The following is a 57,079-nucleotide window of genomic DNA, read 5'->3' as shown; positions in this document are numbered from 1 at the left end:
CGCCCAGGAGGCGCTGCTCGCCGGGGTGCCGCTCGTCGCGACCGCCGTGGGCGGGATCCCCGACCTGGTGGGCGACGCGGCCGAACTCGTCCCCTACGGCGAGCCGCACACCCTGGCCGCCGCCGTGGTGCGGCTGCTCGCCGACCCCGGGCGGCGCGAACTCCTGCGGAGGAAGGGCGCCGCGCAGGCCGCGAGCTGGCCCACCGAGGACGAGACCGTCGCCCAGGTCCTCAGCGTCTACGACGAGTTGACCGAACCGGGCCGACCGGTCTGAGAAGGCCCCGGCGCGGCGCACACCGGCGCGCGGGTCCGGCTCAGGGCACGTGCCGCCGGGCCCGCAGCGCCAGGCTGAGTGCCAGGACCGTCTGCGGGTCGTCCAGGTCGGTGCCCAGCAGCTCGCCGATCCGGGCCAGCCGGTTGTAGAGGGTCTGCCGGTTCAGATGCAGCTCGCGGGCCGTCTCCGCCTTGCGGCCCGCGTGCGCCAGATAGGTCTGGAGGGTGGGCAGCAGCGGCGGCCGGGAGCGCGAGTCGTGGTCCTGGAGCGGACCGATGGCCCGGTCCACGAAGGCGGCCAGGTCCGGATGGCCGCGCAGCCGCCACAGCAGCAGGTCGATGTCGAGGCGGCGGGCGTCGTACCAGGGCCGCTCGGGCAGCCCCTGCGCCGCCGTCGCCGTCTCGGCCGCGTGCCGCAGGCCCGCCGAGGCCGCCGCCCAGCCGCCCGGCACGCCCACGACCACCACCGGCGGCGCCGCGCCCGGCCGCCGCATGCCCGCACGCTCCGCACCGGCCCGCAGCGCCGCCGCGACCCGGTCGGCGGTCGCCGGGCGCTCCGCCTCGGAGCGCAGCCCGACCAGCAGCAGCACCCGGCCCTCGACCGGCCGCACGCCCAGCAGGGCGGGCACGCCGACCGTGGTCAGCTCCTCGGCGACCGCCCGCGCCAGCACCGCCCAGCCGCCTCCGCCGCCGCCCGGTGCCAGGCTGTCGCCCAGCCGCATGACCACCGGCAGCAGCGGGCTGCCGCCCGGCCGGAAGCCGAGGACGCGGGCCTGCGCGGGGGCGTCCTCGGCGCTGACGCGGCCCTCGGCGAGGTCGGTGAGGAAGTCCCCGCGTCCGCGCGCGGCCAGTTCCTCCTCCTGCCGGGCCTGCATCAGCACCACCGCGAGGATCCCGGCCACCCGCTCCACGGCCATGCGGTGCACCGGGGCGAGCGGCGCGCGCACGGGCAGCAGCACCAGGCGGGCGCGGACCGAGCCGGGGCCGGGGCCGCCGCCGGGCACGTCCACCAGGACCGAACCGGCCGGTGGCGGCGCGTCCTTGTGCTGGGCGCGCAGCCCTTCCCAGACCTGGAGCGGATCGGCGCCCTCCGGCCCGGCGCCGGCCGCGTACAGCAGCCGCCCGTCGGGGGTCTCCAGGAAGACCGGGTTGGCGCCGAAGTCGGCGAGGATGGACAGCACCTGCGGTACCCCGCCGCCGCCGAGCAGCGCCTCGGTGCAGCGGCGGTGCACCTCCTCGGCGCGCTGGAGCAGCGCGTAGTGGCCGTTGACGATCTCGGTGTGGATCTCCTCGGTGACCGCCACGAACGGCACCTCGCGGTGCAGCTGGACCAGCGGGAGACCGGCGCTGCGGGCCGTCTCGACGAGCGCGGCGGGCAGCCGGGCGAAGCGCGGGCCCAGCTCCACGACGAGGGCGGCGATGCCCCGCTCGGCGAGGGTGCGGACGAACGCGCGCTGGTCGGCGGGGCGGGTGCCCAGGCCGTAGCCGGTGGTCAGCAGCAGCTCGCCGCCCTTGAGCAGGGAGGCGATGTTGGGGACCTCCCCGGCGTGCACCCAGCGCACGGTGCGGCCCAGCCGGTCGCCGCCGGCCACGATCTCGGGGAGGCCGCTGCGGAGGCCGGGCAGTTCGAGGGCGCGCTGCACGGTGATCCCGGCGCCCTCGGTGTCGAGTCTGCGGTCCATGAAACCGGACGCTACCTGGGGAAACGGCACCGGGACAGTACCGGGCGGACGGCAGGACCACGGCGCGGCCACGGCGGCCGGGTCGCCTTCCCGCCCCGGCCGGTCAGGCGTACGCCGCGGAAGGGCCGCCCTCGGACGGCATCCCGCGCCCATCGCCCCAGTTCAGGCGGAGACCTGTGCCGGAGGCCACTTGGGCGGCGAAAACGCAACGTCGACAGGGCCTCACCGCAGCGGTTACCTTCACCGGGCCCTCGGCGGCCGCCCCGCGGTCGCACGGGTGCTCCTCCAGGCTGAGGCGCCCGCGGCAGCACGAGCCGGCACGCCGTACGCGTCCTCGTCCCCGCGTGAGTTACCGCACCGGGTCCGCACCAGGAACCCCCGACCGGAGAGAGAAGCATGCCCCGTCTTGCTCTGTACACATTCGGCGCCCTGAAGTCACCGCTCGCCGATCCCGCACCTCCCACGCGCGACTTCCACGACCGCGCCGGAGGCATCTACCAGAGGATCAGCCGGCACCCCGGATATCTCGCCCACGCCGAAGCGGCCGAGGGCGAGCGGGGCGCCCACTTCGAACTGGACTGGGGCGCATGGGGGGAGTACGCGGTACCGGACTGGTACGGCAAGGGCCGTACGCCGGAGACCATCGCCCTGGCCGCGACCCTGTCGCTCTGGACCGGCCTGCAACCTGCCTTCGACGCCGTCTACACCGGTCCGCACCGTGAGGCGCTGACCAGGCGTCGCGACTGGTTCGAGCGGGCAACGCACCCCACCCACGCCTGCTGGTGGGTCGCCGACGACGTGACCCCCACCTGGCGGGAGGGGGTGTCCCGGCTGGAGCACCTCGACGACCACGGCCCGGCGCCGCACGCCTTCACCTTCCGCCACCCCTTCGACCCCGAGGGGACTCCCGCCCGGATCAGCGGCGCGGCCGCGGACGGGAGCGAGTGAGGATCCGGCGGCCGCGGCGCGTCACCCCCCGTACGCCCCGCTCGCCGTCAGGCGCAGCGCGGTGTCGATCAGCGGGACGTGGCTGAAGGCCTGCGGGAAGTTGCCGACCTGGCGCTGGAGGCGCGGGTCCCACTCCTCGGCCAGCAGACCGAGGTCGTTGCGCAGGGCCAGCAGCTTCTCGAAGAGCTTGCGGGCCTCGTCGACGCGGCCGATCATCGCCAGGTCGTCGGCCATCCAGAACGAGCAGGCGAGGAAGGCGCCCTCGTCGCCGGGGAGGCCGTCGACACCCGCGTGGTCGCCGTCGGTGGGGTAGCGCAGGATGAAGCCGTCCGAGGTGGACAGCTCGCGCTGGATGGCCTCGATGGTGCCGATGACCCGCTTGTCGTCCGGCGGCAGGAAGCCCATCTGCGGGATGAGCAGCAGGGAGGCGTCCAGCTCCCGGGAGCCGTAGGACTGGGTGAAGGTGTTGCGCTCCTTGTCGTAGCCCTTCTCGCAGACGTCCCGGTGGATCTCGTCGCGCAGGTCCTTCCAGCGCTCCAGCGGGCCGTCGACGTCGCCGGACTCCATCAGCTTGATCGTGCGGTCCACGGCGACCCAGGCCATGACCTTGGAGTGCACGAAGTGGCGGCGCGGGCCGCGCACCTCCCAGATGCCCTCGTCCGGCTCCTGCCAGTGCTTCTCCAGGTAGCGGATCAGCTTGAGCTGGAGCAGCGAGGCGTAGTCGTTGCGGGCGAGGCCGGTCATGTGGGCCAGGTGGAGGGCCTCGGTGACCTCGCCGTAGACGTCGAGCTGGAGCTGGTGCGCGGCGCCGTTGCCGACCCGGACCGGGGCGGAGTTCTCGTAGCCGGGCAGCCAGTCCAGCTCCGCCTCGCCCAGCTCGCGCTCGCCGGCGATGCCGTACATGATCTGGAGGTTCTCCGGGTCACCGGCGACCGCGCGCAGCAGCCACTCGCGCCAGGCGCGGGCCTCCTCGCGGTAGCCGGTGCGCAGCAGCGAGGAGAGGGTGATCGCCGCGTCCCGCAGCCAGGTGTAGCGGTAGTCCCAGTTGCGTACGCCGCCGATGTCCTCGGGCAGGGAGGTGGTGGGCGCGGCGACGATGCCGCCGGTGGGGGCGTAGGTGAGGGCCTTGAGGGTGATCAGGGAGCGGACCACGGCCTCGCGGTAGGGGCCGTGGTACGTGCAGTGGCCGACCCACTCGCGCCAGAAGTCCTCGGTCGCCTCCAGCGACTGCTCGGGCTCGGGCTCCGGCGGCGCCTCCTTGTGCGAGGGCTGCCAGGAGATGGTGAACGCGATCCGGTCACCGGGGGCGACCGTGAAGTCCGCGTACGTGGTCAGCGCCTCGCCGTAGGTCTCCGCCGGTGTGTCGAACCACACGGAGTCGGGTCCGGCGACGGCCACCGTCCGGGACTCGTAGCGGTGCACCCACGGCACGATGCGGCCGTAGGAGAAGCGCATGCGCAGCGCCGAGCGCATCGGGACCCGGCCGGAGACGCCCTCCACGATGCGGATCAGCTGGGGAGCGCCGTCGCGCGGGGGCATGAAATCGGTCACGCGGACCGTGCCGCGCGGGGTGTCCCACTCCGATTCGAGGATCAGGGAGTCGCCCCGGTAGCTGCGCCGGTTCGCCGTGGGGGGCTCGGCGCCCGCCGGGAAGGCCGGGCCGAGCCGCCAGAAGCCGTGCTCCTCGGTGCCCAGCAGACCGGCGAAGATGGCGTGCGAGTCGAAGCGGGGCAGGCACAGCCAGTCGACCGTGCCGTCCCGGCAGACCAGGGCAGCGGTCTGCATGTCTCCGATGAGTGCGTAGTCTTCGATGCGCCCGGCCACGTGCAACTCCAGTCGAACGGCCACGTCACCCCGCATACGGGGCGGTCGCTAGTGCGGTCAAGGGGTTGTGATGCGTCGTTGAGCGGTGCAGCAGACCGCCGGTCGGCCGTGAGGCAGAACGACAACCTTTGCTCAACGAACTGACGAGCTCTCGTTGTTCCGGTGCGTACGGGCTGGGGTGGTGCCGTGTTGCCGGCCGGGCTCGGCAGCGAGTGTCCGAGCAGGATACGACGCACGTAGATGATCTGTGTGCCGCTCGGGACAACCCGCATGCGCCGAACGGGTGAGCCAAGGGTGAGAGACCCGTGACCGTCCCTTCTGTGTGCCGACGCGTGCGCGGAGCGTGGCCGGAAGCCATCCCTCTCAGGCGCTGATACCCTGGTAGCCCGTGGACCGGTGGGCGCGAAACCCCCGAACCGCAGCGACGGCACCCCAGCCGGACAACCCGGGTTCCCCGGGCCGGACCGCCGTACCGCACGACAATCCGCGACCACGGGAGCCCCCTCTTGGCCATGCCGCCCAAATCAACGACGACCAAGCACATCTTCGTCACCGGGGGTGTCGCCTCCTCGCTCGGAAAGGGCCTCACCGCCTCCAGCCTCGGCATGCTCCTGAAGGCACGGGGCCTGCGCGTCGTGATGCAGAAGCTCGACCCGTATCTGAACGTGGACCCGGGCACGATGAACCCCTTCCAGCACGGTGAGGTCTTCGTCACCAACGACGGCGCCGAGACCGACCTGGACATCGGACACTACGAGCGCTTCCTCGACCGAGACCTGGACGGCACCGCCAACGTCACTACAGGACAGGTGTACTCCACGGTCATCGCCAAGGAGCGGCGCGGTGAGTACCTGGGTGACACCGTGCAGGTCATCCCGCACATCACCAACGAGATCAAGCACCGCATCCGGCGGATGGCCACCGACGAGGTGGACGTCGTCATCACCGAGGTCGGCGGCACCGTCGGCGACATCGAGTCGCTGCCCTTCCTGGAGACCGTCCGCCAGGTCCGCCACGAGGTCGGCCGGGACAACGTCTTCGTGGTGCACATCTCGCTGCTGCCCTACATCGGCCCCTCCGGCGAGCTGAAGACCAAGCCGACCCAGCACTCGGTCGCCGCGCTGCGCAACATCGGTATCCAGCCGGACGCCATCGTGCTGCGCTGCGACCGCGAGGTCCCCACCGCGATCAAGCGCAAGATCTCCCTGATGTGCGACGTCGACGAGGACGCCGTGGTCGCCTGCCCGGACGCCCGTTCGATCTACGACATCCCGAAGGTCGTGCACGCCGAGGGCCTGGACGCCTACGTGGTCCGCAAGCTCGACCTGCCCTTCCGCGACGTGGACTGGACGACCTGGGACGACCTGCTCGACCGCGTCCACAACCCGGACCACGAGATCACCCTCGCCCTGGTCGGCAAGTACATCGACCTGCCCGACGCCTATCTGTCGGTGACCGAGGCGCTGCGCGCGGGCGGCTTCGCCAACAAGGCCCGCGTGAAGATCAAGTGGGTCACCTCCGACGATTGCAGGACCCCGGCTGACGCCGAGGCGCAGCTCTCCGACGTCGACGGCATCTGCATCCCGGGCGGCTTCGGTGACCGCGGTGTGCTCGGCAAGGTCGGCGCGATCCGCTACGCCCGCGAGAACAAGATCCCGCTGCTGGGCCTCTGCCTGGGCTTGCAGTGCATCGTGATCGAGGCGGCCCGCGGCCTGGCCGGCATCTCGGACGCCAACTCCACCGAGTTCGACCCGGCCACCGCGCACCCGGTGATCTCCACCATGGCCGAGCAGATGGACATCGTCGCCGGTGAGGGCGACATGGGCGGCACCATGCGGCTGGGCATGTACCCGGCCAAGCTGGCCGAGGGCTCCCTCGTGCGCGAGGTCTACGACGGCAAGGAGTACGTCGAGGAGCGCCACCGCCACCGCTACGAGGTGAACAACGCCTACCGCGCGGAGCTGGAGAAGAAGGCGGGCATCGTCTTCTCCGGCACCTCCCCGGACGGCAAGCTCGTCGAGTACGTGGAGTACCCGCGCGAGGTGCACCCCTACCTGGTCGCCACCCAGGCCCACCCGGAGCTGCGCTCCCGCCCGACCCGCCCGCACCCGCTCTTCGCCGGGCTGGTGAAGGCCGCCGTCGAGCGGAAGATCGCCGAGTAGTCCGCCGGTTGTACGGTGGCCGGGGTGCCCGCGCGCGGAGCGGGCACCCCGGTTGCGTACAGGTACCGACACACGCGGAGGACAGGGCATGACGTTCAAGGACACCCCCGAGGAGTGGGAGGTCCGGGGCAGCCGGACGCCGTTCACCGGGGCCAAGACCTCGATGCGGACCGACGAGGTGGTCATGCCCGACGGCTCCGTGTCCGCCCGCGACTACCAGGTCCACCCCGGCTCGGTGGCCGTCCTGGCGCTGGACGGGCAGGACCGGGTGCTGGTCATCCGGCAGTACCGCCACCCGGTGCGGCAGCGGCTGTGGGAGATCCCGGCCGGTCTGCTCGATGTGCCCGGCGAGAACCCGCTGCACGCCGCCCAGCGCGAGCTGTACGAGGAGGCGCACGTCAAGGCGGAGGACTGGCGGGTGCTGACCGATGTGTACACCACCCCCGGCGGCTGCGACGAGGCCGTACGGATCTTCCTCGCCCGTGAGCTGTCCGAGGCCGAGGGCGAGCGCTTCGCCGCGGAGCACGAGGAGACGGACATGGAGCTGGACCGGGTGCCGGTCGGCGACCTGGTGCGCGGGGTGCTCGCCGGGGAGCTGCACAACAACTGCCTCGTCGTGGGCGTGCTCGCGCTCGTCGCGGCCCGGCAGGGCGAGGGCCTGGACGCGCTGCGCCCGGCGCTCGCACCGTGGCCGGCCCGTCCGTTCGCGTCCTGAGCGGGCCCCGGCCCCTGGGCGAGGCCGGTGTGACCATCGGCTGATCCGATCGGGCGACCTGTCCGCCGTGCTCGTCCCGGAACGTCGCAGAGCGTGAACTAGGCTCTTCAAACGCCCGTACCGGAGTCCCGGCGGGTATGCGCGTGCGGTGGGACGGGAGTGTGGCCCGTGACGGATCAGGCGGTGGACGCAGGTGGCGTGAAACCGGCCCGCGACAACCGGTCGCCCACAGTGATGGACCGTCACTTTCTCGGCCGCACGCGGGAGTTGAAGGAACTGCGCGCGGACATCGAACGCGCCGGACTCGACACCATCTCCGGCCGCAAGGCCCCCCGCGCCCGGGTCCTGCTCATCGCGGGCCGGCCCGGATCCGGCCGTACCGCGCTCGCCGGGGAACTGGTGCGCCAGGTCGCCGCCCGTTACCCCGACGGCGTCCTGCGGGCCCGGCTCACCGAGCCCGACGGCACCCCCGTACCGGTCGCCCGCGCCGCCGGGGAACTGCTCGCCGCGCTCGGCCTGCCCGTCCCGCCCGGCGCCGCCGAGGACGACCTCACCGACGCCCTGCGCACCGCCCTCGCCGAGCGCCGCGCGCTGCTCCTGCTGGACGACGCGGCCGGTGCTGAACAGGTCGACGCGCTGCTGCCGGACAACGCCGACTGCCTGCTCGTCGCCGTCTCCCGGGGCCCGCTCACCGGCATCGCCGACGTCCGGCCCTGCACCCTGGGCGGGCTCGACACCAAGTCCGCGCTCGACCTGCTCACCCAGCACATCGACCCGGTGCGCATCACCGTCGACCCGCTCGCCGCCGAACGCCTCGTCGAGATCTGCGAGGGCCAGCCCGCCGCGCTCACCCTGGCCGCGGGACGGCTCGCCGCGCATCCCGAGGAGACCGTCTCCGACCTCGCCAAACGGCTGCACGCCGACACCGGCGAGGGCACCGCGCTCGCCCGCGTCCTGCGCCTGGTCCACGCGGAGCTGCCCCGCTCCGCCGCCCGGCTGCTGCGCCTGCTCGCCCTCGCCCCGGCCGGCGACGTCGACCCGCACACCGCCTCCGCGCTGGCCGGGACCTCCCTGGACGGTGCCCGCGGGCTGCTCGACCGCTTCGCCGCCCTCGGCCTGCTGCGCGCCCTGCCCGCGCCGCTGCCCCGCTACGAGGTGCCCGGCTGTCTGCATCCGCTGCTGCTGGAGCTGGCCGGGCGCGAGGAGCGTCCCGCCGAGCTCCAGCTCGCCCGCGCCCGGATGCTGGAACGCACCGTGCGGCTGCTCCAGTCCTGCCGGGCGGTCACCGAGACCGACAGCCCCGAGACCCGCGAGAAGCTGAAGAGCCTGCCCCCCGGCCTGCGCTTCCCCGACCCGCGGGCCGCCGAGGAGTGGCTGCGGTTCCGCAGGCCCGCCCTGCTGGCCGCCGCCCGGCTCGCGGTCGCCGACGGGGAGCTGGACACCCTGGCCCGCCGGCTGATGGCCCAGCTGGTCCGGGCCATGGTCGCCCACCTCGGCACCCAGGCGGCGGCCGGTGATCTGTACGGCATCCACCGGCTGGTCCTGGACGTCGCCAAGCGGCAGGGTCTGCCCCGGGAGCAGGCCGCCGCGCTGCTGAACCTCGCCGACCTGGACGCCCGCACCGGCCGGACCGCGAAGGCGCTGACCCGCTACCGCGCCGCGCTGGACGCCGGACGCGTGGCGAACGACCCGTACGCGACCGGCCGCGCGATGGAATCCGTGGGCGCCGCCCACCAGGAGCTGGGCGACCACGACCGGGCGGCCGACTGGTTCGGCCGGGCCCTGGCCCAGCGGCTCGCGCGCGGCGAGCACGAGGACGCCGCCCGGCTCTACGGCCGGATCGCCGCCGCCCACACCTACGCGGGCCACTACGGCGAGGCGCTGCGCAACTGGCGGGCCGCGGTCGCCGCGCACCGCAGGAGGGGCGATGTCCCCGCGCACGCGCGGGCGTTGAGCGAACTGGCCCGGGTCCAGGAGTACGCGGGCCGGCCCGAGGAGTGCCTGCGCACCTGCCAGGAGGCGGTCGAATGGGCCCGCCGCGCCGAGGACGTACGGCTCCAGGCCGCGCTCCAGCTCAGGCTCGGCGACACCCTGGAACGGCTCGGCGACCCGGCGGCGGCACGGCTGCACCGGGGGGCCGCCGAACGCATGCTCGCGGACCCGGCGGAGCCGGCCGGGCGGGCTCCGGTGGCCGAAACCGGTGCCCTTCCGGAGCACACATCACGGGAAGAGGGCCAGGATGCCTGCGAAATCCGCAGCGCATCCGCTGAAGATTGATGCAATGAAAGGCTAGACAGCGGGAACGCCTTCATTAGACTGGCTCTGCCGCTCGTTCCCCTGCGGTGTCTCCTGGTATGCCCGTGCGTGCCGGGGTACGTCTTAATTGCCCCACATTCCCTGAGTCAAGGACCGTGATCGACGTGAAGGTCGGCATCCCCCGCGAGGTCAAGAACAACGAGTTCCGGGTGGCCATCACCCCGGCCGGCGTGCACGAGCTGGTGCGCAACGGACACCAGGTCGTCGTCGAGCGGAACGCGGGCACCGGCTCCGCGATCCCTGACGAGGAGTACACCGCGGCCGGTGCCGAGATCCTGGAGACCGCCGACGAGGTCTGGGCCGCCGCCGACCTGCTGCTCAAGGTCAAGGAGCCGATCGCGGAGGAGTACCACCGCCTGCGCAAGGACCAGATCCTCTTCACCTACCTGCACCTGGCCGCCTCCAAGGAGTGCACGGACGCCCTCCTGGAGTCCGGCACCACGGCGATCGCCTACGAGACCGTCGAGCTGCCGAACCGCGCCCTGCCGCTGCTCGCCCCGATGTCCGAGGTCGCGGGCCGCCTCGCCCCGCAGGTCGGCGCCTACCACCTGATGCGCGCGGCCGGCGGCCGCGGTGTCCTGCCGGGCGGCGTCCCGGGCGTGCCCGCGGGCAAGGCCGTCATCATCGGCGGCGGCGTCTCCGGCTGGAACGCCGCGCAGATCGCCATCGGCCTGGGCTTCCACGTGACCCTGCTCGACAAGGACATCAACAAGCTCAAGGAAGCCGACAAGATCTTCGGCACGAAGATCCAGACCGTCGTCTCCAACGCCTTCGAGCTGGAGAAGGCGTGCCTGGAGGCCGACCTCGTGGTGGGCGCCGTGCTCATCCCGGGCGCCAAGGCCCCCAAGCTGGTCACCAACGAGCTGGTCTCCCGGATGAAGGCCGGCAGTGTCCTTGTCGACATCGCGATCGACCAGGGCGGCTGCTTCGAGGACTCGCACCCGACCACGCACGCCGAGCCGGCCTTCAGGGTCCACGAGTCGGTGTTCTACTGCGTCGCCAACATGCCCGGCGCGGTGCCCAACACCTCGACCTACGCGCTGACCAACGCCACGCTGCCGTACATCGTCTCGCTCGCCAACAACGGCTGGGTCGAGGCGCTGCGCCGGGACGCCGCGCTCGCCAAGGGCCTCAACACCCATGACGGCAAGGTCGTCTACCGGGAGGTCGCCGAGGCCCACGGCCTGGACCACGTCGAGCTGGCGTCGCTGCTCGTCTGACCCGCACGCGTCGGGGAGTCGACCAAGTCACCCGACGGAAAAAGGCGATACGTCAACTCGTGTCGTCAACGACACGCGCCCGGCCGGACCTTGCCCGCAAGGTCCGGCCGGATGTGTGTATGGTCACTTCGCCGCACACGGCCAACTCGCCTCGAACGCAACCATTCGACCGATTCACGCACCGGTGAAACCTGCTGTGCGACGGTCGTACGCCCTTGACAGAGGGATGTTTCATTGCCGACACATCGAGCCGGGTCCGGCGGATTGTGTTGCTGCGGACGCCCGACACGCCATAGAGTCGCCAACCGTCGGCATGGTGCCACGCTGACCTGTCTAGAAATTTCCTGGTCACCAAGGAGGTAAGACGACTTGTGAATGAGTCGACATTTTCTCCCGGGGGTGGTCAACCAGGAATGCCTGTGCGGGGCCAGAGCTCCGCGGGGCTCGAGGCTGTCGGCTCCGTCGCTGTGCGCACCTTCGCAGCCCACCAGGGTCACCGGTTCCCGCGGGTGACCCAGCCAGGACACCAGAGCATGGATGGCCATCACGTGAACGCCATGGCCGGCGACGGAAGTGGCGCGCCCCACAACCACTTCGCCGACTACGACGAACTGCCCGAGGGGCACTTCTACGACCCCGACGCCGAGTACGAGCCCGATCCCGAGTACGCGGCCACGCTCGCGCCCGACGCGGCCCGACAGCGCCGTGAGCGCGTCGGCCCGACCGGACGCCCGCTGCCGTACTTCCCGATCCCCGGGCCGCTGACCGACCACGGACCCGCGAAGATCATCGCGATGTGCAACCAGAAGGGCGGCGTCGGCAAGACCACGTCGACCATCAACCTGGGTGCCGCGCTCGCGGAGTACGGACGCCGGGTGCTGCTCGTGGACTTCGACCCGCAGGGCGCGCTGTCGGTGGGTCTCGGCGTCAACCCCATGGAGCTGGACCTCACCGTCTACAACCTGCTCATGGAGCGGGGCATGTCCGCGGACGAGGTCCTGCTGAAGACGGCGGTCCCCAACATGGACCTGCTGCCCAGCAACATCGACCTGTCGGCCGCCGAGGTGCAGCTGGTCTCCGAGGTCGCGCGCGAGTCCACGCTCCAGCGTGCGCTCAAGCCGCTGATGGACGACTACGACTACATCGTCATCGACTGCCAGCCCTCGCTCGGTCTGCTCACCGTCAACGCCCTCACGGCCGCGCACAAGGTGATCGTGCCGCTGGAGTGCGAGTTCTTCGCGCTGCGCGGTGTCGCGCTGCTGACCGAGACGATCGAGAAGGTCCAGGAACGCCTCAACCCCGACCTGGAGCTGGACGGCATCCTCGCCACGATGTACGACTCGCGCACCGTGCACAGCCGTGAGGTGCTCGCCCGTGTCGTCGAGGCGTTCGACGACCACGTCTACCACACGGTCATCGGGCGCACGGTCCGCTTCCCGGAGACCACGGTCGCCGGTGAGCCGATCACCACGTACGCCTCCAACTCCGTCGGTGCCGCCGCCTACCGCCAGCTCGCCAGGGAGGTGCTCGCCCGGTGTCACGCCGAGTGAGTCTGCCGGGGGCCGACGAACTGTTCCGTACGACAGGGGGGACCGCGCTCCAGGCGTCCACTCCCCGGCGCCAGCCGGGCGGCGAGGCCAGGGTGCCGGCCCCGGCGGGCGAGAGCGACGCCGCCGCCCCGGCGGAGGACGCGCCGCACTCGGTGCCCGCGCAGGGCGGTGACGGCGAGGGCGCCGAGCATGTCGCGGCCGACACCGAGGCGGCCGACGCGGGCGAGTCCCGCAGCCGCGGCGCCGCGGGCGCCGGGGCGGAGCGCTCCGGACGGCGCCAGGCCCAGCCGGGCCAGGACGGCGCCGCTGCGGCCCCCCGCAAGCGCGGACGCTCGGCCAACCGCCGCCCCAGCGGACGCGAACGCCACGACGAGAAGATCACCGTCTACGTCTCCGCCGAGGAACTGATGGACCTGGAGCACGCGCGTCTGGTGCTGCGCGGCGAGCACGGCCTGGCCGTAGACCGCGGCCGGATCGTCCGCGAGGCGGTCGCCGTGGTCCTGGCCGACCTGGAGTCCCGCGGGGACACGAGCATTCTCGTACGCCGGCTGCGCGGACGGTAGCGGTAGCCTGCGGAGGCCATGACCTCGAACGACGTACCTCCCCCGGACCCGGGCCCCGCCGCCGCGCGCAGGCGCGCCCTGGGCAGGGGACCCGGCGCGGCCCCGGCACCCGTCGCGCCCGAGCCGCACGAAGCGGGCCCAGCCCCCGAGGCCGGCACCGCCCCGCGCCCCTCGGCCCCGGCGGCCGTACAGCCCGCCGGGCGGAACACGGAACCCGCGCCGACGGCGCCCGAGAGGCCCGTGGTGGCCGGAGCATCGGTCGAGCCGGTCGCGGCGGTCGCGGCGGTCGCGGCGGTCCCGTCCGCCGGGCCCGAGCCGGGAGGAGAGGGCGCGGCGCGCGCGGCCTCCGCCGGGGACGGGGAGCGCGGCGAGGGCGGAGACGGGGTCTTCACCGTGCGGCTGGCCAACTTCGAGGGGCCCTTCGACCTGCTGCTCCAGCTGATCGCCAAGCACAAGCTGGACGTCACCGAGGTCGCGCTGTCGAAGGTCACCGACGAGTTCATGGCGCACATCCGGTCCATGGGCCCGGACTGGGACCTCGACCGGACGACCGAGTTCCTGGTGGTGGCCGCCACCCTGCTCGATCTGAAGGCGGCCCGGCTGCTGCCCGCCGCCGAGGTGGAGGACGAGGCCGACCTCGCGCTCCTGGAGGCCCGGGACCTGCTGTTCGCCCGGCTGCTCCAGTACCGCGCGTACAAGCGGATCGCCGACATCTTCGACGCCCGGCTCACCGCCGAGGCCCGCCGCCACCCCCGTACCGTCGGACTGGAACCGCACCACGCCGAGCTGCTGCCCGAGGTCGTCATCAGCATCGGCCCCGAGGGGTTCGCCCGGCTGGCCGTCAAGGCGATGCAGCCCCGGCCCAGACCCCAGGTGTACGTGGACCACATCCACGCGCCGCTGGTCAGCGTGCAGGAGCAGGCCCGGATCGTGGTCGAGCGGCTGCGGGAGACGGGCGAGGCCCGCTTCCAGGACCTGGTGGCGGACACCGACGACACGCTCACGGTCGTCGCCCGCTTCCTGGCGCTGCTGGAGCTGTACCGGGAGAAGGCCGTCGCCCTCGACCAGGAGACGGCCCTCGGCGACCTGCTGGTGCGCTGGACGGGCGGCGACGAGGACGCGCACACGCGGGTGACCGACGAGTTCGACCGGCCGCCCGAGAAGCCCGAGGAGGAGCGAAAGCCATGAGCGCGGAACCCATGAGCGCGGAAGCCCTGAGCGAGGAAGTCCTGAGCGAGGAGACCGGGGCCGCGGGACTTCCCGCGGGCCTGCGGCCCGTCGCCGCACTCGACCTCAAGCCCGCCCTGGAGGCCGTGCTCATGGTCGTGGACGAACCCGCGACCGAGGAACTGCTGGCCAGGACGCTCCAGCGGCCCCGGCGGCAGATCGCGGACGCACTGCGCGAGCTGGCCGACGAGTACACCGCCGAGGGGCGCGGCTTCGAGCTGCGGCTGATCGCCGGCGGCTGGCGCTTCTCCACCCGCCCCGAGTACGCGGCGGCCGTCGAGGGCTTCGTCCTGGACGGCCAGCAGGCCCGGCTCACCCAGGCCGCGCTGGAGACGTTGGCGGTGGTCGCCTACCGCCAGCCGGTCAGCCGCAGCAGGGTCTCCGCCGTGCGCGGAGTGAACTGCGACGGGGTCATGCGCACCCTGCTCCAGCGCGGACTGGTCCAGGAGGCGGGCACGGAACCCGAAACAGGTGCGATCCTGTACAGGACGACGAACTACTTCCTGGAGCGGATGGGCCTGCGCGGTCTGGACGAGCTCCCGGAGCTCGCGCCCTTCCTCCCCGAGGCGGAGGCGATCGAGGCCGAGACCCAGGAGGCCGTACCGTCGTTCGACCCGGACGCCCCGGACCTGGACGACGGTCACGGGACGCACATGACTCACACGACGACGACGGAACTTTGATGCGAAGCAGCGGTAGCGGCAGCGGCAAGAGCGGCGGACGCGGTAACCACCGCGGTGCCGGCAACGACAGGGACCAGAAGCAGGGGCAGGGACGCCCCGGCAAGCCCCGCCCCGAGGAGCGCCGCTACGACGTGGGCCCCGGCGCCACCAAGGACGGCCCGAAGTCCGGGCGCGGCGGAGCGGCCCGCGGCGGCGCCAAGGGCGGCCCCCGCAAACCCGAGGGCCAGGGCGGGCGTACGACTCCGGCGCGCTCGCGCGAGTACGAGACGCGGACGGAGGAGCGCAACCGCGACCGGTACGCGGGCAAGAAGGACGTCAAGCTGCCCAAGACCTTCCCGGGCGCCGAGCAGGAGGGCGAGCGGCTCCAGAAGGTGCTCGCGCGCGCGGGGTACGGTTCGCGGCGCGCCTGCGAGGAGCTGATCGAGCAGGCCCGCGTCGAGATCAACGGCGAGATCGTCCTGGAGCAGGGCCGCCGGGTCGACCCGGAGAAGGACGAGGTCAAGGTCGACGGCCTGACCGTCGCGACGCAGTCGTACCAGTTCTTCTCGCTGAACAAGCCCGCGGGCGTCGTCTCCACCATGGAGGACCCCGAGGGCCGGCAGTGCCTGGGCGACTACGTCACCAACCGCGAGACGCGGCTGTTCCACGTCGGCCGGCTGGACACCGAGACCGAGGGTGTCATCCTGCTCACCAACCACGGCGAGCTGGCGCACCGCCTCACCCACCCCAAGTACGGCGTGCGCAAGACGTATCTGGCGCACATCGTCGGCCCGATCCCGCGCGACCTCGGCAAGCGCCTGAAGGACGGCATCCAGCTGGAGGACGGCTACGCGCGCGCGGACCACTTCCGGGTCGTCGAGCAGACCGGCAAGAACTACCTCGTCGAGGTCACCCTGCACGAGGGCCGCAAGCACATCGTGCGCCGCATGCTCGCCGAGGCGGGTTTCCCGGTCGACAAGCTCGTGCGCACCGCCTTCGGCCCGATCACCCTCGGCGACCAGAAGTCCGGCTGGCTGCGCCGCCTGTCCAACACCGAGGTCGGCATGCTGATGCAGGAGGTCGACCTCTAGGGTCTCGGCGGGGGTCCGTACACCGGCGGGCGGTGGCGCTCTCGTGGTGCCACCGCCTCGCCGTGCGCGGCCCCGTACCCGATCCTGGAGGAAGTCCGTATGACCGCCACGACCGCCGCCGGGCGGGCCACCGGAGCGCTGCTGGGCCTGGCCCTGGGCGACGCGCTGGGGTTTCCGACCGAGTTCAGCGACGTGCCCTCGATCCTCGCCAAGTGCGGGCCGTGGCGGGAGACGGAGCTGCCGACGCCGGCTTTTGTCACCGACGACACCCAGATGACGCTGGCGCTGGGGCGGGGACTGCGCACCGCCATGGAGCGGGGGCCGCTGGCTCCGCGGCGGCTGGAGCGGTCGGTGCGGGAGGAGTTCGTGGACTGGTCGCGCTCTCCGGACAACAACCGGGCGCCCGGCCACACCTGCATGGTCGCCTGCGGTCTGCTCGGCGACCCGGACCGGCCCTGGCAGCGGGCGAGCCAGGTCGAGTCCAAGGGGTGCGGGGCCAACATGCGGGTGGCGCCGCTCGGGCTGGTCCCCGGGCTGGACGACGTCCGGCGGGCGGGTGCCGCGCAGTTGCAGGCCGCGCTCACCCACGGCCATCCGACGGCGCTGGCCGCCTCCGACCTCACCGCGCACGCCGTACGCCTCCTCGCGCACGGCACCGCCCCGGCGGACCTGGTCGCGCTGCTGCGCTCGTACGCCGAGGAGAACCGGACCCGCTACCACCACCTGTGGCTGGGCGACCTGTGGACGCGCACCGGGGACGCGGGGCCCGAGCGGTTCATCGCCCGCGGCTGGGACGAGTGCCTGGTGGTGCTGGACCGGCTGGCGCGGGCCGTGGCGACGGTGTCGGCCGAGGACGATCCGTGCGAGGCCACCGGCGACGGCTGGATCGCCGAGGAGGCCCTGGCGACCGGCCTGCTGTGCTTCCTGCTCTTCCCCGACGAGCCCGTCACCGTCCTGCGCCGCGCCGCCTGCACCCGCGGCGACTCCGACTCCCTGGCCTGCCTGGCGGGCGCCTTCGCGGGCGCGCACCTGGGCCCCGGTGCCTGGCCCGCGGCCTGGACCGAGCGCATCGAGTACCGGGACGAACTGCTGGCGCTGGGGGCCCTCTGGGACGTCTGAGCGGCTCCCAGCGGGCTCACACGGGCCGGGCGGGGGCGCCGAGCGCCGAGGCGCGGCGGACGCGGTACAGGAAGTCCTCCACGCGGCGCAGATCGGGCTCCTCGGGCAGCGGGGTGCGCGCCGCGGCCTGTTCGGTCTCGGCGGCCAGCCGGGTCATCCAGGACTCCACCTCGGGCCAGGGGACCTCGCCGCCGCGCACGGCCAGCAGCCGGGTCCGGGCGTCGCCGGTGCCGATGTCCAGGCGGCCGGTGCGCAGCAGGTCGCGGGCGCTGGTCAGCAGGCGCAGCAGATGCATGGCGTGCTTCCAGCGCGGGGCGCCGTGCGCCCGGACACCGGCCTCCAGCCTGCGGCGCTGGGCGAGCGCGTAGCCGGTGAAGGAGGCGTGCACCCGGCGGGAGAGGAACGCCTCGCGCAGGGCGAGCAGTTCACGGCCGGTGTCGTCGGCGTACTCCACGAGCGGGGAGTGCAGGCACTCCAGGATGTTCGGATTGCCGCGCAGCGCCAGTTCGCAGAAGCGCTCCAGTTCCCAGCTGAACTGCTCCGGCAGCGGCCCCTCGGCGTGGGCGGGCGGCTTCTCGAAGCGCCAGAAGAGCGGGGCGGGGGCGACGAAGACGCCACGGCGGTCCGTGTCGCTGTCCTCCGTCGCCAGCCCGAATGCCCGCGAGCCCATGACACAGGCGTAGATCGTGTGGTCGCGTACCAGGTCCTCGGGCTGCATGCCCGGGAGCGTACGCGGATCCTCACACCAGGCGGATGGAATTTCCCTCCACCTGGATCTCCTTGGCGGCCAGCGGCCGGGAGGCCGGGCCGTGCGCCACCGAGCCGTCGGCGGCGTGGAACATGCTGCCGTGGCAGGGGCAGGCGATGGTGCCGTTCTCCACCGAGGCGACGGTGCAGCCCTGGTGGGTGCAGACCGCGGAGAACGCCTTGAACTGCCCCTTCTCCGGCTGGGTGACGATGACGCGCTGCTCCTTGAAGATCTTGCCGCCGCCGACCGGGATGTCGTCGGTGCGGGTCAGCTCCGCGCCGGCGGCGCTGTGCGAGGGGGAGGCGGCGGCCGCCGTGGTCGGTGCCGTGGAGGCGGTGTGCGGTGCCGAGGAGGCGGCCTCGGGGGAGGCCGCGCTGTCGCCGCCCGAGGTCGAGTCGCTGCATCCGGCGGCGAGCGCAGCCGCGCCCGTCGCGAGAACCGTGCGCCGGGTCGTGCCCTGAGTCATGCCGTCACTCCGAGGGTGCCGAGGTGGGGGGAGTCGCTCCGAGCGGAGCGCAAGCATCTTCGCACCGAAAACTCTCAAGTCGAAGTAAATGCGAACTCATTGGTGCAAATGGTGCATCCGTTCGCCGTCTCAGCGGGCGGGCGCCGCGCGTGGGCCGCCCGCCGCCCAACTAGGCTGGTCGGCCGGGACCCCGTCACCGGCGGGCCCGCAGCACTCAGGTCGGACTCAGGTCAGCACACGTCAGCAAGGAGCAGCGCCGTGGCGGTACGAGCGGTCCGGGGGGCCGTCCAGCTGGAACGGGACGACGCCGGTCACATGAGCGAGCAGGTCGAGGCGCTGCTCACCGCCGTCCTGGAGCGCAACGGCCTGACCGCCGACGACCTCATCAGCATCTGGTTCACGGCCACCCCCGACCTGCACAGCGACTTCCCCGCGGTCGCCGCCCGCCGGCTCGGCATCGCCGACGTACCGCTGATCTGCGCGCAGGAGCTGGACATCGAGGGCGCGATGCCCCGCGTGGTCCGGGTCCTCGCGCACATCGAGACCGACCGGCCGCGCGCCGAGGTCACCCACGTCTACCTCGGCGCGGCGGCCGCCCTGCGCAAGGACATCGCCCAGTGAGGACCGCACTCGTCATCGGCACCGGCCTGATCGGCACCTCCGCCGCCCTGGCCCTCGTCGGGCGCGGGGTGCGGGTGCACCTGGCCGACCGCGACCCCGAGCAGGCCCGCACGGCGGTCGCGCTCGGCGCCGGCACGGACGAGGCGCCCGAGGGTCCCGTCGACCTGGCGCTCGTGGCCGCCCCGCCCGCGCACGTCGCCGGGGTGCTCGCCGACGCCATGCGCCGGGGCGTGGCCCGCGGCTACCTGGACGTGGCCAGCGTCAAGGGCGCCCCGCGCCGCGAGCTGGAGGCGCTGGGCCTGGACCTGAGCCACTACATCGGCAGCCACCCCATGTCGGGCCGGGAGAAGTCCGGACCGCTGGCCGCGAGCGCCGACCTCTTCGAGGGCCGCCCCTGGGTGCTCACCCCCACCAGGGACACCGACACCGAGGTGCTCAACCTCGCCCTCGAACTGGTCTCGCACTGCCGCGCGGTCCCGGTCGTCATGGACGCCGACGCCCACGACCGGGCCGTGGCCCTGGTCTCCCACATGCCCCAGCTGGTCTCCAGCACGGTCGCCGCGCGCCTGGAGCACGCCGAGGAGGCGGCCGTACGGCTGTGCGGGCAGGGCATCCGGGACGTGACCCGGATCGCCGCCTCCGAGCCGCAGATGTGGATCGACATCCTCTCGGCGAACCCGGGCCCGGTCGCCGATCTGCTCACCGACGTCGCCGCCGACCTGGACGAGACGGCGCGGGCGCTGCGCGCGCTCCGGTCCGCCGACGGCGCCGAGCGGGAGGAGGGCGGCGCCCGGGTCCGCGACGTGCTGCGGCGGGGCAACGCGGGCCGGGTCCGGGTGCCCGGCAAGCACGGGTCGGCGCCGCGGGCGTACGAGGTCGTCGCCGTCCTCATCGACGACCAGCCGGGTCAGCTGGCCCGGATCTTCGCCGACGCCGGGACGGCCGGGGTGAACATCGAGGACGTCCGGATCGAGCACGCGACGGGCCGGCAGGCCGGTCTGGTGCAGCTGATGGTGGAGCCGCGGGCCGTCCCGGTGCTGACGGCGGCGCTGCGCGAGCGGGGCTGGGCGCTGCGGCAGTGAGCGCGGGGCACCTCCGGCAGCATGAGGGGCCCCGGGCAGCCAGTAACCTTGTGCCGGGGGCCCCGGCTCCCGCACACCCATCCACCACCCTTCACCAGGAAGGTGCCCCGCTGTGGAAGACGGCGCCGCCCGGACCGCCCAGCCCGTGATTGTCGCCATCGACGGCCCCTCCGGCACGGGCAAGTCGAGCACGTCCAAGGCCGTGGCCGCGCAGCTCGGCCTGAGCTATCTGGACACCGGCGCCCAGTACCGGGCGATCACCTGGTGGATGGTGACCAACGGCATCGACATCGACGACCCCACCGCGATCGCCGCCGTGGCCGCCAAGCCGGAGATCGTCTCCGGCACCGACCCGGCCCACCCGACGATCACCGTCGACGGCGTGGACGTGTCCGGCCCGATCCGCACCCAGGAGGTCACCTCCCAGGTCAGCGCGGTCAGCGCCGTGCCCGAGGTGCGCACCGTGATCACCGGGCTCCAGCGCACCCTGGCCGGGGCCGCCGACCGCGGCATCGTCGTCGAGGGCCGCGACATCGGCACCACCGTGCTGCCCGACGCCGATCTGAAGATCTTCCTCACCGCGTCGCCGGAGGCGCGCGCGGCCCGCCGCAGCGGCGAGCTGAAGGGCGCCGATGTGCGCGCCACCCGCGAGGCCCTGGTCAAGCGGGACGCGGCCGACTCCAGCCGGGCCGCCTCCCCGCTGGCCAAGGCGGACGACGCCGTCGAGGTGGACACCACCGAGCTGACGCTCGCCCAGGTCGTCGAGTGCGTCGTCCTGCTCGTCGAGGAGAAGCGGGCCGCCGCGTGAGTCTTCCGTCCCAGCAGACGGCCGGTGCCGCGTCCGAGCGCGGCGCGGACGTCGGCCGCCGGATCGGCGTCGGGCTGATGTACGGCCTGTGGCGCCCCCGGGTCCTGGGCGCCTGGAAGGTGCCCGCGACCGGGCCGCTGATCTTCGCCGTCAACCACTCCCACAACGTCGACGGACCCATGGTCATGGGCGTGGCACCCCGGCCGGTGCACTTCCTGATCAAGAAGGAGGCGTTCGTCGGACCGCTCGGCTCCTTCCTGACCGGTATCGGCCAGCTCCCGGTGGACCGGCACAGCGCCGACCGCACCGCGATCACCCGGGCGCTCGGCGTGCTGGAGCAGGGCGGTGTCCTCGGCATCTTCCCCGAGGGCACCCGCGGCGAGGGCGACTTCGCCGCGCTGCGCGCCGGGCTCGCCTACTTCGCCGTCCGCAGCGGGGCGCCCATCGTCCCGGTGGCGGTGCTGGGCAGCTCCGAGCGGCGGGGCCGGTTGATACGGGGGCTGCCCCCGCTGCGCTCGCGGGTCGACGTCGTCTTCGGCGACCCGTTCGAAGCGGGTGACGGCAGCGGCAGACGGACCCGGCGGGCACTGGACGAGGCCACCGGGCACATCCGGAAGCAGCTCGCCGACCACCTGGAAAACGCCAGGCGCCGCACCGGGCGCTAGGTGACACTTGAGTAGTGGAGAGCGCCACCGACCGTGGCGCCCGCCACCGATCACCACGATGAACTACGAGGTACGGACTTCATGAACGACGACATCCAGCCCGACGGCTCGGCCGCGCACGAGTACGAGCACGGGGCGCTCGGCGACGCCGAGTACGCGGAGTTCATGGAGCTCGCCGCCGAAGAGGGCTTCGACATCGAGGACGTCGAGGGCGCCATCGAGGCCGCCGGACACGGCCCGCTGCCCGTGCTCGCCGTCGTCGGCCGCCCCAATGTCGGCAAGTCGACCCTGGTGAACCGCATCATCGGCCGCCGCGAGGCGGTCGTCGAGGACAAGCCCGGCGTCACCCGCGACCGGGTCACCTACGAGGCCGAGTGGGCGGGCCGCCGCTTCAAGGTCGTCGACACCGGCGGCTGGGAGCAGGACGTCCTCGGCATCGACGCCTCCGTCGCCGCGCAGGCCGAGTACGCCATCGAGGCCGCCGACGCGGTCGTCTTCGTGGTGGACGCCAAGGTCGGCGCCACCGACACCGACGAGGCCGTCGTCCGGCTGCTGCGCAAGGCGGGCAAGCCCGTGGTGCTGTGCGCCAACAAGGTCGACGGCCCCAGCGGCGAGGCCGACGCGGCCTATCTGTGGTCCCTCGGCCTCGGCGAGCCGCACCCGGTCTCCGCGCTGCACGGCCGCGGCACCGGCGACATGCTGGACCGGGTCCTGGAGGCGCTGCCCGAGGCGCCGCTCCAGAGCTTCGGCGCCGGCGCCCCCGGCGGCCCGCGCCGGATCGCCCTGATCGGCCGCCCCAACGTCGGCAAGTCCTCGCTGCTGAACAAGGTCGCGGGCGAGGAGCGCGTCGTCGTCAACGAGCTGGCGGGCACCACCCGCGACCCGGTCGACGAGATGATCGAACTGGGCGGTGTCACCTGGAAGTTCGTCGACACCGCGGGCATCCGCAAGCGGGTCCACCTCCAGCAGGGCGCCGACTACTACGCGTCCCTGCGCACCGCCGCCGCGGTCGAGAAGGCCGAGGTCGCCGTCATCCTGATCGACGCCTCGGAGTCGATCTCGGTGCAGGACCAGCGCATCGTCACCATGGCCGTCGAGGCGGGCCGCGCCCTGGTCCTCGCCTTCAACAAGTGGGACACCCTCGACGAGGAGCGCCGCTACTACCTGGAGCGGGAGATCGAGACCGAGCTGGGCCAGATCGCCTGGGCCCCGCGTGTGAACGTCTCGGCGCGCACCGGACGGCACATGGAGAAGCTGGTCCCGGCGATCGAGACCGCGCTGGCCGGCTGGGAGACCCGGGTGCCCACCGGCCGTCTCAACGCCTTCCTCGGCGAGCTGGTCTCCGCCCACCCGCACCCGATCCGGGGCGGCAAGCAGCCGCGCATCCTGTTCGGCACCCAGGCGGGCACCAAGCCGCCGCGGTTCGTGCTCTTCGCCTCCGGCTTCATCGAGGCCGGCTACCGGCGCTTCATCGAGCGCCGGCTGCGCGAGGAGTTCGGCTTCGAGGGCACCCCGATCCACATCTCGGTGCGGGTGCGGGAGAAGCGCGGCGCGAAGAAGAAGTGACCTGAGGTCCTTCCTCCGGACACAAGAGGGCGGCCCCTGGCTCAGGGGCCGCCCTCTTGTGTCCCCGTACGCCCGGCGGCGGGCTCAGTCGCCGCGGCGCGGGGCGGGCGGCAGCGCCGCCGGGACGTGGTGCATCCCGGGCCCGGCCTCCTGCCGCCCCAGCGTCCCGACGCGCTGCCACTGCGTCTGCTGCCGTCCGGTGCCGTGCCGGGTGCTGTACGCGCCCGCGCTGTAGGCGATGTACGTGTTCGGGCCGAGACCGCGCGGCAGGTTGCCGAACGCGACGAAGCCCAGGTCCTCCTCGCCGCTGCGGTCGCCCGGCAGCGTCCGGTAGGACTTGACGTACTCGGCGTAGAGCGCGTCGTAGATCGGCGTGGCCGAGTAGCCGTGCTGATCATGGGACGGCTGCGTGGACCGGTTCGGATGGTAGGACTGGCGGCGGGGAACCTCATATGCGTGCACGTATGTCCAAACGACCCCGAACCGGAAGAGATGCGGCTCAGGTCCCGGCGAGCGGCAGCGTCGCCGCGACCAGCCTGCCCTGCGCCGCCGCCTTGTCCAGGGCGTTGCGCAGCAGGTCCTCGCGGGGCTGGCGGCCGATGGCCCCGACCGGCGCCGCGAACATCAGGACCTGCTGGTGCTTGTTGGCCGCGGCCCGCCAGCCGTCGGTGACCTGGAGCGGCTGGTGCGCCTGCCACCAGGCGGCGGGCCTGCCGTCCTCCGTGCCCGGCTGGAGGACGGCGTGCAGCTGGCCCATGGCGAGCAGCACCGACCAGCCGTGCAGCACGGGCGGCACGGAGGCGAGGTCGGCCATCGGGACGTAGCCCTGCTCGGTGAGCAGGGTCAGGAACTCGTCGTCGGGGCCGTTGGAGCCCGGCCGCACGATGGGGCCGGTCGGCTCGACCACCAGCGCGGGGTGCAGCTCGCCCGCGACCAGGACGAGCCCGCTGGTCACCCCGAGGACGGCCTGTTCCGGCGCGGCCTGCTGCGGCGCGGTCCGCTCCGGGCTCTGCGGGGGCGTCCCCTGCGCGGGCACGCCGGCGGCCGGGGCGCCCGTGTCCGCGTTGATGGAGCGGACCGCGCCCCGCAGCTGCTCCTCGGTGACCTGGACGACCTGGGAGGGCAGGCAGGTGGAGTGGGCGAAGGCGAGGACGGCGGTCTCGTCCCCGACGAACAGAACGGTGCTGGTGCGCTCCTGCGCGGAGTCGCCGGGGGTGCGGCAGGACGTGCAGTCGTAACTGCCCGGGGCGTTCTCTCCGGCGAGCAGCCGGTCGGCTTCTTCGTCGCCGATCTCGGCGCGTACGGCGTCGCTGACGTCGAGCATGCGCGGCACGGGTGGCTCCTCGGGATGCGGTGCGTGGCGGGACCGGGTGGCTCCCGGCCCTGAACCGGGAGGGCCCCCGGCTCATGCAGAAGACAACGGACGATCCGCGGGGGGAGTCACGCCCTGCGGCGCACGGAATCCGGCCGCTTCCATCCGATGGTCACACAGGGTTTACAGTTCCTCACGCACTGTCGCCGGAGGGGGTGATGCGGACTCCCGGCCGGGCGGTGCGGAGCGACGCCGTCCGCTCCACGGGCGGATCGGGAAGGCTGTCGGGGAGCCGTGGAATTCTTGTGCGGGCCCGTCCTGCCGGGCTGTTCCGAAGGAGGGGGCGAAGGGGGACCGAAGGGAGGACCGCAGGGAAGCGGAATGTCCTTCCGGGTGTGCTCCGGGATTCGCTTCCCGTGCTTTCCCGTGCCTTCCCGGCTGCTTTCCGGCGGGTATTCCCGCGGGATGTCCGGGCTCCGGGGAATTGCGTTCGAATGCCCGCGCGAGAGGGAAGCGGGCGGTGGTGAGGGTGACGGAGTGCGGCGCCGCGCGCTGTGGTGATCTTGTGACGTAAACGTGACAGGCCAGGCGCATGCGTACGGATGCGGCCGCCAGGAGCGCGGTGGACTTCCCTGCTCTCCGGGGGACGCCTAGCGTGGGGGCATGGCACCGATTCCCACTCCGCCGGCGGAGCCCCAGGACAGTCCCGAACGGTATGTCGGTCTGGAGGCGGGCCGGGCCGAACGGCTCGCGCGGGAGCGGGGCTGGTCCACGGTCCGCTCGCTGCCGCCGGGCGCGGTCATCACCATGGAGTACCGGGTCGGGCGGCTCAACTTCGAGGTCGGCGACGGGAAGGTGGCCCGCGCCTGGAAGGGCTGAGGACGCGCCGCCCGCGGCGGTGCGCACCCGGGCGGGTGCGCACCGCGGGTCAGGAGCGGGCCGCCGGGGCCGTGCCGCGCGGGGCGTGCTCGGGCTGCGGCGGCCTGCGGCTGCCGGACGGGGTGACGGGGGAGTGCTCCGCGCGGGCGGTGTGCGGGCCCGGGACGAGGTGGACGGGCGTCCGGGAGGCGCGGCCGGCGCCGAGGGCTCCGTGGGACGCCGGGGCCTCCTCCGCTGCCGGGACGCGCGGCTTGTGCACCACCGGCGTGCCCACCGGAAGGACCGGTCCGGGAACCGGGGCGCGCAGGCCGGAGCGGGTGCGCCAGCGGTCGCGCAGATCGAGGATGCGGGTCTCGGCGCGGGCGATCACCGGCTCGCACCAGGGCAGCGCGAGCAGGATCAGCAGACCGGCGGCCCAGCCGAGCACCACGTCGCTGAGCCAGTGCGTGCCCAGGTAGACGGTGGTGAGGCCGACGCCGAGCGAGGTCACGGCGGAGAGCGCCGACAGCCAGCGGCGCGCGGTCGGGGTGGAGGCCAGATAGGCGAGGATTCCCCAGGTCAGCACGGCGTTCGCGGTGTGGCCGCTGGGAAATATATCGCCGCCGAGACCCATCTCGTTGGAGCCGATGACGGTCGCGTAGTGCGGGCCGAGGCGTCCCATGCCGTATTTCGCGGCGCCGACCGTGACGTTCAGCAGCAGCAGCGAGGTGGCGAGGGTGAGCAGCGGACGCAGGGTGTGCTGCCGCCAGGAGCGCCAGCCCAGCCAGGAGGCGACCATCACGGCGGTGGGGCCGCGCTGTCCGAGGACGACGTAGTAGTCGAGGAACGCGTGGATCTGCGGCCACTGCTGGTACGGCCGGAAGAACATGACCTGCCAGTCCAGGCGCACCAGCCAGGAGGTGGTCACCACGGCCCAGACGATCGCCAGGTAGAAGCCCAGGGTCGCCGAGAAGAGCACGACCCGGTGCCGGCTCATCGTCGGCACGTCGAGGTGCGCCGGCCGCTGTGGCTCACGGTCCAGCCTGGCGAACACCCGGTCCAGGCGGGTGAGGGTTCCTTCGGTAGGCACCTAATCGACGTTACAGCGAGTGAGTGGGGTTCCCGGACGAATCACGTGGTTTGTGATGACGATGTGATGTGGGATTGCTCTCAACGGGGCTTGTTTTTCCCGGATTTCATAAGAGTACGCGCCGCCCGGCATGCATTTCCTTTGATCATTCCGGTGTCCGTTGCCGGGTGTTTATGAATGCGTTGAGCGAACGCCCGGCTGGAATTCACCGTGCGTGCACGCGGGGCGCCGGGCGGATCACGGCTCATGGCACCGGACGGAAAATGATCATGGGGGACCGGCGGGCGCCGGGCCGGGTCACGGCGGCCCCGAGCCGTTCAGCCAGAACGCGCCGTAGACGGCCGACGCCAGCGCGATGCCGCCGGTCAGCAGCGCCGCCCGCGAGGCGCGCAGCCGGGCGAGGGCCAGGGCGAGCGGCAGCAGCAGCGGGAAGGCGGGCAGCAGCAGCCGCGGCTTGGAGCCGAAGTAGCTCGACGCGCACAGGGCGAGCGCGGTGACGATCCCGGAGTACACCAGCAGCGCGGGCGGCTGCCCCTGCCGCACCCCGGTGACGTACAGCCATACCACCAGCGCCACTCCGACGATCAGGCCGGCCCCGGCGAGCGCCGAGGGGAACGCGGTGAACTTCTCGCCGACGAAGCGCGCGAAGGCGTACCCGCCGTCGAAGCCGTTGCGCCAGCCCGCCTGGACGTCGAGATAGCCGAGCGGGCCGCCGCCGGTGCGGTGGCCGACCCACAGCACGTAGCCGGCGGCCCCCAGCGGGGCGAGCAGCATGCCGAGGACGCGCCGGCCGGGACCCGGCGCGGGCGTGAGCGGGGCCGGTGCCGCCGCGCGCCGCTCGCGCAGCAGCGAGAGGACGGCCGCCGTCCACACAGCGGCGGCCACCGCGAGCCCGACCGGCCGGGTCAGCCCGGCCAGCAGCGCCAGGGCGCCCGCGCCCACCCAGCGGCCGGTCAGCACGCAGTACAGCGCCCAGGCGGCGAGCGCCGTGAACAGCGACTCGCTGTACGCCATCGACTGCACGATCCCGACCGGCAGCACCGCCCACAGCAGCACCGCGCAGATCCCCGCCCGGCGGTCGTACACGTGGTCGGCCACCGCGAAGATCCCCCAGGCCGCCGCGAGCGAGGCGAGCAGGCTGACCGCGAACCCCGCGTCGGCGTACGACAGCGGGCCCACCGCGGCGCCCAGCCGCTCCAGCCAGGGCAGCAGCGGGAAGAACGCCAGGTCCGCGTGGACGTCACCGCCCGGCAGGCGCACCTCGTAGCCGTAACCGCCGCCGGCCACCCGCGCGTACCAGAGGGAGTCCCAGCGGGCGGTCAGCAGGGTGTACGCGCTCTTGCCGCGCGCCGCGCTCCAGACGGCCAGTACCAGCAGGCCCAGGGCACGCACGGCCGCGTAGCCGCAGAGCGCGGGGGCGGCGCGGCGCAGGGCCCCGGTGCGGGCCGTCGCCCGGCGTGTCGCAAGATCGGTCACGGGCTCGATTATCGACCGTGGCCGAAAGCCGTCCGGCGGCCGGGGCGGTCCACCCGTACGAGGGAGTGGCGTACACCACACGCGTTCCGTCGGGAGTGTGAGAGATCGGCCACGCACCCGGGCGGGGGACTCGCGTAGGCTGCCGTGTCACTCGCCCTTCGTCGCGCGGACCGGGAACCACCGCTCCTTCCCGGCCCAGGCCCTGGCGCGGAACGTCCCCACTCCGCGGGCCCGCCGAGGCGAGGGTTCATCTGGGAGGTACGTACATGTCCGGCACGTCCGCCGCGACCGCGGCGGTTCGCGGACCGCACCGCCGGGCGGCCGGGGAGGGCGCGGGCCGCTGGCTCGTCCTGGTCGTGCTCTGCGTCAGCCTGCTGCTGGTGGCGGTGGACGCCACCGTGCTGCACGTGGCGGTGCCCGCCGTCACCGAGGACCTCAGGCCCGGCGCCGCCGAACTGCTCTGGATCGTCGACGTCTACCCACTGGTCTGCGCCTCGCTGCTGATCCTCTTCGGCACGCTGGGCGACCGGGTGGGCCGCAGACGGATCCTGCTCCTGGGCTACGCCCTCTTCGGCGTCGCCTCCGCCCTCGCGGCCTTCGCCCACCATCCCCAGACGCTGATCCTGGCCCGAGCGCTGCTCGGCGTCGGCGGTGCCATGATCATGCCGGCCACGCTGTCCATCCTGCGGCAGGTCTTCCCCGACCGGCGCGAGCGGGCGCTCGCGATCGGCGTCTGGAGCGCGGTCGCCGCGGTGGGCGCCGCGGTCGGACCCCTGCTCGGCGGCTTCCTCCTCGAACACTTCTGGTGGGGCTCGGTCTTCCTGGTCAACATCCCGCTGATGCTGGTCAGCCTGCCGGTGGGGCGGCTGCTGCTGCCCGAGTCGACCGGCGGCCGCGAGGGCCCGTGGGACGTGACCGGGGCGCTGCTGGCCGCGGCCGGTCTGTTCGGCAGTGTGTTCGGGGTGAAGCGGCTCGGCGGCGGTGAGCCGGTGCTCAGCGCGCTCACCCTGGGCCCGCTGCTGCTGGGCGCGGCGCTGCTGGTGCTCTTCGTACGGCGGCAGCGGCACCGGACACACCCCCTGGTGGACCTCGGGATGTTCGCGCGGCCCGCCTTCGGCACCGCCGTGGGCTGCATCGTGCTGGCGATGCTGGCCCTGGTCGGCCTGGAGCTGGTCGCCGCCCAGTACCTGCAACTGGTGCTCGGCCTGTCCCCGCTGAGCACCGGACTGCGGCTGCTGCCGCTGACCTTCGCCGCGATGGCGGCCGGACTGGTCGGGGCGCGCGTCCTGCGCCGGTTCGGGCCGCGGCGCATGGTGTGCGCGGGCTTCTGCGCGACGGCCCTCGCCGTGCTCGCGCTGACCGCGATGGGCACCGCGGACGCCGCCGGGCTGCTGCTGGCCGGGTTCGTGCTGCTCGGCTTCGGCCTGGAGACGACGCTCTTCGGCGCGTACGAGTCGATGCTGAGCGAGGCGCCCGCCCACCGGGCGGGCGGGGCCGCGGCGATCGGCGAGACCTCCTACCAACTGGGCGCGGGCATCGGCATCGCCCTGCTCGGCACCGTGATGAACGCGGCCTACGCGCCCGGAGTCTCCCGGGTGCCCGGCGTCCCGGCGGCCGCCTCGGCGCAGGCGTCGCACTCCCTGGGGGAGGCCTACGAGGTCGCGGGGCGGCTCGGCGGGCCGTCCGGGGACGCGCTGCGGCGGGCCGCCCGGGACTCCTTCGTGCACGGACTGCATGTGACGCTGCTGGTGAGCGCGGGACTGCTGCTGCTGGGCGCGCTGGCCGCGCTGCGGCTGCCGCGGGCGATGCAGTGCGAGGAACCGGCGGAGCGACCGGGGGAGCAATCGGGGGAGCGGTCGGCGGCGGATCTGCCCGCGCAGCGGGAGACCGAGCCGGTTCGGGTGGCGCTGGACGCGGGACACCGGGCGTCGTAACGTCGGGCCGGAGCCGTTTGACTAGCAGCGCTAGTCAACTGAGTCGGAGATGCGAGGTGCCCATGCCGGCGTCGTCGAAACCGTCGCTGCCCCCGTTCGACCCCGTCGACCCGCTGGGGATCGACGATCTGCTGGACCCGGAGGACCTCGCCGTCCGCGCCACCGTGCGGGACTGGGCCGCGGACCGGGTGCTGCCGCACATCGCCGGGTGGTACGAGAGCGGCGAACTGCCCGGTGTCCGGGAACTCGCCCGCGAACTGGGCTCCCTCGGCGCGCTCGGCATGTCGCTGAGCGGCTACGGGTGCGCGGGCGCCACCGCCGTCCAGTACGGCCTGGCCTGCCTGGAACTGGAGGCAGCCGACTCCGGGATCCGCTCCCTGGTCAGCGTGCAGGGCTCGCTCGCCATGTACGCGATCCACCGCTTCGGCAGCGAGGAGCAGAAGCAGGAGTGGCTGCCGCGCATGGCCTCCGGCGAGGCCATCGGCTGCTTCGGGCTCACCGAGCCCGACCACGGCTCCGACCCCGCCTCGATGCGCACCCGCGCCCAGCGCGACGCGGGCGGCGACTGGGTGCTCGACGGGCGCAAGATGTGGATCACCAACGGCTCGGTCGCCGCCGTCGCCGTGGTGTGGGCGCAGACCGAGGACGGCATCCGCGGCTTCGTCGTCCCCACCGGCACGCCGGGCTTCTCGGCCCCCGAGATCAAGCACAAGTGGTCCCTGCGGGCCAGCGTCACCAGCGAACTCGTCCTCGACGGCGTGCGCATTCCGGCCGACGCGGTGCTTCCGGAGGTCAGCGGGCTGCGCGGCCCGCTCAGCTGTCTGTCGCACGCCCGTTACGGAATCGTCTGGGGCGCCATGGGCGCGGCCCGCTCCAGCTTCCAGGCCGCGGTGGACTACGCGCGCTCGCGCGAGCAGTTCGGCAGGCCCATCGGGGGCTTCCAGCTCACCCAGGCCAAACTCGCCGACATGGCGGTCGAACTGCACAAGGGGATCCTGCTCGCCCACCACCTCGGGCGGCGCATGGACGCCGGCCGCCTGCGTCCCGAGCAGGTCAGCTTCGGCAAGCTCAACAACGTACGGGAGGCGATCGAGATCTGCCGCACGGCGCGCACGATCCTCGGCGCCAACGGGATCTCCCTCGAATACCCGGTGATGCGGCACGCGACCAATCTGGAGTCGGTGCTCACCTACGAGGGCACCGTCGAGATGCACCAGCTCGTGCTGGGCAAGGCGCTCACCGGTCTCGACGCCTTCCGGTGAGCCCCGGGTGGGGCAGGGCCGGTGTGCGGCCCTGCCTCAGCTCTGGTTGAAGAAGCCGTCCGAGCGGTGCGCCCCCGGGTCACCGCTGATGATCTCCGTGTCGGCGGGGGAGAGCAGGAACACCCGCGTGGACACCCGGTCGATGGAGCCGCGCAGCCCGAAGACAAGACCGGCCGCGAAGTCCACCACGCGCTTGGCGTCCGACGCCTCCATCGCCGTGAGGTTGACGATGACGGGCACGCCCTCGCGGAACAGCTCGCCGATGGCGCGGGCGTCCCGGAAGCTGTCCGGTGTCACCGTGCCGATGCGGCGGCCCTTCTCCTCGGCCGTGTCCGTGGCGACCTTCACGCGGGGGTCGGTGACCCAGGCGTCGCCGGACCCGGTCCCCTCGGAGTAGTCGTCGTCGTAGTAGCGCTCGTCTTCGTTGTCGTCGACGAGGCCGAGCCACGCACTCGCCTTGCGTACCGATCCCATGGACGCCTCCTCTCACTAGCGGTCTTTCTGTTCTCGCATCCCTATGGTCATCCATGATGCTGACAGCGCGCCAAGTGGATAGACGCCGCGCGGGGGGTTTGTGACGGTACTGGTGCACAGCCGATCCGTCGAGGGCCTTGTGCCCCAAGGGTCATGCTCTACACCGATGCTGACCGGGAGTGAAATATGATCGTCCACGGCACTCGGGTGACCCGTGGTACGTCCGGGTGAACAGGCCGGTCGGTACGATGCGGCAGCTCAACGTCGCAGACACCACGGGGGATCGTCGTGTTCGGAATCGTCAGACCCTGCGCCCACCGGCTCGGTGAGAACCTCAAGGCCCAGTGGATGGCGCACTTGTGCGGACTGTGCCTGGCCCTGCGGGGCGATCACGGACAGTTCGCGCGGGTCGTGACCAACTACGACGGTCTGCTCATATCGGTCCTGACGGAGGCTCAGGCCGAACGCGGCACCGGCGGCAGGGCCGGAGCGGGGCGGCGGACGGCGGGGCCCTGTCCGCTGCGCGGCATGCGCACCGCCTCGGTCGCCCGGGGCGAGGGCGCCCGGCTCGCGGCGGCCGTCTCCCTGGTGCTGGCCTCGGCCAAGGTGCGCGACCACGTCGCCGACGGCGACGGACTGCTCGCCCGCCGGCCGGTGGCGCTCGCCGCCCGCCGGGTCGCCGACCGCTGGAACCGCGCGGGCGCCCGGAGCGGCGCCGACGTCGGCTTCGACACCGCCGTCCTGGTGGACGCGGTGGAGCGGCAGGCCGGCCTGGAGTCCCTGGCCGGACCCGGCACCCCGGTCCTGGCCGTCACCGAGCCGACCGAGACCGCGACCGCCGCGGCCTTCGCGCACACCGCCGTCCTCACCGGCCGGCCCGGCAACGCCGCCCCGCTCGCCGAGGCCGGACGGCTCTTCGGACGGCTCGCCCACCTCCTGGACGCCGTGGAGGACCAGGCGGCCGACGCCGCCTCGGGTGCCTGGAACCCGCTGACCGCGACCGGCACTTCACGCACCGAGGCCCGTCGGCTCGCCGACGACGCGGTGCACGGCATCCGGCTCGCCCTGCGCGACGCCGAGTTCACCGACGGACGGCTCGCCCACCTGCTGCTGGTGCACGAACTCCCGCGCTCCGTGGACCGCGCCTTCGGCACCGCCTCCTGCGGCCACGCGCCGGGCACCGAGGAGGCCGCGCACGGTGCCTTCGGCCCGCCGCAGGGCCCCTACGCCCCGCAGCGCCCGCCCGTCCGCGACCCGCACCACCCCGGCGGCGGCGACCCCTTCGGCGGTGAGCCGCCGCGGCCCGGCAAGCGGGGCCTGCTCACCGGCTGCGCGGTCGCCCTCGGCCTCTGCTGCACCTGCAAGGTGTGCTGCGCCTCCGAGTTCGAGGGTCCGTGGTCGCGGCAGCGGCGCGAGGGCTGGTGCAGCAACTGCGACTGCGACTGCCCCGATTGCAGCGGCTGCGGGGACTGCTGCGACTGCTGCGGGAACTGCTGTAGCTGCGACGGGTGCGACTGCGGCTGCGACTGCTGAGCCCGCGGGGCGGCCGCCGCGTCAGGACTTCAGTTCCGGCGGGGAGATCTGCGACACCTTGAGCGCCGAGTCCTTCGTGCCCCACTTGTCGAGGATCTTCGCGTACGTCCCGTCGGCGATCAGCTTGTTCACCGCCGCCCGGAAGGCCGGCGCCAGCTTCGTGCCCTTCTTGAAGGCGAAGCCGACGTCGAGCCGGTGGAACTCGTTGAGGAACTTCAGCCCCTGCTGCTGGGCGACCGCGTAGCGCAGTCCGTTGATCGTGGACATCACCACATCGCTGCGGCCCTGCTGGAGCGAGGACCACAGCGCGCCCGACTCGCTGTACGTCTGCACCTTGTACGCCTTCTCGCCCGCGTCGGCGCACTGCTGCTTGTTCTTCTCCAGGGTGGCCTCGAAGGTGGTCCCGGCGCCGGTGGCGACGTTCAGGCCGCACAGCTGCGCGAGGCTGGTGACCTTGCCCAGCTTGCTGTCCGCGCGGGCGGCGAAGCCCTGGCCGTCGTTGATGTAGGTGACGAAGTCGATGGTGCGGCGCCGCTCGTCGGTCACCCCGAAGTTGCCCGCGCCGAGGTCGTACTTGCCGCTGTCCAGGGCGGGCAGGATCGCCTCGAAGCCGGCCTCCTGCGTCTTCAGCCGGATGCCGAGCACCTTGGCGACGGCCTGCGCGAAGTCGACGTCCTGACCGGCGAGGGTCTTGCCGTCGCCGAGGTAGCTGGTGCCGGGCGGGGTGCCGCCCACCGCGTAGGCGATCGTCAGGTCCTCGACCCCGGGCGGCAGCAGCCGGGCGGCGGCGGGATCCTCGCGCACCCCGGAGACGACGTCCGTGGTCGGGATCTCGGCGGCCTTGGCCGCGCCCGCGCCGGAGCCCGTGGACGCCGCGCTGTCCGCGCCGGAGCCGCACGCGGTGAGCAGCAGCGCCGCCGAACTGATCAGGGCGAAGGGGAGGAAATGCCGTTTACGGGCGCGCGGGGGCGTACGCATGGTGCGGTCTCCTGGAAACAAAACGGGAAGGAGGAGGTCCGGAGGAGGAAGAAGTCCGGATCAGACGGCGCGAGGGGAGGGGTGCGCGTGTGAAGGCGTCGGAAGGAGCCGCGAAGGCGCGCGGCGCGACAAGAACGGGAAGAGCGGCGGGAACGCGAACGCGCTAGGACGTGCCGGACGCACGGGAGCGGCGTCGGGGACGGCCGAAGGCGGCAGGGCGTGCGGGAAGTCGGCTCAACAAGAACAGGACCACACTCGACCGAAGTCGATGTGGGAGCGCGTGACCAGCCACTGCTGCGGATGCATGGGGCAAGTGGAACAGGCATCCGGTTCCCCGTCAACCGCCCCGAGACGTCCGGCTCATATGCTGGACCCCCTTGACAATCCGGGGAAACAGAACCGTAGTCTCCGGGGGACGGCCCTGCTGAGGGGCTCGGCCGTCCAGCGCCCCGCGGCGCGACCCGTGTGAAGGCACCACCGTGTTCGACCTACGTCACGGAGCCTTCGCATGTCCTCCGGCACCCTCGCCAAAGCACCCGCCGCCCCCGGCACCCCCGGACCCGCCGACGCCCCGCGCATCGTGCCGCGCCGCCGGCCCGGACAGTGGGCGGCCGCCGCCGTCGTCCTCGTCCTGCTGGGCCTCGCCCTGGTCTCCGTCGTACGCAACAAGGCGTTCCAATGGGACGTCGTCGCCGACTACTTCACCTCCGACTCCGTCCTGCGCGGGCTCTGGCTCACCCTGTGGCTGACCGCCGTCGTCATGGTGCTCGGCTTCGCCCTCGGCACCCTGCTCGCCGTCTTCCGGCTCTCCGCCAACCCGGTGCTGCGCGCCGTCAGCCGCGGCTACGTCTGGCTGTTCCGGTCCATCCCGATCCTGGTCCAGCTGCTGCTGTGGTTCAACATCGGGGCGCTGTACCCGAGCCTCTTCGGGGTGCGGACCGTCGACCTGCTCGGCCCGGTCACCGTCGCGATCGTCGGCCTCACCCTGCACGAGGCCGCCTACGCCGCCGAAGTGGTGCGCGGCGGCATCGTCTCCGTCGACCGCGGCCAGATCGAGGCCGCCCAGGCGCTCGGCCTGAGCCAGTGGCGGCGCTGGCGGCGGATCGTCCTGCCGCAGGCGATGCGCGCCATCGTGCCGCCCGCCGGGAACATGCTGATCGGCACCCTCAAGGGCACCTCCATCGTCAGCGTCATCGCCGTCCAGGACCTGCTGTACTCGGCCCAGCTCGTCTACCACCAGACCTACCAGGTCATCCCGCTGCTGATGGTCGCCACCCTCTGGTACACCGCCGTCACCACGGTCCTGAGCACCGGCCAGCACTACGTGGAACAGCACTACGCACGCGGCACGGAGCGCACCCGATGAGATCGTCGCTGGTCGTCGTGGGGGCCGGGCCGCGGGGGACCGGTCTGCTGGAGCGCATCGCCGCCAACGCGCCCGAGCCGTACACGGGAGCGGGCCTCGACATCCACCTCGTCGACCCGCACCCGCCCGGCGCCGGACGCATCTGGCGCGCCGCGCAGTCCCCGCTGCTCTGGATGAACTCGCACGCCGAGGACGTCACCATGTTCACCGACGACACGGTCGACATGGCGGGACCGGTGCGCGAGGGCCCCACCCTGCACGAGTGGGCCGCGCTGCCCGGCCGCACCTTCGCCGACCGCCGCACACAGGGCTCCTATCTGCGCTGGGTGCACGACGAGGCGGTGGCCGCGCTGCCCGCGGACATCACCGTCCACCACCACCGGCGGCGCGCGCTGCGGGTCAGCGGGCCGCGCGAGGGCCGCCAGCGGGTGTGGCTGGAGGGCCGCGACCACCCGCTCCTGGCCGACCTGGTGGTGCTCGCCCTCGGCCACCTGGACGCCGAACCCGATGACGAGCAGGCCCGCCTGGCCGCCTACGCCCGCGCACACGGCCTGGTCCATCTGCCGCCGGACTTCACCGCCGACAGCGACCTGTCCGCCCTTCCGCCCGGCGAACCCGTCCTCGTCCGCGGCTTCGGCCTGGCCTTCGTCGATCTGATGGTGCTGCTCACCGAGGGCCGCGGCGGCCGCTACGAACAGGGCGCCTATGTGCCCTCCGGGCGGGAGCCGGTGCTGTACGCCGGTTCGCGGCGCGGAGTGCCGTACCACGCGAAGATCGGCTACGACCTCACCGGCGCCCGCCCGCCGCTGCCCCGCTTCCTCGGCCCGGCCCAGACCGACGCGCTGCTCGCCCTCCCGGAGGAGGACGGCACCCGGCGCGCGGCCGTGGGCGCGCTGATCGAGAAGGAACTGGGATTCGCCCACTACCACCGGCTGTTCGCCGCCCACCCCGAACGGACCGCCCTGGCCTGGGCGGACTTCGAGACGGCGTACGCCGCCGCCGGACCGGACGAGCGCCGGGACCTGGTCGCCGCCGCCGTCCCCGACCCCGCCGACCGGCTCGACCTCGCCGCCCTGGACCACCCGCTGCACGGCGTACGGCACGCCGGTGCCGAGGACTTCCAGGAGGCGCTGCGCGGACACATCGAGGCCGACCTGCGCCGCCGCCACGATCCCGCCCACAGCGCCGACCTCGGCCTCTTCCTCGGACTGCTGTCCGTGTACGGGCAGTTGGCCCGGCTCGGCGACACCGGGCCCTGGTGGCACGGCTTCTTCAGCTTCCTCGCCTCCGGGCCGCCCGGCCCCCGGCTGCGGCAGATGCTCGCCCTGTCCCGTGCGGGCGTCCTGCGGTTCGTCGGCGCGAACATGACCGTCACCGCCGAGGACGGGGTGTTCCGGGCGGCGAGCGAGACCGTGCCCGGCGTCGTGACCGAGGCACGGGCGCTGGTCGAGGCGCGGCTGCCCGAACCCACCGTCCGGCGCACCCGGGACCCGCTGCTGCGCGAACTGCACGCCGAGGGCGCCGGCGAGACCCCGGACGGGCTGCTGCGGGTCGACCGCGCCGACGGCCGGATCCTGGACCGGGCCGGGCGCCCGTACCCCCGGCGCTTCGCGCTCGGCCCGTTCACCGACGGCCGTACCCCCGGTGCCTTCACCCGGCCGCGCACCGGCGGCCCGGCGTTCCGGCAGAACGACGCCACCGCCCGCGCGGTGCTGGCGTTCCTGCGCGCGCCCGCCCCGCACGCCGTCGGCTGAACCGCCCTCCCGCGTCCCCGCCGCACGCCCCTCTCGTCCCGTCCCGTCCCACCGCACCGAAGGAACCCCCGATGAGCGTCATGGTCGACATCAGGTCCGTCCACAAGAGCTTCGGCTCGCTGGAGGTGCTCAAGGGCATCGACCTGGAGGTAGACACCGGCCAGGTCACCGTGATCCTCGGCCCCTCCGGCTCGGGCAAGTCGACGCTGCTGCGCACCATCAACCACCTGGAGAAGGTGGACCGGGGCGCGATCAGCGTCGACGGCACCCTCGTCGGCTACCGGCGCTCCGGCGACACGCTGCACGAACTGCCCGAGCGCGAGGTGCTCCGGCAGCGCACCCGGATCGGTTTCGTCTTCCAGAACTTCCATCTCTTCCCGCATCTGACGGTGCTGGAGAACATCGTCGAGGCGCCGGTCGCCGCGCTGAAGCGGCCCCGCGCGGACGCCGTGGCCGCCGCGCTGCGGCTGCTGGAGCGGGTGGGCCTGGCCGACAAGGCGGACGCGTACCCGGGCCGGCTCTCCGGCGGCCAGCAGCAGCGCGTGGCCATCGCCCGCGCGCTGGCCCTGGAACCCCGGCTGCTGCTCTTCGACGAGCCCACCTCCGCGCTCGACCCGGAACTGGTCGGCGAGGTCCTCGACGTCATCAAGGACCTGGCCCGGCAGGGCACCACCATGATCGTCGTCACCCATGAGATCGGCTTCGCGCGCGAGGTCGCCGACACGGTGGTGTTCATGGACGACGGGCGGATCGTCGAGCAGGGGCCGCCCGCCGAGGTCCTCGACCGGCCGCGGCACGAACGGACACGGGCGTTCCTGTCCAAGGTGCTGTGATCCGGCGGGTGCTGTGACCCGGCGCCGGACCCGGCCGCGGCAGTCGCGGCGCACGGCCGGGGGAGCTGGGCCATCCGGTCGTCGTCCGGGCGGGGGATTCGGGCGCGGGACGCGGGCTCCGGGGGCGCGGGCGGGCGCCCGGGGTGCGCCCGCGCCCGGGTCCGCACCCGTGTCCGCACCCGTGCCGAGTCCGGCACCGGAGGCGGCACGGGCATCGGCCCCGGCGGCGTCGGGAACCCCGAAGCCCCGCGCCAACTCCTCGTGTCCGTAGGGCAGAACACCTCGCGCGCTCCCGTCCCGCCCCGGCGCGGGAGCGCGTACCGCACACGGGAGCGGGCCGCCGCACGGCGCCCGCACCTCGGTTTGGCCGCACGGCCGCACATGGAAGGGTTGATCACATGACGGACGCATCCGACCGCTGGAAGCAGTGGCACGAGGACCGCACCGCATCGGTGTCGGCACCCTACGGGCCGCTCGCGCTGACCGGCACGCACTGGCTGGAGGACCACCCGGGCGGTCTGCTCCCGGGCGTCCCCGGGCGCTGGGCGGCCGACGGCGACGCGGTCGTGCTCGACGCCGTCGAGGCGGACGGACTGACCGTCGACGGGCGGCCCCTGACCGGGCGGGTGCGGCTCGGCGCCGACACCGCGGCGCCGGCGGACGCGCGGGTGGCGCGGGGGGAGCGCCGGCTGGTCGTGCTCGTCCGCGAAGGCGCCTGGGGGGTACGGGACTACGACCCGGACTCCGCGGCCCGGCGGGCGTTCCGCGGCATCGCGGCCACCGCCCACGACCCGCGCTGGTCGGTGCCGGGGCGTTTCACCCCGTACGAGGAGAGCCGTACCGTCCGCGTGCCGAACGCGGACGGGCGCGAGCGCGGCCTCGCCCTCGCCGGGGAGCTGGCGTTCACCCTGGAGGGGCGGGAGCTGACGCTCCGGGCCGCCCGGCAGCCGGACGGCGGGCTGTGGGCGGTGTTCGCCGACGCCACCAGCGGGGACAGCAGCTTCCGCTTCCGTTTCCTGTACCCGCAGGCCCCGGACGCCGAAGGACGCACCACGGTCGACCTCAACCGCGCCGAGCTGCCGCCGTGCGCGTTCGCCGACCACTTCATCTGCCCGTTCCCGCCGCCGGGCAACACGCTGGACCTCGCGATACCCGCGGGGGAGCGCACCCTGCTCTGAGGCCCCGGCGCCCGGGCGGCTGACCTGCCGTCAATCCACCCGGACCGCACACGGTCCACTCGAATCGCACACAGTCGCACGGCCGAAAGGCACTCTTGCGCCGACCGGCCGTTCGGCCGAATACTCCCCCACAGCGCTTGTCAGGGGCACAACGTATCTGGAACCCCGGACCACCGCCCCCGGCTCTGCGCCTCACGGGCCCCGACCCCACGCGGGCCCCCGACTTCCTTTGTGGAGGAACGAAAAGTGAGGATCAAGCGCACTTCCCCCCGCACCGTCGTCACGAGACAGACCCGGCTGGTGGCCGTCGCCGCCGGACTCGTGGCCGCCGCCGCGTTCGCGGTCCCCAGCGCGAACGCGTCCGACACCAACACCTTCAGCGCCGCACAGCTCACCGGTGTGAGCGACTCGGTGCTCAAGGCCGATGTCCCGGGCACCGCCTGGGCCGTCGACAGCACGACCAACCGGGTCGTCGTCACCGCCGACAGCACGGTCTCCCAGGCCGACATCAACAGGATCAAACAGCGGGCCGGGGCCGACTCGGGGGCCCTGACCATCAAGCACACCCCGGGCAGGTTCAGGAAGCTGATCTCCGGCGGCGACGCCATCTACGCCAGCGGCTGGCGCTGCTCGCTGGGCTTCAACGTCCAGGACGCGAGCGGGAACTACTACTTCCTCACCGCAGGTCACTGCACCGACGGCGCGGGCACCTGGTGGTCGGACTCCTCGCACTCGACCACCCTCGGCACCACCGCCGGGTCCTCCTTCCCCGGCAACGACTACGGCATCGTGCGCTACACCAACAGCTCGGTGACCAAGTCGGGCGCCGTGGGCAGCCAGGACATCACGAGCGCCGCCACGCCCTCCGTGGGGACCACCGTGTACCGCCGCGGCTCCACGACCGGTACGCACAGCGGCCGGGTCACCGCGCTCAACGCGCAGGTCAACTACGGCGGCGGGGACATCGTCTCCGGTCTGATCCAGACCACGGTCTGCGCCGAACCCGGCGACTCCGGCGGCCCGTTGTACGGCGGCAGCACGGCCTACGGTCTGACCTCCGGCGGCAGCGGTGACTGCTCCTCCGGCGGTACGACCTTCTTCCAGCCGGTCACCGAGGCGCTGAGCGCCTACGGGGTCCACGTGTACTGACCCCACTCCCCTCCGTCCCTTCCGGACGGTCCCGGCCGTCCCCCACCGGCCGGAACAGGCGGCCCCCGCACGCGAACCCGCGTGCGGGGGCCGCCGTTCGTCCGGGGCGCGCCGCCCGCCCGGGGTGCACCGCCCGGCCGGACCGTACGCCCGGGGTCCGGTCGCACGGGTTCCGGTTCCGGCGCGGCAAGGGCGAGATCCGGACAGGAGTAGACCTCACAGAGCGCCGACAGGTTACTCGCTCGTAGTGTTTGCAGAGTGAACGGGGGCGTCCCGACCTCGGGTGCTCAAGCCGCAAGGGGCGTACGCCGGTTGGCGTACGCGCGTCCAGAACTCGACCTTGTGTGCTCCCTGCGGGCCTCGGAATAGTAGGCGCCGTTCAACCGCCTTCCGGCCCGCTGAGGTCCCCACAACCTCGCGGGCCGATCCCCCCACAGGAGGACGTCAGTTGAAGCATCGACGCATACCCGCGCGCCGGGCGACCATGGTGACCGCGGGCATCGCCGCGCTCGTCGTCGCCGGAGTCACTTTCCAGAGTGCGAACGCCAGTGAGCCGGACGCCGCCCCCACGGCCCGCACGCTGTCGGCCCCCACGGCCGGAAAACTCGCCTCGACCCTGGTCAAGGACCTCGGGACCGACCGCACGGCGGGCGCGTACTACGACGCCCGCTCCGGTCACCTCGTGGTCAACGTGCTCGACAAGGCCGCGGCGCGGACCGTCGAGCGGGCAGGGGCCAGGGCCAGAGTCGTCGCGCACACCCTCGCCGAACTGGACGGCGCCCGTACGACGCTGGCGAAGCGGGCGGCCGTACCGGGCACCTCGTGGTCGACCGACCCCGTCAGCGGCAAGGTCGCGGTCACCGCCGACAGAACGGTCTCCCCGGCCGCCTGGGCGCAGCTCTCCAAGGTCGTCGCGGGGCTGGGCGACAAGGCCGAACTCAAGCGGTCGAAGGGGGAGTTCAAGCCCTACGTCGCGGGCGGTGACGCCATCACCGGGTCGGGCGGGCGCTGTTCGCTCGGGTTCAACGTGGTCAAGGACGGGCAGCCGTACTTCCTCACCGCGGGCCACTGCACCGAGGCCATCTCCACCTGGTCGGACGCCGACGGCACCGTGATCGGCAGCAACGAGCGCTCCAGCTTCCCCGGGAACGACTTCGGCCTGGTGAAGTACACGGCCTCGGTCGACCACCCCAGCGCGGTCGACCTCTACGACGGATCCACGCAGCCGATCACCAGGGCGGGCGAGGCGACCGTCGGCGAGCAGGTGACCCGCAGCGGTTCGACGACCCACGTCCACACCGGCACGGTCACCGGTCTGGACGCCACGGTGAACTACTCCGAGGGCACCGTCAGCGGCCTCATCCAGACCGATGTGTGCGCCGAGCCCGGTGACAGCGGCGGTTCGCTGTTCGACGGCGACACCGCGCTCGGTCTGACCTCCGGCGGCAGCGGTGACTGCTCCTCCGGCGGCGAGACCTTCTTCCAGCCGGTCACCGAGGCGCTGTCGGCGACCGGCGCCCAGATCGGCTGACCTCACCCCACCCCACCCCATCCCCCCACGGGATCCGGCGGAGCCCCGTCCTCGCGCGCGCGAGGACGGGGCTCCTACGTGTCCGCGCCCGGGTCCGCGCCGGTGTCCGGGGCCGCGCCGGAGGCAGGGCCGGGGGCAGGGTCCGGGGCGGTGGCGTCCGTACGGGAGCCGGTGCCGGGGCCCGGACCGGAGGCGGCGGGGCCCGGGTCGGTGAAGGTGTCGTTCACGGGCGGTGCGGGTGCGGCGGAGGCGGCGGGAGAGGCGCCGCCCGCCTGCGCGGAGCCGCCGTGCCCGGCCGTCCCGGCGGTGGCTGCTCCGGCGGCGGCCGTCGCGGCCGTCCCGGCCACCGGGTCCGGGGAGTCCTTCCACGCCGCTCCGACGGCGCCGCCGCCGCGCCCGCGCCGCTGCCCCGAGGCCAGCAGGGTGACCACCACCCCCGCCGCCGCCCACGCCCCCAGCACCAGCAGCGCGCCGGTCAGGGCGTTGCTCCGGAAGTACGCGATCGAGCGGGCCGCCCAGGTCCCCGCGCCCGGCGGCAGCGCGGGCCCGATCGTCTTCCAGAACGGGGGCAGCAGCGGCAGCGGGAAGGCGCCGCCCGCGCTCGGGTTGCCCGCGATCACCACCAGCAGGATGGCCAGACCGATGCCGATGACGCCGAAGATCCCCTGGAGGGCGAGGGTGGCGGCGCCCACGGCGAAGGTGATCAGCGCCCCCAGGCCCCACAGGGCCGCGACACCGCCCGGCAGCGCGCCCAGGACCGGCCCCACGATGACCGCGCCGCCGAGCCCGCCGACCGCCGCGACGAAGGCCATGGCGCCCAGCCGGATCGCCGCGCGCCGCAGGTTGGCGGGGCGCGCCCCGGTGCTGATCGCGAGGATCGAGGCGCACAGATAGCCGCCGACGCACCAGCCCACGACCAGGTAGAAGGAGGACAGGCCGTTGAAGTCGCCGGTGGAGGCCGGTGCCACGTCCACCGTCCGCACCGTCCGGTGCTGGGCCTGCTCCACGGGCCCGACGATCCGCTCCAGGCTGGTGGCGAGGATGGTGCCGCCGCCGGTGGCGACCAGCAGGGTGTCGGTGGTGCCGCCCGGGGAGACGACCAGGGCGCCGTCGACGTCCCGGTCCAGGATCTGCCGGCGGGCCGCCGCCTCGTCGGCCACCGCGCGCGGGTCCAGGGGCGAGCCGGGCAGCTGCCGCAGCCTGGCGACCGTCTGCCCGGCCGCCGCCCCGGGCGCCGCGACGGCGAAGGGCACGTCCTTGGGCTTCGGGTGGTGCAGCGCGCCCACGTAGGAGGCGATGAACAGCAGCTGGAGCGCCAGCACCCCGACCACGAGCAGTGTGGCCCGCGGGGTGACGGCGTCCTTGACCTCCTGGACGAAGGAGTGGCGGGGCCGGCGGGCGTGCGGGTGGGTCATGGTCTCACGCTGCGGTCCGGCGGGTGTTCGCGCAGGTGGGAGGCGCCCGAACGGGCGTCGCACAGATGTTCGGGAATTGGTTTATGGTGGAGGGCGAGTAGTGAACTGATGTTCGAAAGCCTGGGTGTACGGGCCCACGACCGCGGGAGGTGCGGATGCCGGGTTTCACGCATCTGCACACCGTCTCCGGGTTCTCCCTGCGCTACGGCGCCTCGCACCCGGAGCGGCTGGCCGAGCGCGCCGCCGAGCGGGGCATGGACGCCCTCGCCCTCACCGACCGCGACACCCTCGCCGGTACGGTCCGCTTCGCCAAGGCCTGTGCGGCGGCGGGCGTCCGCCCGCTGTTCGGCGCGGAACTGGCGGTGGCCGGGCCCGACGTGTCCGTACGCCGTGACGGGTCCGTGCGGAGTGACGGGCCCGCGGGGCAGGGCGGCCCGGAGTGGCCCGGCGGGGGACCGCGGCCGGAGCGGCGCCGGGCCCCGGTGCGCGGCGGTGCCTTCGTCGACGAGTCGACTCCGCGGGTCGCCTTCCTCGCCCGGGACGGTGCCCGCGGCTGGGCCGACCTGTGCCGACTGGTCACCGCCGCCCACGCCGCGCCCTCGGACACCCCCCTGCTGCCCTGGTCCGGCAACCACGGCGACGGTCTGACCGTGCTGCTCGGCCCCGGTTCCGACGTCGGCCGGGCGCTGGCCGCCGGACGCCCCGACCGGGCCGCGCGGCTCCTGGTCCCCTGGCGCGAGGTCTACGGCGACGCCCTACGCCTGGAGGCCGTCTGGCACGGCCGCACGGGCACCGGCCCCGGCTCCCTGCGGCTGGCCGCCCGGACCGTCGGCTTCGCCGCCGAGCAGCGGGTCCGGCCCGTGCTCAGCAACGCCGCCCGCTACGCCGACCCGGGCCAGGGCCCGGTCGCCGACGTCCTGGACGCCGCCCGCCGCCTGGTCCCCCTCGGCGCCACCGGGGAACGGGACTCCGGCGAGGGCTGGCTGAAGGGACCCGGCGCCATGCTGGAGGCGGCCGAGCGGATCGTGGAGGCCGCCGGATTCCGGCGCGACACCGCCCACCGGCTGCTGGAGCAGACCCGGGCGACGGCCGCCGAGTGCCTGGTCGATCCGGAGGACGACCTCGGCATGGGCGCGGTCCACTTCCCCGAGCCGCACCTCGTCGGCGCCGGGCGCCGCACCGCCCGGCGCGCGCTGGCCTCCCGGGCGGCGGCGGGTATGGTGCGGCGCGGTTACGCCGGACGGCGCGCGTACTGGGAGCGGATGCACGAGGAACTGGACGTCATCGCGTACCACGGCTACGCCTCCTACTTCCTCACCGTCGCCCAGGTGGTGGACGACGTACGGGAGATGGGCATCCGGGTCGCCGCGCGCGGCTCCGGGGCGGGCTCCCTCGTCAACCACCTCCTCGGCATCGCCCACGCCGACCCGGTCGAGCACGGGCTGCTGATGGAGCGCTTCCTGTCCCGGCGGCGGTTCGTGCTGCCCGACATCGACATCGACGTGGAGTCCGCGCGCCGTCTTGAGGTCTACCGGAAGATCATCGGCCGGTTCGGCGCGGAGCGGGTGGCGACGGTCGCCATGCCGGAGACGTACCGGGTGCGCCACGCGGTCCGCGACGTGGGCGCGGCCCTGTCCATGGACCCCGCCGAGATCGACCGGGTCGCCAAGTCCTTCCCGCACATCCGCGCCCGCGACGCCCGCGCGGCCCTGGAGGAACTGCCCGAACTGCGGGCGCTGGCGGGCCGGAAGGAGCGGTACGGCAGGCTGTGGGAGCTGGTCGAGGCGCTGGACGCGCTGCCGCGCGGGGTCGCCATGCACCCCTGCGGGGTCCTGCTGTCCGACGCCTCCCTGCTCGCCCGGACACCGGTCGTGCCCACCAGCGGCGAGGGGCTGCCCATGTCCCAGTTCGACAAGGAGGACGTGGAGGACCTCGGGCTGCTCAAGCTGGATGTGCTGGGTGTGCGGATGCAGTCGGCGATGGCGCACGCTCTCGCCGAGGTGGAGCGGACGACGGGGGAGCGGATCGACCTGGACTCCGTGCCGCCGGGCGATCCGGCGACGTACCGGCTCATCCGCTCCGCCGAGACCCTCGGCTGCTTCCAGATCGAGTCCCCGGGCCAGCGCGACCTGGTCGGCCGGCTCCAGCCCGCCGACTTCCACGACCTCGTGGTCGACATCTCCCTCTTCCGGCCCGGCCCGGTCGCCGCCGACATGGTGCGGCCGTTCATCGAGGCCCGGCACGGCCGGGCGCCGGTGCGCTATCCGCACCCGGACCTGGCCGGACCGCTGGCGGAGACGTACGGCGTCGTCGTCTTCCACGAGCAGATCATCCACATCGTGCACCTCATGACCGGCTGCGGGCGCGACGAGGCGGACCGGGTGCGGCGCGGGCTGTCCGACCCGGAGTCGCAGGGGCGGATCAAGGTGTGGTTCGCCCAGCACGCGGCGGTGCGGGGATACAGCGCAGAAACGATTCAGCGCACCTGGGAGATCGTCGAGGCGTTCGGTTCGTACGGCTTCTGCAAGGCGCACGCGGTGGCCTTCGCCGTGCCCACCTATCAGTCGGCGTGGCTGAAGGCCCATCATCCGGCCGCCTTCTACGCCGGGCTGCTCACCCACGACCCCGGCATGTACCCGAAGCGGCTGCTGCTGGCGGACGCGCGGCGGCGCGGGGTGCCGATCCTGCCGCTGGACGTGAACCGGTCGGGAGTCGCCCACCGTATCGAACTGGTGTCTGACATGAAGGGGGGCAAAGCAGCTGAAAGAACTGAAGGATCCGGTGCGTGGGGGCTGCGGCTGGCCCTCTCCGACGTGCTCGGCATCAGCGAGGCCGAGGCGGCGCGGATCGCGGACGGACAGCCGTACGCCTCACTGCTCGACTTCTGGGAACGGGCCCGTCCGAGCCGTCCGGTCGCCGGACGGCTCGCCCAGGTGGGCGCGCTGGACGCGTTCGGTGCCAACCGCCGCGACCTGCAACTGCACCTGACCGAGCTGCACCGGGGCGCCCGGGGCGCGGGCGGCGGCCAGCTCCCCCTCGCCGGAGGGAAGGACACGGCCGCCGCCGGGCTGCCCGACCTGTCCGACGCCGAGAGGCTCAGCGCCGAACTGGGCGTGCTGTCCATGGACGCCTCCCGCAATCTGATGGACGACCACCGGGCGTTCCTCGACGAACTGGGCGTGGTCTCCGCGCGCCGGTTGCGTACGGCCCGGCACGGGGAGACGGTGCTGGTCGCGGGCGCCAAGGCGGCCACCCAGACCCCGCCGGTCCGGTCCGGCAGACGGGTCATCTTCACCACCCTCGACGACGGCACCGGCCTGGTCGACCTCGCCTTCTTCGACGACTCCCACGACGCCTGCGCGCACACCGTCTTCCACTCCTGGCTGCTGCTGGTGCGCGGAGTGGTGCAGCGGCGCGGCCCGCGCAGCCTCAGCGTGGTGGGCGCCGCCGCCTGGAACCTCGCCGAACTGGCCGAACTGCGCGCCGAGGGCGGCCTGGAGGAGGTGGCGGCCCGCCTGGCCCGCCCCGGCGGACCACCGGAGGGGGCCGCGGACGGGGACGGCCCGGACGGCGGATCCGGGGGAGGCGACGGCGGTGACCGCGGGGACCGTGAGAGCCGCGGTGGCGGGCGGCGGGCCCGGCTCGCCGGTTCGGACGGGCGGCCCGCGCCCGCCGGTTCCGCCGCCCAGGACCCGATGGAGGCCGCGCGCGGGCGCCGTATCCGCATGCCCACCGGCTACGAGATGCATCCATGGGCGGATCTGCGCCCGGCGGGAGAAGGGCCCGCGAACGGAAGGAAGTTGTGGCACCAGAGTCCAGGGAGCGCGGGATGACCATCCTCTGCGTACGTTTCCAGCTGCCGCCGATGTACGAGGCGGCCCTGCCCGGACTGCTCGGGCTGCTGGAGGAGTTCACCCCCGTGGTCGAGGCGCTGCCGCCGGACGGCGCGCTGGCCGATCTGCGGGGCGCCGAAAGGTACTTCGGGCGCGACGCGGTCGCACTCGCGGCGGTGATCCGGGTCCGCGCGCTCGCGCGGTTCGGCGTCGACTGCGTGATCGGCGCCGGGCCGGGCCCGATGCTGGCCCGGGTGGCGCTGGGGGACGCCCGGCCCGGGGCGCCCTGCGCCGCGCCCGCCGAACCGGCCGCCGCCGCGGAGTTCCTCGCCCACCGGCCCGTCACCGCGCTGCCCGGCGCGGGCCGGGCGACGGCCCGCACCCTGGGCGAGTACGGCCTGGACACCCTGGGCCTGGTCGCCGCCGCGCCCCTGCCGACCCTCCAGCGCCTGATCGGCGCGAAGGCGGGCCGCGAACTGCGCGACCGGGCGAACGGCGTCGACCGCGGCCGGGTCGTCCCGGGCGCCGTCGAGCGGTCCCTGCTCGCCGAACGCCCCTTCGACCGCGACGAACTGGACCCCGGCCGGCACCGCGCGGCGCTGCTGTCGGCGGCCGGGGAACTGGGCGCGCGGCTGCGCGCCCTCGGCAAGGTCTGCCGCGCCCTGACCCTCACCGTGCGCTACGCCGACCGGTCGGCCACCGTCCGCGGCCGCACGCTCGCCGAACCGACCGCCCACTCGGCGGCGCTGACCGGGACCGCGTACGCCCTGTACGAGGCCCTGGGGCTCCAGCGCGCCCGGGTCCGCGCGCTCGTCCTGCGCGCCGAGGGGCTCGGCGGCGCCGAACACGCCTCCCACCAGCTCACCTTCGATCCCGTGGACGAGAAGGTCCGCCGCATCGAGGAGGTCGCGGACCGCGCGCGGGCCCGGTTCGGGCCGCGCGCGGTGATCCCGGGGACCCTGGCCGCCTGAACGAGCGGCCTCCCGGCCGCCGGGGTCCCTGCCTCCCCGGCGGCCGGTCTGTCCGGTCTAGTTGGCCCACGGCGGGGTGAGGACGGTGCCGTCCGCGAGGCGGGCCGTCAGGCCGACGGACGTGGTGACCCAGGAGACCGCGGTGCGGTCCGTGGGGTTCTCCACGGTGAAGGTCGCCCCGGCGTTGACGATCACCGTGTCGCCCGCGGTGACGCGCTCGGTGCGGTCGTCGAGCGTGACCAGGAGTTCGCCGTCGAGCAGGTGGAGGATCTCCTCGCGGTCGACGGTGTGGGCGGGCGCCCTGGTCCCGGCGGGGATCTCGCCGCGCCAGGCGCACAGTTCCCCGGCGCCGGTGCGCGGGGTGGCGTACGAGACGAAACGGGCGCCGTGGATCTCGTGGGTCGTGGCTTCGGAGGGGCGGACGACGGGCATGGGGGTCTCCTTCGGGATGGGTGAACCGCTTGGCGGGGTGGCCTGGGGTGGCTCGGGGCTTGAGGTGGTTCTATGGTCAAGCCACTTGACCATGTAGTCAAGCTGCTTGTCCAAGTGGATGGTCAAGGCGCCTGATCACATGGTCAAGGCGCCTGACCGAGTGGTCAGGCGCCTTGACCATGGCCGCGGTGCTTCAATGTCCCCGTGCACAGCTCCGAGGCCATGGCCCTCTCCGCCGCCCTGCTCGCCGTCGCCGGCCGGCTGACCCAGCGCATCCACGACGGCGTCGCCGCCCGCGGGTTCGAGGGGCTGCGGCCCGCGCACGGTTTCGCGTTCGCGCGGCTGGCGCCGGGCGGGGCGACCGTGACCGAGCTGGCCGCCCATCTCGGGGTCACCAAGCAGGCGGCCAGTCAGCTCGTCGACGAGATCGTGCGCAAGGGGTACGCGGAGCGGCAGCCCCATCCCGCCGACGCGCGGGCCCGGCTGATCGTGCTGACCGCGCGGGGGCTGGCCTGCACCCGCGCGGCGGAGGAGTCGGCCGCGGAGGCGGTGCGGGGGTGGATCGCGGTGCTCGGCGAGGGCGAGGTGGACGCGCTGGGGGAGCGGCTGGCGCGGATCGCGCCGTCCGGGCCGATCCGTCCGTCTTGGTGATGCTTCGTCATGTCGTCCCGCTCGCACGCGAGTTGAGGCAGAGAGCGGACTCGCGAGTTTTTACTGACGCGTAACTTCACACTTCGACTACTCGTCCGTAACTTGACGAGTGAACAGCATCCTGGTGATCCGGATCACAGGGCGCAGTGCCGTCGCACCTCCCTTGAGCCGCAAGGAGATCACACGATGCTGCCCTTCCAGCGCGCCCGCAGACACCTGGCCGCCCTGTTCCTGGCCGCCGCCGTCGCTCTCGTCCCGACCGCCGCGGCCCACGCCTCCGCCGCCCCCAGCTCGGGCTGGAACGACTACGGCTGCAAGCCGTCCGCGGCCCACCCCCGCCCCGTCGTCCTCGTCCACGGCACCTTCGGCAACTCCGTCGACAACTGGCTCGGTCTCGCGCCCTATCTGACGGCCCGCGGGTACTGCGTCTTCTCGCTCGACTACGGCCAACTGCCGGGCGTCCCGGTCTTCAACGGCCTCGGTCCCATCGACAAGTCGGCCGGGCAGCTGTCCGCCTACGTCGACAAGGTGCTCGCCGCCACCGGAGCGGCCGAGGCCGACCTCGTCGGCCACTCGCAGGGCGGCATGATGCCCCGCTACTACCTGAAGTTCCTCGGCGGCGCCGCCAAGGTGAACGCCCTCGTCGGCATCGCCCCCGACAGCCACGGCACCACCCTCAGCGGTCTGACCAACCTGCTGCCGTATTTCCCGGGCGCGAAGGACCTGATCTCCGCCGCCACCCCCGGCCTCGCCGACCAGATCGCCGGGTCCCCCTTCGTCACCAGGCTCAACGAGGGCGGGGACACCGTGCCCGGCGTGCACTACACGGTCATCGCCACCAAGTACGACGAGGTGGCCACGCCCTGGCGGACCCAGTACCTGAGCGGTTCCGACGTCCGCAACGTGCTGCTCCAGGACCTGTGCCCGCTCGACCTCTCCGAGCACGTCGCCATCGGCACCGTCGACCGCATCGCCTTCCACGAGGTGGCCAACGCGCTCGACCCGGCCCACGCCACCGCCACCACCTGCGCCTCCGTGTTCAGCTGACCCGGGGGAGCGCCACCGGGCGCGGTCCGGGGTCCGTCCGGCCTGAGCCGCCGGACGGACCCCGTGTCCATGGGCCGCCTCAGCGGCCGGAACGGGCCGCCCGCCGCCTGACCGAGAGGAACAGCGCCGCCGAACCCGCCGCCAGGGCCGCCGCGCCGCCCATCGCGATGTACGGGGTGCTGCCGGACCCGCCGGTCTCGGCGAGATCCGCGCTTCGCGCCCCGTCGGCCGCCACGGAACTGCCCGCCGCCGCGTCCGTGCCGGTGCCGGTACCCGTGGTGCCGTTCCCGTTCCCGTTCCCGTTCCCGCTCCCGCCCTGGGCCGCGGGTGCCGGGTCCGTCGTCGTCCGGGCGTCGGCGTCCCCGTGGCCGTGGTGCTCGACGGTGGACCGGCCGGCCCCGGCCTGGATCTGCCGCTCGGTCGGCGCGGAGGCCGAGGGCGCGGGGGAGGAGGTCTTGGCGGCGCCGCCACCGGCAGCGGCGCCGCCCGCGCTCCCGCCGCCGTTGCCGCTCACCGCACCGCCGAAGGTCACGTCCGAGCAGGAGTAGAACGCCTCGGGGCTGTCCGAGCGCTGCCAGACCGCGTACAGCAGTTGCTTGCCGGTGCGCTGGGGGAGCGTGCCCGAGAACGTGTAGAAGCCGCCCGAGGCCACCGGGTCGGTGACCGTGGCCACCGGGTGCGCGAGATCCAGAGCGGACCAGGCCAGCGGCTCGGCCGGGTCGTAGCCGGGCTTGGTGAGATACACGGTGAACGTGCCCTTGTGCTGGGCGGTCACGCGGTACTTGAAGGTGTACGGGCCGCTCTTCACGGCCGTCGCGGGCCAGTCCGCGCGGGGCAGGTCGAGGCCCTTGAACTCCGGGTCGTTCGCGCTGCACAGCCTGCCGTCCGGGATCCGCTCCTGGTGGCGGCCGTTCACGTCGCCGATCCGGATGCCGTTCCAGTCGTACAGGGCCTGGGGGCCGCCGGCCGCGACCGCCGCCCGGCACGCCGCCGACGTCGGGTTCTCCGGGTTCTCGGCGTAGCACTGGAAGACCCGGCTGACCGGGCCGCCCATGGTGCCGTGCGCGGACGCGGGCGCGGCGGCGAGCGCGGTCAGGGCGAGCGGCGCCAGCGCCAGGACGGAGAGCGCGGCGGCCTGGCGGCGTGGACGAGCGGGCATGGGGGAACTCCTCGCGACGGGTCGTTTCTGACGGGTGCCGGCACCGGGGCGGACCCCGTGGGGTGCGTCAGAAACTAGCCCCGAGGAACGGGGAGAACGCCCGATCAGGGCGGTACGAGAGGATCCTTATGCTCGCGTTAAGGAAGCGCTGAGACTGCGCTCAGACAGAGGGCGTGCGCGGCGTACACACGGTGTCCAGAAGGCGTGCGCGGTGGCGCGCGGGACAGGTCCCGGCGCGCGGAGTGCGGTGCGCGCCGCCGGTCACCCCTCCGGCCACCAGGTGCGTGCGATGTCCTTGCGGACCTCGGGCCGTCCGGCGGGACGCTCGTCGATCTCCTCGCGGACCCGCCGGCTGTCCGTCTTCCTCAGGGGCTTCTGCACTGTCGTACGGCGCATCGCTGCCTCCTTCGACGGTCTACCGGGTTCCGTGTTCGTACGGAGGTAGACCTTTCGGGCGAGAGTTCCTCATCGGTGCGGGTCTGTCTGTGGCGGCTGTCACGATCCGGTTGTCAGTGGCGGGTGTCACTCTGGGGCGCATGAGTGCACACCCGACGACCGATCGTGACGCCACGGCCCGGGGCGCCACTGGAGCGGCGGTGGACTGGGACGCGCAGGCGGCCGTCTTCGACGACGAGCCGGATCACGGGCTGCGTGATCCGCGGGTCCGCGCCGCCTGGGCGCAGCGGCTGCGCGACTGGCTGCCGGAGCGGCCCGCCGCGATCCTCGACCTCGGCTGCGGCACCGGCAGCCTGTCGCTCCTCGCGGCCGGGCAGGGGCACCGGGTGACCGGCGTGGACAGCTCCCCGGCGATGCTGGAGCGGGCCCGCGCGAAGCTCGCCGACGCCGGCCGCGCCGCGGAGTTCCTGACCGGTGACGCGGCGGACCCGCCGGTGGACGGGCGCCGTTTCGACGCCGTCCTGGTCCGCCATGTGCTGTGGGCGCTGCCGGATCCCGCCCGCGCGCTGCGGCGCTGGCGGGAGTTGCTGGAGCCCGCAGGACGGCTGGTCCTGGTCGAGGGCGTCTGGGGCACGGTCACGCCCGTCGGCATACCCAACGAGCGGCTTCTCACTCTCCTCACGCCTCTCGTGCGGCACACCCGCGTGGAACAGCTCTCGGGTGACGCCCGGCTGTGGGGCAAGGACGTCACCGACGAGCGGTACGCGGTGGTGGCGTCGGTGTGACCGGTGGAGGGCCGGGCGGCGGGTGGGCGCGCCGGGACGGACGGGCCGCGGCGCGACGGCTGGGCGACCGGGCGTGCCCCCCCCGCCCGGCGGCTCAGTCCAGCAGCGCCGCGAAGCCGTCCGCGCGGGCCAGCCGCTCCAGTTCGTCGAGGGCGGCCACGGCGGCGCCGGCCGCCGCCGGGTCGCGCTCCGCCAGCTCGCTCGCGGCGAACTCGTCCTCGTCCAGGCGCAGTACGTCCGTGCCGTCCGCCGAACGCCACAGGTCCAGGTCCAGGTCCTCCACGACCAGCTCACCGCCGGTGAGCACGGCCGGGCGGGTGATGTCGCAGTACCAGCCCTTGAGCCGCCCGCCGCCGTCGCGGACCTCCTTGACCGCGTACCACCGGTCGCGCCAGTAGTGCTCGGTGAACACGTCGCCCGGTGCGAACCGCACGAAGCCGAAGTCCCGTACGCCCTCGGCCGCCCAGGGCGCCCGCACCACCACGCGCACGCCGTCGTCGCGCACCAGCGCGCTCCGGTAGCGGATCTTCGTCCGGCCGCCCTTGACGAGGACGACGTCCACCGGAGTGCCGGGCGTGTCAGCCGAGTTCGCGGACATACCGCACCTCCGTGGCGCACACCTCGTAGCCGAACCACCGGTTGACGGCGATCATCGGTTCGTTGCCGGTGTCGTTGCCGGTGAACGCCTCCCGGACGCCGGCCGCGCGGGCGCGGTGCAGCGAGTCGTTCTTGGCGAGCCTGGCCAGGCCCCGGCCGCGGAACGCCTTGGCGGTGCCGGTCATCCCCGTGCTGTAGCGGGTGGCGCCGTCCGTGTGGGCGAGGGTGAAGGCGGCGGGCCGGCCGTCGACCACCGCGACGGACGTCAGGTCGTGGCTCAGCAGCGGGTTGTGCCAGGTCTCCTCCAGCCAGGCCGCGTAGTCGGTCAGGTCCGAGGTCACGTCACCCGGTTCGTCCGCGGCCGTCTCCGCGTCCAGCGCGAACAGCGGGCGCGGGTCGGCGGCGTAGTCGGATCCCCGGCGCAGCTCCACACCGGGCGGCGGGTCCTGGAGCGGCGGGAGCCGACCGGCCGCCAGGTCCAGGCGCAGGAAGTACGCGGAGCGGCTGCCGCGGTAGCCGCGCCGCTCGGCGAAGGCGCGGTTGTCCGGCGTGTCCAGCACCCAGGAGAGCAGCCGCACCGCGCCGCGGGCGGCCAGGTGCTCCTCGGCGGTGCGCACCAGCAGCGCGCCCGCGCCGCGCCCGGTGTGCGCCGGGTCCACGTACACGTTGACGTTGCCCTGTCCGGGCACCGGGCTGTCGTGGGACAGGAGCACCTGCGCCGTGCCGATCACCTCGCCGTCGGCCTCGGCGACCAGCGGCCGGTAGTGGGCGTCGGGGTGCATCCGGGTGGCGGTGTGGGCGAGGGACTCGGGGGTGAACAGCACGAACGGCAGCGCGCGACGGCGCACCCGGGCGAACCCTTCGAGGTCTGCGGGCACGTCGGAGCGCATTTCGCGGACGATCACGGTCATGCAGGCGCACGCTACGGGCCGCCCCCGCACGCCCGCCTCCCATTTTCCGCCCGGCGGACGACCCGCCCGGGGCGGCGGATCGCCGCCGCCACGGAGCCCGCGCCCCCAGGCGTCCGCGTCCCCCGGCGCCCGCGTCCGCGCCCTCCCGGTCCGGCCCGTTCCGGCCCTGTTCCGGCGGCTGCCCTCCCGGGGCGCGCGGGTGCGCGACAATCGGCCCGTGACCCTGAAGATCCGCATCCATGACGGCGTGCCTCCCTACGAGCAGGTGCGGGCCCAGATCTCCGAGCAGGCCCGGTCGGGCGCGCTGCCGGTCGGCCACCGGCTGCCCACGGTGCGGGCGCTGGCCGAGTCCCTCGGGCTCGCGGCGAACACCGTGGCCAAGGCGTACCGGGCGCTGGAGACGGACGGGGTGATCGAGACCCGGGGCCGCAACGGCACCTTCGTGGCCGCCGCGGGCTCCGCCGCCGACCGGGAGGCGGCGAGCGCCGCGCAGGGCTACGCGGAGCGCGTACGGCGGCTCGGCCTGGACGAGGACGCGGCGCTCGCGGCCGTACAGGACGCCCTGCGGGCGGCGTACGAGGCGTAGCGCGTCGGGGGGGCGAGCGCGTCAGGGGCGTACGGACAGCCGGCCGGGGGTGCGGGTCACCTCCAGGCCCGCGTGCCGTGCCGTGCGGGCGAACTCCACCGCGTCCCGCACCGCCGCCCCGCCCGGGTCGTTGTTGAAGTAGGCGTACACGTCCGTGTCCGTGCCGCCCGGCCAGGCTGTGGCGACGCGGTCCACCCAGGTGCGCAGGGACCTGCGGCCGTAGCGCGGCCGGTCGTGCGCGCGGCCCTCGTGGAAGCGGACGTAGCCCCAGCCGGCCGTCGGCCGCAGCGGGGTCACCGGGCGGCCGCGGACATCGGCCCAGCACAGGGCGGCGCCCCGCGCCTCCAGCACGGCGCGCACCGCCGGTGTCCACCACGACGCGTGGCGCGGCTCCACCGCGACCCGGGTGCCGGGCGGGAAGCAGGACAGACAGGCGTCGAGCAGCCCGGCGTCGGCGCGCAGCGTGGGCGGGAGCTGGAGCAGCACGGGGCCGAGCCGGTCGCCGAGGCCCGCGGCGTGCGCCATCAGGCGGTGCACCGGTTCCGCGGGGTCCTTGAGGCGTCGGACGTGGGTGAGGAAGCGGCTCGCCTTGACCGCGACGACGAAGTCCGGCGGGACGCGCTCCCGCCAGGCCGCGAAGGTCTCCGGGGACGGCAGCCGGTAGAAGGTGTTGTCGACCTCCACCGTGGCGAACGCCGCCGCGTACTCCTCCAGCCAGCGCCGCACCGGGCACCGGGGCGGGTACAGCACGCCCCGCCAGTCCTTGTACTGCCACCCCGACGTCCCGACGAACAGGGTCATGGTCCCATCAGACCACCGGGGCGCCCCGCTGTCCCCTCACCGGGCACCAGGCACAGGCACCGGGCACAAGTCATAGGTACAGGCCCGCGTCGGCGCCCTCGCGGGGCTCCGGGAGCGCGGTGGGGGAGGTGCCCCGGCGCAGCGCGTACAGCTCGGCCAGGGTCGCTCCCTCGCGGCCCACGCCCTCCTCGGTGCCCAGCCAGTCCACGGCCTCCCGGCGGGTCAGCCGGCCCACCTCGATACGGGCCAGGCAGCGGCCCGGCCGGACCACGGCGGGGTGCAGCCGCTCCAGGTCCTCGTTGGTCGTCACCCCGACCAGGACGTTGCGGCCCTGGCCGAGCAGTCCGTCGGTGAGGTTGAGCAGCCGTGAGAGCGCCTGGCCCGCGGTGTGCTTGGCCTCGCCGCGGATCAGTTCGTCGCAGTCCTCCAGCAGGAGCAGCCGCCAGCGGCCCTTGCCCGCCGCGTCCTCCTCGCCGATGGCGATGTCCATCAGATAGCCGACGTCGGAGAACAGGCGCTCGGGGTCGAGGACGCAGTCCACCTGGCACCAGTCCCGCCAGGAGCGGGCCAGGGTGCGCAGCGCGGAGGTCTTGCCGGTGCCCGGCGGGCCGTGCAGCAGCAGGAGGCGGCCCGCGATGTCCTGGGGGGTGGTCTTCATCAGGCGGTCCATCGCGTCCGCGACCGGCGCCGTGTAGTTGGCCCGGACCTCGTCCCAGGTGCCCGCGGAGATCTGCCGGGTGGTGCGGTGCGGGCCGCGCCGCGGGGAGACGTACCAGAACCCCATCGTCACGTTCTCCGGCTGGGGTTCGGGCTCGTCCGCCGCGCCGTCCGTGGCCTGGCCGAGGATCCGCTGGGCCAGTTCGGCGTCGGTCGCGGTGACCGTGACGTCCGCCCCCCGGTTCCAGCGGGAGACCAGCAGGGTCCAGCCGTCGCCCTCGGCGAGGGTCGCGCTGCGGTCGTCGTCGCGGGCCACGCGCAGCACCCGGGCGCCGTCCGGCAGCAGTGTGGCGCCGGAGCGGACCCGGTCGATGTTGACCGCGTGCGAGTACGGCTGCTCGCCCGTCGCGAAGCGGCCGAGGAACAGCGCGTCGACGACGTCGGACGGCGAGTCGGAGTCGTCGACGTTGAGCCGGATCGGCAGCGCGTCGTGCGGGTTCGCAGGCATGCGGCCATGATCTGCCACCGGACCGCCCCGCGCACCCCGTTTCCCGGCCGTGCCGGGCGTGTCGGCCGCCGTCCGGGTCCGGACGCGCCGGAATCCCGTGTCGCGGCGTCAGGAACCGCCGTACGGGCGCACGAAGAGCCGTCAACACGACGAACCACCCGTACGGGTTGTCATCCGGCCGTACCGACAGGTCCGTTCGGGTCATGGCGCGGGGCCCGTACCGAACCCTACTCCCCTTGATTCCTTGTGAGTTCACCCTTTCTTTGGCATGAACACTTCCAGTTGACGCGCGTA

Annotated in this window: 50 protein-coding genes and 1 pseudogene (1 of these 51 cut by a window edge); 33 read left to right on the top strand and 18 right to left on the bottom strand. The window is 73.6% G+C overall.

All coding sequences use genetic code 11. From position 1 onward, the window contains the following. On the top strand, positions 1–274 hold the 3' portion of the coding sequence (locus B086_RS0131755) for a glycosyltransferase family 4 protein (protein WP_018570473.1). 872 nt of this gene lie to the left of the window's left edge; the window shows 274 of its 1,146 coding nt (coding positions 873–1,146); its start codon lies beyond the left edge, outside the window; it ends in the stop codon at positions 272–274. Positions 275–314: 40 nt separating this feature from the next. Here the strand turns inward: B086_RS0131755 and B086_RS0131750 are convergent, their stop codons facing one another. After that, positions 315–1,955 carry a PucR family transcriptional regulator gene (locus B086_RS0131750; RefSeq protein ID WP_018570472.1) on the bottom strand — a complete coding sequence of 547 codons (1,641 nt, stop codon included), beginning with the start codon at positions 1,953–1,955 and terminating at the stop codon, positions 315–317. Between the two features lie 396 nt (positions 1,956–2,351). On the opposite strand from B086_RS0131750, the gene B086_RS0131745 reads away from it, so the two are divergent. Continuing rightward, positions 2,352–2,903 (top strand): DUF3291 domain-containing protein, encoded by a 552-nt coding sequence (locus B086_RS0131745; RefSeq protein WP_018570471.1) that lies wholly within the window; start codon positions 2,352–2,354, stop codon positions 2,901–2,903. Positions 2,904–2,924: 21 nt separating this feature from the next. On the opposite strand, the gene B086_RS0131740 is transcribed toward B086_RS0131745, so the two are convergent. Continuing rightward, entirely contained in the window at positions 2,925–4,727 is a 1,803-nt protein-coding gene (locus tag B086_RS0131740; protein ID WP_018570470.1) for a glycoside hydrolase family 15 protein, read from the bottom strand. 512 nt (positions 4,728–5,239) lie between these two features. Between B086_RS0131740 and B086_RS0131735 the strand changes: the two genes are divergently transcribed. From B086_RS0131735 to B086_RS0131690, 10 genes are all read left to right on the top strand, one after another. Further along, complete coding sequence (locus B086_RS0131735) at positions 5,240–6,889, top strand: CTP synthase (RefSeq protein WP_018570469.1); 1,650 nt, start codon at positions 5,240–5,242, stop codon at positions 6,887–6,889. Positions 6,890–6,977: 88 nt separating this feature from the next. Further along, positions 6,978–7,604 carry an NUDIX domain-containing protein gene (locus B086_RS0131730; RefSeq protein ID WP_018570468.1) on the top strand — a complete coding sequence of 209 codons (627 nt, stop codon included), beginning with the start codon at positions 6,978–6,980 and terminating at the stop codon, positions 7,602–7,604. Positions 7,605–7,772: 168 nt separating this feature from the next. Continuing rightward, on the top strand, positions 7,773–9,881 hold the full coding sequence (locus B086_RS0131725) for a tetratricopeptide repeat protein (protein WP_026252970.1): 2,109 nt from the start codon (positions 7,773–7,775) through the stop codon (positions 9,879–9,881). A gap of 134 nt (positions 9,882–10,015) precedes the next feature. Next, positions 10,016–11,140 (top strand): alanine dehydrogenase, encoded by a 1,125-nt coding sequence (gene ald / locus B086_RS0131720; RefSeq protein WP_018570466.1) that lies wholly within the window; start codon positions 10,016–10,018, stop codon positions 11,138–11,140. A gap of 413 nt (positions 11,141–11,553) precedes the next feature. Then, complete coding sequence (locus tag B086_RS0131715; RefSeq protein WP_078510150.1) at positions 11,554–12,690, top strand: ParA family protein; 1,137 nt, start codon at positions 11,554–11,556, stop codon at positions 12,688–12,690. Then, positions 12,675–13,253, top strand: coding sequence for a hypothetical protein (locus B086_RS0131710; protein ID WP_078531249.1), 579 nt, complete (start codon positions 12,675–12,677; stop codon positions 13,251–13,253). Before B086_RS0131715 ends, B086_RS0131710 begins: the two co-directional genes overlap by 16 nt. An 18-nt stretch (positions 13,254–13,271) precedes the next feature. Continuing rightward, positions 13,272–14,441 carry a segregation and condensation protein A gene (locus B086_RS0131705; RefSeq protein ID WP_018570463.1) on the top strand — a complete coding sequence of 390 codons (1,170 nt, stop codon included), beginning with the start codon at positions 13,272–13,274 and terminating at the stop codon, positions 14,439–14,441. A gap of 11 nt (positions 14,442–14,452) precedes the next feature. Further along, positions 14,453–15,163 carry an SMC-Scp complex subunit ScpB gene (scpB, locus tag B086_RS0131700; RefSeq protein WP_420712596.1) on the top strand — a complete coding sequence of 237 codons (711 nt, stop codon included), beginning with the start codon at positions 14,453–14,455 and terminating at the stop codon, positions 15,161–15,163. Further along, entirely contained in the window at positions 15,163–16,233 is a 1,071-nt protein-coding gene (locus B086_RS0131695) for a pseudouridine synthase (protein WP_018570461.1), read from the top strand. Before scpB ends, B086_RS0131695 begins: the two co-directional genes overlap by 1 nt. Before the next feature lie 99 nt (positions 16,234–16,332). Beyond that, positions 16,333–17,352 (top strand): ADP-ribosylglycohydrolase family protein, encoded by a 1,020-nt coding sequence (locus B086_RS0131690; RefSeq protein ID WP_018570460.1) that lies wholly within the window; start codon positions 16,333–16,335, stop codon positions 17,350–17,352. Positions 17,353–17,368: 16 nt separating this feature from the next. Here B086_RS0131690 and B086_RS0131685 read toward each other — a convergent pair whose 3' ends face one another. Next, positions 17,369–18,070, bottom strand: coding sequence for a DNA polymerase beta superfamily protein (locus B086_RS0131685; protein ID WP_018570459.1), 702 nt, complete (start codon positions 18,068–18,070; stop codon positions 17,369–17,371). A gap of 22 nt (positions 18,071–18,092) precedes the next feature. Continuing rightward, positions 18,093–18,566, bottom strand: coding sequence for a Rieske (2Fe-2S) protein (locus tag B086_RS0131680; RefSeq protein ID WP_018570458.1), 474 nt, complete (start codon positions 18,564–18,566; stop codon positions 18,093–18,095). A 258-nt stretch (positions 18,567–18,824) separates the two neighbouring features. Here B086_RS0131680 and aroH point away from each other — a divergent pair, with 258 nt between their 5' ends. The 5 genes from aroH to der all read left to right on the top strand — a co-directional run bounded on the left by aroH (position 18,825) and on the right by der (position 23,308). Beyond that, positions 18,825–19,187, top strand: coding sequence for a chorismate mutase (gene aroH, locus B086_RS0131675; RefSeq protein WP_018570457.1), 363 nt, complete (start codon positions 18,825–18,827; stop codon positions 19,185–19,187). Continuing rightward, positions 19,184–20,269, top strand: a complete 1,086-nt coding sequence (locus tag B086_RS0131670; RefSeq protein WP_018570456.1) for a prephenate dehydrogenase — start codon at positions 19,184–19,186, stop codon at positions 20,267–20,269. The genes aroH and B086_RS0131670 overlap by 4 nt, the downstream gene beginning before the upstream one ends. A gap of 112 nt (positions 20,270–20,381) precedes the next feature. After that, on the top strand, positions 20,382–21,077 hold the full coding sequence (gene cmk, locus B086_RS0131665; RefSeq protein ID WP_018570455.1) for a (d)CMP kinase: 696 nt from the start codon (positions 20,382–20,384) through the stop codon (positions 21,075–21,077). 77 nt (positions 21,078–21,154) lie between these two features. After that, complete coding sequence (locus B086_RS0131660) at positions 21,155–21,742, top strand: lysophospholipid acyltransferase family protein (protein WP_078510153.1); 588 nt, start codon at positions 21,155–21,157, stop codon at positions 21,740–21,742. Between the two features lie 81 nt (positions 21,743–21,823). Further along, entirely contained in the window at positions 21,824–23,308 is a 1,485-nt protein-coding gene (der, locus tag B086_RS0131655; RefSeq protein WP_018570453.1) for a ribosome biogenesis GTPase Der, read from the top strand. A gap of 84 nt (positions 23,309–23,392) precedes the next feature. Here der and B086_RS0131650 read toward each other — a convergent pair whose 3' ends face one another. Continuing rightward, positions 23,393–23,770: a hypothetical protein gene (locus B086_RS0131650; protein ID WP_018570452.1), complete on the bottom strand. Its 378-nt coding sequence runs from the start codon at positions 23,768–23,770 to the stop codon at positions 23,393–23,395. A 37-nt stretch (positions 23,771–23,807) separates the two neighbouring features. Further along, entirely contained in the window at positions 23,808–24,641 is an 834-nt protein-coding gene (locus B086_RS0131645; RefSeq protein WP_018570451.1) for a hypothetical protein, read from the bottom strand. Positions 24,642–25,283: 642 nt separating this feature from the next. Between B086_RS0131645 and B086_RS0131640 the strand changes: the two genes are divergently transcribed. Further along, positions 25,284–25,499, top strand: coding sequence for an I78 family peptidase inhibitor (locus B086_RS0131640; RefSeq protein ID WP_018570450.1), 216 nt, complete (start codon positions 25,284–25,286; stop codon positions 25,497–25,499). Positions 25,500–25,548: 49 nt separating this feature from the next. Here B086_RS0131640 and B086_RS0131635 read toward each other — a convergent pair whose 3' ends face one another. Both B086_RS0131635 and B086_RS0131630 read right to left on the bottom strand, forming a co-directional pair. Next, complete coding sequence (locus B086_RS0131635; protein ID WP_026252967.1) at positions 25,549–26,568, bottom strand: phosphatase PAP2 family protein; 1,020 nt, start codon at positions 26,566–26,568, stop codon at positions 25,549–25,551. Positions 26,569–26,865: 297 nt separating this feature from the next. After that, positions 26,866–28,044: a glycosyltransferase family 39 protein gene (locus tag B086_RS0131630; RefSeq protein ID WP_018570448.1), complete on the bottom strand. Its 1,179-nt coding sequence runs from the start codon at positions 28,042–28,044 to the stop codon at positions 26,866–26,868. 266 nt (positions 28,045–28,310) lie between these two features. Between B086_RS0131630 and B086_RS0131625 the strand changes: the two genes are divergently transcribed. Both B086_RS0131625 and B086_RS0131620 read left to right on the top strand, forming a co-directional pair. Continuing rightward, positions 28,311–29,978 carry an MFS transporter gene (locus B086_RS0131625; protein ID WP_018570447.1) on the top strand — a complete coding sequence of 556 codons (1,668 nt, stop codon included), beginning with the start codon at positions 28,311–28,313 and terminating at the stop codon, positions 29,976–29,978. Positions 29,979–30,040: 62 nt separating this feature from the next. Next, on the top strand, positions 30,041–31,240 hold the full coding sequence (locus B086_RS0131620) for an acyl-CoA dehydrogenase family protein (protein WP_018570446.1): 1,200 nt from the start codon (positions 30,041–30,043) through the stop codon (positions 31,238–31,240). A gap of 36 nt (positions 31,241–31,276) precedes the next feature. Here B086_RS0131620 and B086_RS0131615 read toward each other — a convergent pair whose 3' ends face one another. Then, a complete protein-coding gene (locus B086_RS0131615) occupies positions 31,277–31,714 on the bottom strand; it encodes a cell division protein SepF (RefSeq protein ID WP_018570445.1) in 438 nt (145 codons plus the stop codon). Between the two features lie 288 nt (positions 31,715–32,002). Here B086_RS0131615 and B086_RS0131610 point away from each other — a divergent pair, with 288 nt between their 5' ends. Then, positions 32,003–33,247, top strand: coding sequence for a DUF5685 family protein (locus tag B086_RS0131610; RefSeq protein ID WP_018570444.1), 1,245 nt, complete (start codon positions 32,003–32,005; stop codon positions 33,245–33,247). Positions 33,248–33,268: 21 nt separating this feature from the next. Here the strand turns inward: B086_RS0131610 and B086_RS0131605 are convergent, their stop codons facing one another. Beyond that, entirely contained in the window at positions 33,269–34,225 is a 957-nt protein-coding gene (locus B086_RS0131605; protein ID WP_018570443.1) for an ABC transporter substrate-binding protein, read from the bottom strand. A gap of 508 nt (positions 34,226–34,733) precedes the next feature. Between B086_RS0131605 and B086_RS0131600 the strand changes: the two genes are divergently transcribed. From B086_RS0131600 to B086_RS0131575, 6 genes are all read left to right on the top strand, one after another. After that, positions 34,734–35,591 carry an amino acid ABC transporter permease gene (locus tag B086_RS0131600; RefSeq protein ID WP_018570442.1) on the top strand — a complete coding sequence of 286 codons (858 nt, stop codon included), beginning with the start codon at positions 34,734–34,736 and terminating at the stop codon, positions 35,589–35,591. After that, positions 35,588–37,345, top strand: a complete 1,758-nt coding sequence (locus tag B086_RS0131595; protein ID WP_018570441.1) for an FAD/NAD(P)-binding protein — start codon at positions 35,588–35,590, stop codon at positions 37,343–37,345. The genes B086_RS0131600 and B086_RS0131595 overlap by 4 nt, the downstream gene beginning before the upstream one ends. 71 nt (positions 37,346–37,416) lie before the next feature. Then, positions 37,417–38,178 (top strand): amino acid ABC transporter ATP-binding protein, encoded by a 762-nt coding sequence (locus B086_RS0131590; protein ID WP_018570440.1) that lies wholly within the window; start codon positions 37,417–37,419, stop codon positions 38,176–38,178. Positions 38,179–38,576: 398 nt separating this feature from the next. Continuing rightward, entirely contained in the window at positions 38,577–39,356 is a 780-nt protein-coding gene (locus B086_RS0131585; RefSeq protein WP_018570439.1) for a DUF1684 domain-containing protein, read from the top strand. Positions 39,357–39,602: 246 nt separating this feature from the next. Further along, positions 39,603–40,505, top strand: coding sequence for a S1 family peptidase (locus tag B086_RS0131580; protein ID WP_018570438.1), 903 nt, complete (start codon positions 39,603–39,605; stop codon positions 40,503–40,505). A 448-nt stretch (positions 40,506–40,953) separates the two neighbouring features. Continuing rightward, entirely contained in the window at positions 40,954–42,036 is a 1,083-nt protein-coding gene (locus B086_RS0131575) for a S1 family peptidase (protein WP_078531248.1), read from the top strand. Positions 42,037–42,428: 392 nt separating this feature from the next. On the opposite strand, the pseudogene B086_RS41280 reads toward B086_RS0131575, so the two are convergent. Then, positions 42,429–43,451, bottom strand: a pseudogene (locus B086_RS41280) (DUF3533 domain-containing protein); the annotation flags it as partial. Between the two features lie 155 nt (positions 43,452–43,606). Between B086_RS41280 and B086_RS0131565 the strand changes: the two are divergent. Beyond that, positions 43,607–47,284: a DNA polymerase III subunit alpha gene (locus tag B086_RS0131565; protein WP_018570435.1), complete on the top strand. Its 3,678-nt coding sequence runs from the start codon at positions 43,607–43,609 to the stop codon at positions 47,282–47,284. Then, the gene (locus B086_RS0131560; protein ID WP_018570434.1) at positions 47,281–48,255 is read left to right on the top strand and encodes a DNA polymerase Y family protein; all 975 of its coding nucleotides are present in this window, start codon (positions 47,281–47,283) and stop codon (positions 48,253–48,255) included. Before B086_RS0131565 ends, B086_RS0131560 begins: the two co-directional genes overlap by 4 nt. A gap of 57 nt (positions 48,256–48,312) precedes the next feature. Here the strand turns inward: B086_RS0131560 and B086_RS0131555 are convergent, their stop codons facing one another. Beyond that, positions 48,313–48,687, bottom strand: coding sequence for a cupin domain-containing protein (locus tag B086_RS0131555; RefSeq protein WP_018570433.1), 375 nt, complete (start codon positions 48,685–48,687; stop codon positions 48,313–48,315). Positions 48,688–48,891: 204 nt separating this feature from the next. Between B086_RS0131555 and B086_RS0131550 the strand changes: the two genes are divergently transcribed. Both B086_RS0131550 and B086_RS0131545 read left to right on the top strand, forming a co-directional pair. Further along, positions 48,892–49,338, top strand: a complete 447-nt coding sequence (locus B086_RS0131550) for a MarR family winged helix-turn-helix transcriptional regulator (protein ID WP_018570432.1) — start codon at positions 48,892–48,894, stop codon at positions 49,336–49,338. Between the two features lie 186 nt (positions 49,339–49,524). Next, on the top strand, positions 49,525–50,385 hold the full coding sequence (locus tag B086_RS0131545) for an esterase/lipase family protein (RefSeq protein ID WP_018570431.1): 861 nt from the start codon (positions 49,525–49,527) through the stop codon (positions 50,383–50,385). A 79-nt stretch (positions 50,386–50,464) separates the two neighbouring features. Here B086_RS0131545 and B086_RS0131540 read toward each other — a convergent pair whose 3' ends face one another. Then, positions 50,465–51,544 carry a lytic polysaccharide monooxygenase auxiliary activity family 9 protein gene (locus tag B086_RS0131540; protein WP_018570430.1) on the bottom strand — a complete coding sequence of 360 codons (1,080 nt, stop codon included), beginning with the start codon at positions 51,542–51,544 and terminating at the stop codon, positions 50,465–50,467. 261 nt (positions 51,545–51,805) lie between these two features. Then, a complete protein-coding gene (locus tag B086_RS46005) occupies positions 51,806–51,940 on the bottom strand; it encodes a hypothetical protein (RefSeq protein WP_018570429.1) in 135 nt (44 codons plus the stop codon). Positions 51,941–52,080: 140 nt separating this feature from the next. Between B086_RS46005 and B086_RS0131530 the strand changes: the two genes are divergently transcribed. After that, positions 52,081–52,725, top strand: a complete 645-nt coding sequence (locus B086_RS0131530) for a class I SAM-dependent methyltransferase (RefSeq protein ID WP_078531247.1) — start codon at positions 52,081–52,083, stop codon at positions 52,723–52,725. Positions 52,726–52,819: 94 nt separating this feature from the next. On the opposite strand, the gene B086_RS0131525 is transcribed toward B086_RS0131530, so the two are convergent. Both B086_RS0131525 and B086_RS0131520 read right to left on the bottom strand, forming a co-directional pair. Beyond that, positions 52,820–53,323, bottom strand: a complete 504-nt coding sequence (locus B086_RS0131525) for a DUF402 domain-containing protein (RefSeq protein ID WP_018570427.1) — start codon at positions 53,321–53,323, stop codon at positions 52,820–52,822. Continuing rightward, positions 53,304–54,233 (bottom strand): GNAT family N-acetyltransferase, encoded by a 930-nt coding sequence (locus tag B086_RS0131520; RefSeq protein ID WP_018570426.1) that lies wholly within the window; start codon positions 54,231–54,233, stop codon positions 53,304–53,306. Before B086_RS0131520 ends, B086_RS0131525 begins: the two co-directional genes overlap by 20 nt. A 217-nt stretch (positions 54,234–54,450) precedes the next feature. On the opposite strand from B086_RS0131520, the gene B086_RS0131515 reads away from it, so the two are divergent. Continuing rightward, entirely contained in the window at positions 54,451–54,819 is a 369-nt protein-coding gene (locus tag B086_RS0131515; RefSeq protein WP_018570425.1) for a GntR family transcriptional regulator, read from the top strand. Between the two features lie 21 nt (positions 54,820–54,840). Here the strand turns inward: B086_RS0131515 and B086_RS0131510 are convergent, their stop codons facing one another. Then, a complete protein-coding gene (locus tag B086_RS0131510; RefSeq protein WP_018570424.1) occupies positions 54,841–55,620 on the bottom strand; it encodes a DUF72 domain-containing protein in 780 nt (259 codons plus the stop codon). A gap of 70 nt (positions 55,621–55,690) precedes the next feature. Then, entirely contained in the window at positions 55,691–56,785 is a 1,095-nt protein-coding gene (locus B086_RS0131505) for a DUF5925 domain-containing protein (protein ID WP_018570423.1), read from the bottom strand. Positions 56,786–57,079: the final 294 nt, after the last annotated feature.

Origin of the sequence: Streptomyces sp. PsTaAH-124, from assembly GCF_000373685.1 — a bacterium.
GTDB lineage: Bacteria > Actinomycetota > Actinomycetes > Streptomycetales > Streptomycetaceae > Streptomyces > Streptomyces andamanensis.
Note: the sequence above shows the minus strand (reverse complement) of the source record. Positions and strands in the feature narration are given on the sequence as shown.

What these genes read in the sequence shown, in the direction of transcription:
- B086_RS0131750 (WP_018570472.1), bottom strand. Translation starts at nt 1,955, where the DNA reads ATGGACCGCAGACTCGACACCGAGGGCGCCGGGATCACCGTGCAGCGC.
- B086_RS0131745 (WP_018570471.1), top strand. Translation starts at nt 2,352, where the DNA reads ATGCCCCGTCTTGCTCTGTACACATTCGGCGCCCTGAAGTCACCGCTC.
- B086_RS0131735 (WP_018570469.1), top strand. Translation starts at nt 5,240, where the DNA reads ATGCCGCCCAAATCAACGACGACCAAGCACATCTTCGTCACCGGGGGT.
- B086_RS0131730 (WP_018570468.1), top strand. Translation starts at nt 6,978, where the DNA reads ATGACGTTCAAGGACACCCCCGAGGAGTGGGAGGTCCGGGGCAGCCGG.
- B086_RS0131715 (WP_078510150.1), top strand. Translation starts at nt 11,554, where the DNA reads ATGCCTGTGCGGGGCCAGAGCTCCGCGGGGCTCGAGGCTGTCGGCTCC.
- B086_RS0131705 (WP_018570463.1), top strand. Translation starts at nt 13,272, where the DNA reads ATGACCTCGAACGACGTACCTCCCCCGGACCCGGGCCCCGCCGCCGCG.
- scpB (WP_420712596.1), top strand. Translation starts at nt 14,453, where the DNA reads ATGAGCGCGGAAGCCCTGAGCGAGGAAGTCCTGAGCGAGGAGACCGGG.
- B086_RS0131695 (WP_018570461.1), top strand. Translation starts at nt 15,163, where the DNA reads ATGCGAAGCAGCGGTAGCGGCAGCGGCAAGAGCGGCGGACGCGGTAAC.
- B086_RS0131690 (WP_018570460.1), top strand. Translation starts at nt 16,333, where the DNA reads ATGACCGCCACGACCGCCGCCGGGCGGGCCACCGGAGCGCTGCTGGGC.
- B086_RS0131685 (WP_018570459.1), bottom strand. Translation starts at nt 18,070, where the DNA reads ATGCAGCCCGAGGACCTGGTACGCGACCACACGATCTACGCCTGTGTC.
- B086_RS0131680 (WP_018570458.1), bottom strand. Translation starts at nt 18,566, where the DNA reads ATGACTCAGGGCACGACCCGGCGCACGGTTCTCGCGACGGGCGCGGCT.
- B086_RS0131660 (WP_078510153.1), top strand. Translation starts at nt 21,155, where the DNA reads ATGTACGGCCTGTGGCGCCCCCGGGTCCTGGGCGCCTGGAAGGTGCCC.
- der (WP_018570453.1), top strand. Translation starts at nt 21,824, where the DNA reads ATGAACGACGACATCCAGCCCGACGGCTCGGCCGCGCACGAGTACGAG.
- B086_RS0131640 (WP_018570450.1), top strand. Translation starts at nt 25,284, where the DNA reads ATGGCACCGATTCCCACTCCGCCGGCGGAGCCCCAGGACAGTCCCGAA.
- B086_RS0131625 (WP_018570447.1), top strand. Translation starts at nt 28,311, where the DNA reads ATGTCCGGCACGTCCGCCGCGACCGCGGCGGTTCGCGGACCGCACCGC.
- B086_RS0131620 (WP_018570446.1), top strand. Translation starts at nt 30,041, where the DNA reads ATGCCGGCGTCGTCGAAACCGTCGCTGCCCCCGTTCGACCCCGTCGAC.
- B086_RS0131615 (WP_018570445.1), bottom strand. Translation starts at nt 31,714, where the DNA reads ATGGGATCGGTACGCAAGGCGAGTGCGTGGCTCGGCCTCGTCGACGAC.
- B086_RS0131605 (WP_018570443.1), bottom strand. Translation starts at nt 34,225, where the DNA reads ATGCGTACGCCCCCGCGCGCCCGTAAACGGCATTTCCTCCCCTTCGCC.
- B086_RS0131600 (WP_018570442.1), top strand. Translation starts at nt 34,734, where the DNA reads ATGTCCTCCGGCACCCTCGCCAAAGCACCCGCCGCCCCCGGCACCCCC.
- B086_RS0131595 (WP_018570441.1), top strand. Translation starts at nt 35,588, where the DNA reads ATGAGATCGTCGCTGGTCGTCGTGGGGGCCGGGCCGCGGGGGACCGGT.
- B086_RS0131590 (WP_018570440.1), top strand. Translation starts at nt 37,417, where the DNA reads ATGAGCGTCATGGTCGACATCAGGTCCGTCCACAAGAGCTTCGGCTCG.
- B086_RS0131585 (WP_018570439.1), top strand. Translation starts at nt 38,577, where the DNA reads ATGACGGACGCATCCGACCGCTGGAAGCAGTGGCACGAGGACCGCACC.
- B086_RS0131565 (WP_018570435.1), top strand. Translation starts at nt 43,607, where the DNA reads ATGCCGGGTTTCACGCATCTGCACACCGTCTCCGGGTTCTCCCTGCGC.
- B086_RS0131560 (WP_018570434.1), top strand. Translation starts at nt 47,281, where the DNA reads ATGACCATCCTCTGCGTACGTTTCCAGCTGCCGCCGATGTACGAGGCG.
- B086_RS0131555 (WP_018570433.1), bottom strand. Translation starts at nt 48,687, where the DNA reads ATGCCCGTCGTCCGCCCCTCCGAAGCCACGACCCACGAGATCCACGGC.
- B086_RS0131545 (WP_018570431.1), top strand. Translation starts at nt 49,525, where the DNA reads ATGCTGCCCTTCCAGCGCGCCCGCAGACACCTGGCCGCCCTGTTCCTG.
- B086_RS0131540 (WP_018570430.1), bottom strand. Translation starts at nt 51,544, where the DNA reads ATGCCCGCTCGTCCACGCCGCCAGGCCGCCGCGCTCTCCGTCCTGGCG.
- B086_RS46005 (WP_018570429.1), bottom strand. Translation starts at nt 51,940, where the DNA reads ATGCGCCGTACGACAGTGCAGAAGCCCCTGAGGAAGACGGACAGCCGG.
- B086_RS0131530 (WP_078531247.1), top strand. Translation starts at nt 52,081, where the DNA reads ATGAGTGCACACCCGACGACCGATCGTGACGCCACGGCCCGGGGCGCC.
- B086_RS0131525 (WP_018570427.1), bottom strand. Translation starts at nt 53,323, where the DNA reads ATGTCCGCGAACTCGGCTGACACGCCCGGCACTCCGGTGGACGTCGTC.
- B086_RS0131520 (WP_018570426.1), bottom strand. Translation starts at nt 54,233, where the DNA reads ATGACCGTGATCGTCCGCGAAATGCGCTCCGACGTGCCCGCAGACCTC.
- B086_RS0131510 (WP_018570424.1), bottom strand. Translation starts at nt 55,620, where the DNA reads ATGACCCTGTTCGTCGGGACGTCGGGGTGGCAGTACAAGGACTGGCGG.
- B086_RS0131505 (WP_018570423.1), bottom strand. Translation starts at nt 56,785, where the DNA reads ATGCCTGCGAACCCGCACGACGCGCTGCCGATCCGGCTCAACGTCGAC.